The organism is Saccharopolyspora sp. NPDC003752 (assembly GCF_053605825.1).
Window position 1 is genome coordinate 1 of record NZ_JBSGJZ010000033.1, and the last position, 57671, is coordinate 57671.

Here is a 57671-nt window from a genome sequence, read left to right on the forward strand (position 1 = left end):
GTTGGCAGGGTTACCGCTGGGCACGTCAGGATCGGACTTGACGTGCTAACCCCACGGACAAATCCGGGGGTCTGCGCACTACGTCTACCTGATCACGCCGTAGAGGCTGTTGATCCGCTCGTCCTCGGCGTTGGCCAGGTCGTGGCGAGCGAGGATCTCCGCCTTGATCTCGGCGCTCAGCGAGATGAGCCGGGGCAGGTTCGAGGGGGTGACCGGAAGGCCGAGCCGACCTGATTCGACCACTGCGTAGAAGGCGCCGCCGTAGGCGATGTCGACTCGGGCGGTTCCCCGGGACGTGGGCACTTCGACGTCCAGGGAGTAGGCGTAGGAGGCGATGTTGACGAAGCGCACGCACGGGTGGCCGCCCTCGTCTTGGACGTGGCAGGTCACGCGTCCGGAAGGGACGTCGAGGACGATCTTGTTTCCGTCGCGTGGGGTGACGTACCCCGTCGTGTAGGCCCAAGTGGCGGCTGCGATGGAACCGTGGCCGCAGGCGGTGCTGAAGCCTTCGCGGTGGAAGAAGATCAGGCCGAGGTCTGCGCCGTCGTCGTCGGGCTCGGTGACGAAGCAGCCGTACATGTCGGCGTGGCCGCGCGGTTCGAGGGTGAGCATCGCCCGCGTCTCGTCGAGGCGAGCGATCGCGTCGTCCCGCTTGTCGAGGATGGTCGAGCCCCGAGGGGGCTGGACGCCGCCCAGCACGATCCGGAAGGGCTCGCCGGCGGTGTGGTAGTCAACGGTGCTGACCAGCTTCGGCTGTCCTGTCATGGGAATCTCCTTCCGAGGTGGAGCGCGCAACGAGGTACCAGCTGGATCAGGAGGACGCCGCGGACCGCAGCGGGCGCGTCATCTCGTGCAGCCAAGCGGAGACCTCCGGTGCCAGCAGGTTCCGGAGTTCGTTCTCGACCATCTCGTGGTACTCGTCGATCCAGCGGATCTCCTCGTCGGAGAGGGCCTCGAGGTCGATCAGCCGCCGATCGATGGGGGCGAGCGAGATCACTTCGAACCCGCACATCGGGAGCTCGCCTCCCGGCGGTACGACCGGTTCCCCGATGAGGAAGGTGTTCTCCACCCGCACGCCGAACTCGTCGGGGCGGTAGTAGCCGGGTTCGTGCTCGATGATCATCCCGGGCAGCAGCGGAACCTCGTTGCCCCGCTTCCAGTGCATGTACATCGGACCCTCGTGCACCTTCAGGAAGGAGCCGATCAGGTGCGCCGTGCCGGGGCCGTAGTCGAGGCCCGCACGCCAGAAGTGCTGGCGGGCTACGGCGTCGATGTGCATCGCGCCGATTCCGGGCGGGAAGCGCAGCACGGCGTGCGCGATGTGAGCCTTGAGGGCGAGCGTGTGCGCGTGGACGTGCTCCGGGCGAGGCGTGCCGATCGGCACCGTGCGGGTGATGTCGGTTGTTCCGTCGTGGTACTGGGCGCCGCCGTCGATCAGGAACACCTCGCCCGGTTCCAGCGGGACGTTGCTCTCGCTCGTCGGTGCGTAGTGCGGGTACGACGAGTGCGCCCCGACGCAGGCCGCCACCGGAAAGCCCAGTCCCCAGTAGCGTTCGTCGGCCTCGTGCAGTTCGCCGTACCGCCGGGCGACGGCGAGTTCGTCCACGCTCCCGGTCGGGCCGTTGGTGTCGATCCAGTGCAACAGCTGGACCAAGATCGCTCCGTCGCGCCGATGCACGTCGCGCGCCCCAGCGATCTCCTGCTCGTTCTTCACCGCCTTGGCAAGGTGGCACGGATCGCTTCCGTGCACGACCTGCGCGCCGGCCTCGCGCAGCTGGGATTCGATCGCGACCGGGGTGGTCGCGGGGTCCACCAGCACGCGAGATCCCGCCAAGGTCTTGAGGTGATCGGCGAACATCGCCGGTGGGTGGATCCGGATGTCCTCGCCCAGTTGTTCGCGCGCTCGGTCGTCCAGGGATCCCGGTTCCACGAACAGGTCCACACTCGCATCGTCGTGCAGCACGGCCCGGCTGGGCGGGGCCGGGAGGAAGGGCAGCCCACCGCCGCGCATGTTCACCAACCACGCCGTGTTGTCGCAGGTCGCGATCACCGCCGCCGAGCATCCGCCGCTGAGCTCCCCGGCGATCCGGTGGCGCTTCGAGGCGGAGCTCTCGCCTGCCAGGCGAACCGGATGCACGTGGGCCGGCAGCACCTCGACGGCCGGCCGGTCCTGCCAGATCCCGTCGACCAGGTTCTCCGGCACCGCAACGGTTTCGAAGGACGATTCTCGGCTCAACGCGCGAAGCACTTCGAGCGAGGCGATGGAGTGCAAGGCGGGATCGAAGCCGATCGCACCGCCATCGGCATGCCGAGCGACGTAGCCCTGCCACGAGAGGCCGACCAGGTCGTGGACCTCGAAGAGGTCCTCCGCGCACTGCTGCGCGGCTTGCCTGGTGTAGCGGGCATCCGTGAGCAGCGCCGCTCGGTCCAGCAGCACGACCGCGATGCCGGCCGAGCCGCGGAATCCGGTCAGCCACTCCAACCGGCAGTCGGCGGCGGGCGTCCATTCGTTGAGGTAGTGGTCTTCGTGCGGGATCAGGTAGCCCGTCAGATCGCGTCGAGACATCTCCGAACGCAGACGAGCAACGCGGTCGCGGTGGTCGGGTGTGCGCAAAATGATCTCCTCGATGCTGTGCGGTGCAGGTCGGGTCAGCCGGTCGCCTCGCTCGATGTGCTGCGCCCGAGCGCCGACCGCGACGGCGGTTGCTGCGGACTAGCGTCACTGCGACTGGCACGGCACAGGCGCGGGAGCCTGTTCTCGTTGCAAGGGCGGTCATGTGCTGCCGAGCGGTGCACCCCCCTGCACGACCAGTCGTGGCCGTTGCTGGTCCCAAAGCGCGGCGGGGTCGGTGAACGGATCCCCGTCCAACAGCAGGAGGTCGGCCCGGGCGCCGACCGCGATCCGGCCCAGATCGGCGCGCTGGATGAGTGCGGCGTTGACCGAAGTAGCGGACCGGAGGCAGGCGAGCACGCCCGCGACCTCGATCTGCAGGCGCAGGCCCAGCAACTGCTCGTTCTCCAGGTCACCCATCAGGTCGGAACCGAAGCCGACTCGGACACCGGCGGCGAGCGCGCGCTCGATCGCCACTCCGCCTGCGTCGAGCACCTTCCGGTTCTTCTCCGCGGCGACCTCGGCGAGGCCGACCTCCGCACCGCGTCGGGCCATCGCGTCGTAGGCGATCAGCGTGGGCACCAGGAAGGCTTCGTGCTCGGCCATCAGCGATGCGGTCGGTTCGTCGAGCAGGTTGCCGTGCTCGATCGAGCGCACGCCGTTGACCACGGAATGCCGGACGGCCTCGGAGGAGTAGGCGTGCGCCGCGACGTAACTGCCTCGTCGGGCCGCCTCGTCGGCCACTGCCGCGATCTCCTCGGCGGAGTACTGCGCGGGCAGCAGCGGATCGGCGGGGGAGACCACGCCACCAGAGGTCATCATCTTGATGGCGTGCGCGCCGTGCCGGAATCGTTCTCGGACAGCAGCGCGCAGCGGCGTCACACCGTCGACGACCTCGTTCATGTGTCCACCGTGGACGCAGATGTCGAGTTCGGCCGGTCGGCAGTCGCCATGACCGCCGGTCTGGCTCAGCGCAGGCCCGGTGTAGAGGTAGCGCGGTGCGGGGAACAGCCCGGCATCGATCGCCATGGCGAGCCCGATGTCGCCACCGGCGACGTCGCGAACGGTGGTGAATCCGCGCCGCAGCGCGGCCTCCAGCCTGCGCGCTCCGGCCAGCGCGAGGAAGCTCAGCGGCCCGCTTTCGAATTCCAGGTTGTTCAGGGATATCCCGTAGGCGTGGAAGTGCGCGTCGATCAGGCCCGGGATCACGGTCGCGCCCCTGGCGTCGACGACCCTGCCGGCCCGGCTCACCCGCGGTCCGATCTCAGCGATGACACCATCGGCGACCCGCAGCGATCCCTCGGTCGGTTCGGCGGACCAGCCGTCGAAGATGACAGCGTTCTCGAGCGTCAAGTCCCCTGCTGAGCTGGGCATCGAGTCTCTCCCGTTGATCTGCCCCGAAGCCCATGGGCTGCGGATGCGCCGGTGTGGCGAGGCGTTCGTGCGGCGAACAGCTGAGCGATCTTGAACCCGGTTGCCGGGAGCGGGGCACGACTCGCTGATCGGCCGGCACAAGCGGTTGCGACGGGAACCGCATCGAGTGCGCAGGCTCCCCTTCGGTGTCGAACCTCGATCGTTCGGTAAAGTGAACGATCTCACGTTAGGGTACGGGCTCTCGGGTGTCAATCGAGGGGTGGATTGGGCTCGACGAGCCTGCGGATTTTCCTTGCGTGGTTCGAGATTCAACAGATCGCGTGTGTGGTGGCAACGACGCCGCGCGTGCGCGCGTGCTGAGCGTAAAGCGTTCGTTCTACTGACCGATTCTTGAGGCGGGATGCCGGACGGCCCACGCCCGGCACCGGCCCAACGGACGGTCTCCTCCGGTTGTGCATCTGCTCAAGCGGTGTCGACTCGGTTGTGGCGGTTGGACCGTAGCGTGGCCGAGCCCCGCGCAAGCATTCTGTGCCGCACCGAACCGAGCTGATCGGGAGATCGACTGGTGAACGCACAGCAGGACCACCGCGACGCAGACGTCCTCATCGTGGGTGCCGGTGCCTCCGGCGGAGTGGCGGCCCTCGAACTGGCCACGCGCGGGTTCCGCGTGGTCTGCCTCGAGCAGGGCGACTGGGCACTCCCGGACGACTTTCCCGGCGGGAAGCCCCAATGGGAACTGGCCCGCCTGAAGCAGTGGAACCCCAGCCCGAACGCGCGCGGAGCAGCAAGCGACTACCCGATCGACACCGCCGAGAGTCCGATCGAGCCGCTCATGTTCAACGGCGTCGGAGGCAGCACCATCCTGTTCTCCGGTCACTGGGTGCGGGCGTTGCCCTCCGACTTCCGGGTCAGGACCCTCGACGGGGTGGCGGACGACTGGCCGTTCACCTACGAGGATCTGCGCCCGTTCTACGACGAGGTCACCCACCACATCGGTGCGTCCGGGCTCGATGGCGACCCGGCCTACCCGGATGCGCACACGTTTCCGCTGCCGCCGCTGCCGATCGGCAAGTACGGTCTCGCCGCGGCGAAGGGGATGGACAAGCTCGGCTGGCACTGGTGGCCCGCGCCCAACGCCATCGCCTCGCGGAAGTTCAAGAACCGGCCCGCCTGCCTGCGGTACGGCGCGTGCGAGTCCGGGTGCCCGACCGGAGCGAAGGCGAGCACCGACTTCACCCACTGGCGCGAGGCGATCGACGCCGGAGCGGTCCTGGTGACCGGAGCCAGGGTGCGGCAGCTCACGGTCGACAACCGCGGTCTGGTGACCGGCGCCGAGTACGTCGATCGCGACGGCGCCCTGCACCACCAGGCGGCAGGCGTGACCGTGCTCGCCGCCAACGGGATCGGCACCCCGAGACTGCTGCTCAACTCGACGTCCGCGCAGTTCCCCGACGGCCTTGCGAACTCCTCGGGCCTGGTGGGCAAGCGGCTGATGGTGCACCCCTATGCCTCGGTGTACGGAACCTACGAGGAGGAGCTCGAGACCTGGCTGGGTCCTACCGGGCAGGCACTGCAGTCCTTGCAGTTCTACGAGACCGACGCGGACCGGGGCTTCGTCCGAGGGGCGAAGTGGAACCTGATGCCGACCGGCGGCCCGCTCACCCACACGTTGTGGGAGCCCGGCCAGGACTGGCGCGAAGCGTTCGGACCGGCCTTCCACAGCCGGCTGCGGAGCACCTTCGGGCGCTACACCGAGTGGGGCATCACCACCGAAGACCTGCCGGAGGAGCACAACGAGGTCGTCCTCGACTTGGCGACCACCGACTCCGACGGCATCCCGGTGCCGAAGATCCGCTACACCATCGGCGAGAACACCGAGCGCATGCTCAAGTTCCACGTCGACCGGGCCATCGAGGCGCACCTGGCCTCAGGGGCCACCGCGGTCCACCCCATCCCGGTCGTCCGCGACAGCGGCTGGCACCTCCTCGGCACCGCCCGCATGGGCACCGACCCCGCCACCTCCGTCGTGGACGAGTACGGCCGCGCCCATGACGTGCCCAACCTCTTCGTCATCGACGGCAGCGTGTTCGTCACTTCGACGGGCGTCAACCCGACCGCCACCATCATGGCCGTCGCGCTGCGGGCGATGCGCCACCTCGCTGACAACCGGCACGACCAGACCACTGCCTGAGGACCCCGTGATGCTTGATCCCGAACAGCGACGCACTTTCGCCGCACTCGCCGACGTTCTCATCCCGGCGTCCGAGCCGATGCCGTCGGCCACCGCAGCAGGGGTTCCCGAGGCGTTGATCGATCAGGCCCTCGGCTACCGGCCGGACCTGACCGAAGCGTTCGTCGGCGCGGTGGCCTCGTGCGCCGACCAGGAGCCCGAGGCGGCGCTCGACGAGCTCGCCGCGCGCGGTCCCGGCCAATTCCAAGCCCTCACCCTGCTCACCGCCGGCGCCTACTTCCTGAGCCCCCAGGTGAATTCCGCCCTCGCCCACGACCCGCCGCCGCGCGCAGCGAACGACGACACCGACACCTACGTCGACATGTTGGTGGACGTCGTCGAGCGCGGTTTTCCGACCAGTCGAGCCTGACGAGCGAAGGATCCACGATGACCGAGACACGACCGCAGATCGACGCGGCCCCCCTGACCGGCGACGACCCGGCGCCGGTCGGTGCCGAGCCGGAAGCGCTGACGCACTTCGTCGACGGCGCTCGCTGGGCGGGCACCGGGACCGAGACCTGTCCAGTGGTCAACCCCGCGACGGGGCAGCCGATCGCCCGGGCCCTGCGCGGCACGGCGGCCGACGTCGACCAGGCTGTGGCCGCCGCCAGAACGGCGTTCGCCGACTGGCGCCAGAAGACGCCGAAGGACCGTGCCGATGTGCTGCTCGGAGCCGCGGCCGTGGTCGAGGCGAACGCCGAGGAGCTCGCGCGGCTGGAGTCCGCCAACGCGGGCAAGCCGATGCCGCTGGCCCGCGAGGACGTCGCCTTCACGATCGACACCCTGCGGTTCATGGCCGGGGCGGTCCGCGCTCAGCAGAGCTTGAGCGCCGGGGAGTACGTCGCCGGCCGCACCTCGATGATCGTGCGGGAGCCGGTCGGGGTCGTCGCCGCCATCACCCCGTGGAACTACCCGCTGCTCACCGCAGCCTGGAAGATCGGGCCGATCCTGGCGGCCGGCAACACCTGCGTGCTGAAGCCGTCCGAGCAGACCCCGCTGACCGCTCTGCGCCTGGCAGAGCTGCTGGCCGGCGTGCTGCCCGCCGGGGTGCTCAACGTGATCACCGGTGACGGGCCGGTCGTCGGCGAGGCGCTTGCGACCCACCCGGACGTCGCGCTCGTGTCGGTCACCGGCAGTGTCCGCAGCGGCCAGGCGGTGGCCCGCGCGGCCGCCGAGTCGCTCAAGCGCGTGCACCTGGAGCTCGGCGGCAAGGCGCCCGTCCTGGTGTTCGCCGACGCCGACCTGGACGCGGTGGCCGACGGCGTCGCGTTCGCCGGCTTCGGCAACTCCGGACAGGACTGCGGTGCCGCCTGCCGGGTCCTCGTCGAGGAGTCGGTGTACGACGACCTGGTCGCGCGGCTGGTGTCCCGGGCGGAGGCGCTGGCCGTCGGCGACCCGGCGGAGGGGGATCACGTCGAGATGGGCCCGCTGGTCTCGCAGGCGCATCGCGACCGGGTGGTCGGCTTCCTGGACCGGGCCCACGCCGAAGGCGTGCGAGCCGCGACCGGCGGCAAGGCACCGGGCGGTGCCGGTTTCTTCGTCCCCCCGACCGTGCTGGTGGACATCCCCGACGGGGCCGAGTGCACCCGCGAGGAGATCTTCGGCCCGGTCGTGACGGTCGAGACGTTCACCCGCGAAGACGCCGCGGTCGCCGCGGCCAACGGCACGGGGTACGGGTTGTCGGCGTCGGTCTGGACGGAGAACGCGCGGCGGGCCGCCGACCTGCCCGGCCGGCTGGACTTCGGGACGGTCTGGGTCAACGACCATCTCGCGTTCGCCACCGAGATGCCGTGGGGCGGCTTCAAATCCTCCGGCTACGGGCGCGACCTGTCGGCGTACGCGCTCGACGACTACTCGCGCACCAAGCACGTGATGGTCAACCGGTCCCGTTAGCGGAGGAAGGAGCGGAATGAGCGAGCAGCTGACAGGGCGGCAGGAGAGCATCGAGTCGGCCACCATCCAGCCCATCCCGCTGGACCGGCGGCACGGCACGAACCGGGACATGTTCACGATCTGGTTCGGCACCAACATCATGGTCCTGGCCATCGTCACGGGTGCTCTGGCCACCACGCTCTTCGGCCAGCCGGCCTGGTCCGCGGCCCTGGCGATCGTCATCGGCAACCTGTTCGGTGCGGTCTTCATGGCACTGCACTCCGCGCAGGGCCCGCGTCTCGGCGTACCTCAGATGGTGCAGACCAAGGGCCAGTTCGGCTCCTGGGGCTCCGTGCTGATCGTGCTGATCGTGGTGTGCATGTACCTCGGGTTCTTCACCTCGATCCTGGTCTTCGGAGGTGAGTCCCTCGCGTCCGTCATCCCACCTCTGGGGCAGCGCGGCGGCATCATCCTGATCGCGGCCGTCAGCCTCGCGGCCACCATCTGGGGATACAAGCTGATCCACGCCTATGCGCGGATCATGACCTACGTCTCGGGCGCGGTTCTGCTGCTGGCGTTCGTCTGGGCGTTCGTGGTGCACCCGGTCCCAGCCACCTTCTTCCACACCAGCGGTGCCGGCCTGGCCGGGTTCATGAGCATTGTTTCGGCGTCGGCCGTCTGGCAGATCGCCTACGCGCCGTACGTCTCGGACTACTCCCGCTACATGCCGGCGCGGACCGGAGCGAAGCCGGCGTTCTGGATGAGCTACTGGGGCACCAGCCTCGGTTCGATCCTGCCGATGTTCCTCGGCGCAGGCATCGGGTTGCTCCTGCCGGACCTGGACCCCGTCGTCGCGCTGACCAAGGCGACTGCCGGGATCAGCGTGCTGGTCGTCGCTGTGTTCAGCATCGGCGTGGCGGCCACGAACGCGATGAACCTCTACTGCGGCACCCTGTGCACGATCACGATCGCGCAGACGTTCGCGCCGCGCTTCACCGCCGGCAGCCGCGAGCGGGCCTGGATCGCGACCGGGCTCGTCGTGGTCGCGCTCGGGGTGGCGCTCACCGCTGGCGACGACTTCGTGGCGACGTACAACAACTTCCTGACGTTGCTGCTCGGCTCCCTGGTCCCGTGGACGGCGGTCAACCTCGTCGACTTCTACCTGGTCCGGCACGGCGACTACGCGGTCGAGGACTTCTTCCGGCGCGACGGCGGTCGCTACGGGTTGGTGAACTGGCCGGCGGTGATCTGCTACCTGATCGGGGTCGCGGTCCAGCTGCCCTTCATGGTCGTCGGTACGGCGTACACCGGGCCGATCGCCAGGCTTCTCGGCAACACCGACATCTCCTTCATCGCCGGCCTGCTCATCGTGTCGCCGCTGTACTACGTCACCGTCACGGCGCTGGCCCGGCGCACGGCGGGCGCCGGCGAGACCGTCACGAGTGTCGCGGACGCGCAGCCGCAACCCGAGTAGCCGAGCGACCAGATCTACCCCGGAGACGGTTCGTCCGGCGTCCTTCGCCGATCCACCCACCTCCCACTGAACGGAGCCACCCAACGATGAGCGACCACCAGCCGATCGGTGCCCTCGAAGCCACCGCGGTCCCGCGCTTCGCCGGGTTCGGGACCTTCGCGCGGATCCCGGCCATCGACGCCGTGCCCGACTACGACATCGCCGTTCTGGGCGTCCCCTTCGACGGAGGCACGTCCTACCGGCCCGGCGCCCGGTTCGGGCCGATGGGGGTCCGGCAGGCCTCGCGGCACCTGCGGCCGAGGTTCCACGTCGAGCTCGACTCCGCGCCGCTGGAGCAGGTCCAAGTCGTCGACGCCGGCGACGTTCCGTGCACGCCGTACTCCATCGACGAGGCGGTCCACCAGATCGAGGGGTTCGCCCGCGAGGTCGTCGGGAACCGGGATCGGCGCCTGGTGACCATCGGCGGCGACCACACGGTTGCGCTGCCGATGCTGCGCGCGGCGCGGGACAAGCACGGCCCGATCGCGCTCATCCACTTCGACGCGCACCTGGACACCTGGGACACGTACTTCAAGGCCCCGATCACCCATGGGACGGTGTTCCGCCGCGCGTTCGAGGAGGGCCTGCTCGCCGAGGAGAAGTCGATCCACGTCGGCATCCGCGGGCCCATCTACGACCGGCTCGACCTCGTCGACGACGCATCGTTCGGATTCCGGGTCATCCGGGCCGGGGACCTGGACACGCTCGGAATCGACGGAGCCGTCGATGCGGTGCGGCGGCGGGTGGGGGACACCCCGGTCTACCTCTCGATCGACATCGATGTGCTCGACCCGGCGTTCGCGCCGGGCACGGGTACGCCGGAGATGGGCGGCTTTTCCAGCCGTGAACTGCTGCACCTGCTTCGCCGGCTCGACGGTCTCAACCTGGTCGGAGCCGACGTGGTCGAGACGGCTCCGGCGTACGACCACGCCGAGATCACGTGCGTGGCGGCCGCGACGGTGGCCTTCGACCTCATCACGCTCATGAGCAAGACCGAGGCGCGGACGCCCGGCCCGTCGTCCCCAGCTTGACCGGTCCAGGCGCCTGCCGGTTCTCGTTGCGGAGCGTGCAAACGCACAAGAGCTGTCATACGCCTGTGTAGCGTGTGGCCATGGCAATCACGGTGGCGGATCTGCTCGGGCTGCCACACCTGCGGCTGCACCTGCACTCCGGTGCGGGCGGGCTCGGTCGGGAGGTCTCGTGGACGCACACGTCCGACTTGCCCGAGCCGTGGCAGTGGCTGGCCGGTGGTGAGCTCCTGATGACCAACGGCATGTCCTTCCCGGCCGCGGGAGCCCGGCAGCGGGCCCACATCGAGCGCCTGGTGGACGCCGGGGCGAGCGGCCTGGCGATCGGGGAGCGGATGTACTGCCCGCCGCTGACCGATGAGGTCGCGGAGGAGAGCGAGCGGCTGGGGTTCAGCATCTTGACGGTGGACTACCCCATGCCGTTCGTGGCCATCTCGCAGGCCGTTGCCGCCGCGAATCTGCTGGAGCAGTCGGACCGGCTGATCCGGACCGAGCGGATCTACCACGCCATGCAGCGAATGGTGACCCATCGAGGGGAATCATCGGTGCTCTCCCAGGACCTGTCGCAGCAGCTGGGCTGCGAGGTGCGCGTCTGCCACCGGGAGTCGGCCCAGCCGTGGTACCCGCAGGACCCGCGCTTCGACCCGGTGCTCACCGAGGCACTGCGCCAGACGGCATCAGGCGCTTCCGACCTGCGCGCCGGTGCGTTCGCGGTCCCCCTGCGGGACGGGCGCGAGCTGCGACTGGTGGACATCCCGACACAGCCGAACGCGGTGTTGGCCCTGGTGTCGGTCGACCGCAGCGTGCTCGACGCGATCCTCATGCAGCACGCGGTCACGGTGCTCGCCCTGGAGCTCTCGCAGTCGCTGGCCAGGATCGAGCACGACCGCCGACTGGGCGCCGAGCTGTTGGCCCAGCTGATCGAGGGACAGATCGACGCGCACAGCGGTAGCCGCCAGCTGGACGCGCTCGGCTTGGACGTCTCGCAGGCCGAGATCTTCGCGGTCACCTGCGGTGACATCGCCAAGCTTCGAGAGCTGCACGTGGCGCTGTGGCGGAACGGTGTGCGTCAGCTCGTCGTCCATCGGCGGGGCGTGCTGTACGTCCTCTGCGTCGACGGCGACCAGGCCAACTCCGTGATGCGCGCGAACCTCGGCGACGAGGCGCTGGTGGGGATCAGTGGACCGATCGCCACCGTCGAGCGGATCCCCGAGGCGGCGCGAGAGGCGGGTTGGGCGGCCCGCGCTGCGGCCGGCGTCACCCCGCACACCTTCAGGTACGGCGACGCCACGCCGCTGCTGGGTGTCGCAGGGATCGACGACGCGAACGCCCTGGTCTTGCGCGTGCTGGGCCAGCTCATCGACTACGAACGACTGCACCAGTCAGAGCTCTTGCACACGCTCGAAGCGTTTTTCGACAACCAGCGCTCCTGGCGGAAGACGGCGGATGCGTTGCACGTGCACCGGCAGACCGTTCTCTATCGGATCCGCAAGGTCGAGGAGATCACCGGGCACGACGTGAGCGACACGCGTGACATCGCCGAGCTCTGGCTTGCCCTGCAGGCTCGCGCGCTTCTCGGAGATGCCTGACTCGGGTTGCCGATCCATGCCGGTCACGTTGTGAAACTCCCCGACGGCAACACGCGCACGCACGGCCCGCTGTTCCTGTCCGAACGCCGCCCGGTCCCGGCCCGCCGCCCCGCGGCCGCCGACATCTGCCCGCACACCGGTCGCGCCCGCCTGGGCTACACCGCGCCCGCGTCCTGCTGGACAAGTACGCCGGGCTCGACCTGCACCAGCTGCGCCACAGCGCCGCCACCCACCTCGGCGAAGCCGAAGTCCCGCTGTCCCCGATGGGCAGGTGAGTGGCGGCGTCGCAGTCGTAGGAGCCGACCCGGACAATTACGAGAGATCGAAGGGGGCGGGGGAGTGGCCTTCCCAGATCTGTCGGGATGCCTGTTCGGGGTAGGGCCGAGTCTTCGACTCGGTGTCCAGGACGCGGGTGAGGTGCCCGCCGGGCCGGTGGGCGGACCAGCCCGCGTCGCCGGTGGTGACGAAGCGGACCCATGCCTCCTGGAGTTCGCGGGAGAGCGCGACGGCCTCGGGAGTGGGCTCCTCGCCGATGAGCTGGGTGCCGACGGGGCTGTCCAGCGTGCCGAACGCCAGGGGCACGTCGAGGCTGTGGCAGGCGCCCAGGATGCCGCCGAGGGCCGGGGCAACCCAGCACAGTTCGAACAGGTACGAGGTGCCGCCGGCTGCGGCGTTCGCCTCGGCCAGCTTCTGTGACGGCATGCGGAAGAGGGCGTCGGAGTACACCGTCTCCACCAGCTCCTCCGGGCCTGCCTGCGGGAACGCGGCACGGTAGGCCCGCGCGCCGTCCGGCTGCGGGGCGAGCAGTTCCAGGGCTGCGTGGGCGTCCTCCTCGGTGAAGGTGCCGTACCGTCCGCTCACGACGCTGAAGTACCGGAATTCGTCCCGGGCGTGGCCGACGAGCAGTTCGGTCCCGCTCGCGCGCGCGCCGGTCAGCGCGGGCCAGGGCGTTTCCGGGAGGACCTCGCCGTCGACGACGGGGCACAGCGCGGTGCCGGCCTCCGTGAGGCGTCCCCAGCTCTCCCGGTGCGCGTGGAGGCCGGCGTTGAAGGAGGTGAGCTCGGCGGCCAGGTGCCATGGGTCGATGTCGCGCAGGGCCTCGGCGGTGGGGGCCGCCGCGCCGAGCCGGTCCGCGAACGCGGCGGTGACCTGCCGTGCCAGCGCGGGGGTGCTGTGCAGCCCCGGCACCGAGTGGGCGATGGCCCGCCGGAACAGTCCGCGCGCGGACTTCATCGTCAGGAGGGCGGCGACCGAGCCCGCCCCGGCGGACACCCCGGCCACGGTGACCTGGCCGGGGTCGCCTCCGAAGGCGGCGATGTTGCGCTGCACCCACTCCAGCGCCGCGATCTGGTCCAGGAATCCGCGGTTGGGCGGTACGTCGTCGAGGAACGCGAATCCCTCCGCGCCCACGCGGCAGTTGATGGTCACCACGACGACTCCCGCCTCGGCCAGCGCTGCCGGGTCGTACATCGGGTCGCTCGACGCCGCCGAGAGGTAGCCGCCCACGGGGATCCACACCAGCACCGGCAGTCCCGCCGCGCCGGGATCCGGAGTGCCGACGTTGAGCGTCAGCCAGTCGGTGCCCTGCGGGGGCACGTCGATCGGCAGGGACAGCGGCACCACGGGGCCGAACTCGACCGCCTGCCTCGTCCCCTCCCAGCGGTGCGGCGGCGCGGGCGCGGCGAAGCGGAGCGCTCCGACCGGGGGCTGGGCGTAGGGGATGCCGCGGAACACCGCGTGCCTCTGCCGCCGGCGCCCCTGCACCACGCCTTCCGTGGTCCGTACCTTTGGCTGTTCGGGCATGACGATTCCTTCCCTCGAGTGGACCCCAGGGTTATGGGTCAGATGTATTATGTCAACTGTATTGGAACAGTCCCGGGATACGAGGGAGGGGCCGGCGATGCCGAAACAGGTGGATCACCGCGGACGCCGCGAAACGATCGCCCGCGCACTGTGGCGGGTGGTGGAGCAGCGCGGCGTCACACAGCTGACGATGCGCGTGGTGGCGCAGGAGGCGGGCATGTCACTCGGGCAGCTGCAGCACTACTTCGCCTCCCGGACCGCCATGCTCTCCTTCGCCATGGACTTCGCGTCCGAGCAGACCTCGGTGCGCATGCACCAGGGGCTCGAAAAGCTCGGTGACCGTCCGCACCCCCGTGACGTGCTGCGACTGACGCTCGCGGAAATGCTCCCCCTGCATGCCGACGCCCGCGCGACCAGCCGGATGAGCGCCGCCTACGTCCTGGAGGCGCTGCACGACGAGGCCGTGCACGAGCAGGCGCGCCGCGGCCTCGTCCAAGGGCGGGCCCTCGTCGAGCGGCTGGTCCACCAGGCGATCGCCGACGGGCACATCGACTCCGGCCGCGACCCGGCGACCGAGACCAACCTGCTCCTCGCCCTCACCGGCTTCACCCCCCTGATCGAACTCGACGTGATCGAGCCCCAGGACGCGCTCGCCGCGATCGACGTGCATCTGGACCGGCTGTTCAGGAGTACGTGACCTGCCCCCGGACACGACCTGACCCAACTGATGATCTTCGTGCTTTTCGGGCCGGGCATTGACACCTTGCCGCTTCGCGGCGCCTGAGCAGCGGACTCCGGATCGTCCCTTCCGCGAGTGCCGGATCGGCACTATATTCCGAATAACATTCACGTTTCGGGGAGTGATCGAGATGAAGGTCCCGCGCTTGCCCTCCGATTTCGTCTGGGGCGTGTCCACCGCGGCGTTCCAGATCGAAGGCGCCACCGCGGAAGGAGGCCGGGGACGTTCCATCTGGGACACCTTCACCGCCACTCCCGGCAAGATCGCGCGCGGCGAGCACGCCGACGTCAGCACCGACCACTACCACCGCTATCTCGAGGACGTCGCGCTGATGTCCGATCTGGGCGTGGACGCCTACCGGTTCTCGCTGGCCTGGCCCCGCATCCAGCCCGACGGTCGCGGTCCGGCGAACCCCGAGGGAATCGCGTTCTACGACCGCCTGCTCGACTCGCTCTGCGAAGCAGGCATCGACCCGGTCGCCACGGTCTACCACTGGGACACCCCGCAGGCGCTGGAGGACCGGGGCGGGTGGCTCAGCCGCGAGACCGCCGAGCGGTTCGCCGAGTACGCCGCGATCGTCGGCGAGCGCTTCGCGGACAGGGTGAAGATGTGGATCCCGCTCAACGAGCCGATGGTCATGTCGATCTTCGGCTACGGAATCGGCGAGTACGCGCCGGGCAAGGCGCTGCTGCTCGACGCGATTCCGACCGCGCACCACCAGCTCCTGGCGCACGGCTGGGCAGTGTCGGCGTTGCGCGCGGCGGGTGCCCGCGCGGTGGGAACCGCGAACAACCACAGCCCGATCTGGGGTGAAGACCCGGAACCGGTGTCCTTCTTGGACGCGCTGATCAACCGCTTGTTCGCCGATCCGATCCTGCTCGGCAGCTACCCCGAGGTGCTGCATGACCGGCTTCCCGACGGCTTCGCCGACGACCTGCCGGCAATCGCCGCGCCGCTGGACTTCTACGGCGTCAACTACTACGAGCCGATGGCCGTCCGCGCGCCTCGGACCCCCGGCCCGCTACCGTTCGAACTCGTTCCGGTCGAGGGCTATCCGATGACCACCAACGGATCGCCGGTAGTGCCGGACGGACTGCGCGAGCTGCTCGTCCTGCTCCACGAGCGCTACCCGGAGATGCCGCCGGTGCACATCACCGAGAACGGTTGCAGCTTCGACGAAATCCACGACGCCGACCGCATCGACTTCCTCGCCCGTCACCTCACCGCCGTGCGCGAGGCCATGGACGCCGGTGCGGACGTGCGCGGCTACTTCGTCTGGTCGCTCCTGGACAACTTCGAGTGGTCGAAGGGGTACGCGTCGCGGTTCGGCCTGGTGCACGTCGACTACGACACGCTCGTGCGCACCCCGAAGGACTCGTTCGCCTGGTACCGCGACGTGATCAAGCGGTCGAGATGACCGCGCTCGCCGAGCCCCGAACCCCGGTCCGCGCCGGATGGACGACGTTGCTCTTCCTGGCCAATCTCGGACTGTGGCTGGCGTTCTACGCGCCGATCCAGGTACTGCTGCCCCGGCAGGCGGAACTGCTCGCCGGCGTGGACAAGGAGGTCGTCTTCGGCGTGGTCACCGGGGTCGGCGCGGCGGTGTCGGTGGTGGTCAACCCGCTGGCGGGCATGCTCTCCGACCGCACCACCTCGCGGTTCGGCCGCCGGCACCCGTGGACGCTCGGCGGCGCGCTCGTGGGGGCGGCGGGACTGGCGGTCCTCGCCGCGGCGGGCGACGTGGTGACCATGACGATCGGGTGGTGCCTGGTGCAGGCCGGGCTCAACGCGATGCTCGCGAGCCTGGCCTCGGCGCTGCCGGACCGGGTTCCGGTGCCGCAGCGGGCACGGATCGGCGGACTCGTTGGGATCAGCCAGATGCTGGGCACCGTCGCCGGCGCGCTGGTGGTGACGGTGCTGATCACCGGGCTCGCCGGGGGTTACCTGGCGTGCGCGGCACTGGTCGTGCTCGCGGCAGCGGCGTTCGTGCTGCGCACCCCGGACACCACGCTGCCGGCGAAGCCCGCAGGCGGGCTGGTCGCCGCAGCGCGGCGGCTCTGGGTGTCGCCGCGCAGGTACCCCGACTTCGCGTGGGGCTGGGGCTGCCACTTCATGATCAACCTGGGCAACGCCTTCGGCACGCTCTACCTGCTGTTCTTCCTAGGCGACGCCTTGCGCCACCCCGATCCGGAGACGGGTCTGCTGATCCTGATGGGCCTCTACGGTGCCGCGCTCACCGTCGGCGGGATCCTCGCGGGAGCGCTGTCGGACCGCACGGGGCGGCGCAAGCCCTACGTCCTGATCTCGTGCGTGCTGATGGCGCTGGCCGCGCTGCTGCTGGCCGCGTGGCCGACGTGGACCTCGGCACTGTGCGCCGCTCCGCTGCTCGGACTGGGCTTCGGGATCTACTGGGCGGTGGCGCTGGCCCTGCTGACGCAGGTGCTGCCGACCGCCGCCGACCGCGCCAAGGACCTCGGCGTGGTGAACATCGCGAACTCGCTGCCCCAAGTCGTCGCCCCGGCGCTCGCCACGCCGGTCCTGGCCCACCTCGGCGGCTATGCCGGGCTGTTCACCGCATCGGCGGTGGTCACCCTGCTCGCGGGCGTGCTCGTCACCCGCGTGCGCGGAGTCGCCTGACTCGCCCTGATCATCCAGTCGCGTTGGGTGACTCACCGTGCGCTCGAACCGGAATAGCAGGAAGTCTCCCGTTCTCCTAGTTCTGGGACAGCGCCAGCGCCCCGCCGAGACCGATCAACGTGGTGCCGCTGGCGACCTGCTGGCGGCGCCACCAACGCGGATTCCGGGCCATGCGGGCCGACAGCGGACCCGCGAAGGAGACGACGAGCAGGTCGGAAATCAGCACGAACGCCACGAAGATGGCCCCCAACAACAGGAAGACCAGCGTGGTCGAACCCCGCTCCGGGTGCACGAACTGGGGCAGGAAAGCCAGGAAGAACATCGCCGTCTTCGGGTTGAACACCTCGGTGATGAAGCCCTGCAGCACCGCGGACCCGCGCTGCCGCGGCGCTTTCGGCGGCTGCCCGCCGACGCCCGCGCGCAACTCCCACAACGCACGGGCACCCAGGTAGATGAGATAGGCCGCACCGACGAGCTTCACGACGGTGAACGCCACCGCCGAGGCCATCAGGAGCGCCGAAAGCCCGACGGCCGCCGCAAGCGCGTGCACCGAAGCGCCCAGGGTGTTGCCGAAGGCGGAGAACACGCCTTCGCGGGAGCCACCTCGGATGCTGCGGGCCAGCACGTAGAGCATGCCGGGACCGGGCACGAAAGCGATCAGCAGCACAGACCCGAAATAGGCCCACCACTCGGCAAAGTTCGGCACGCATCGAGCCTACTGGCCGGACGTGGGTCGTCCACCGCGGCCGCTACTCGTCGAGAGGATTACCTCCACACGTGATCGACAAGCTCGGCGGCTTCCCGCGCCGCGGCGTTCGGCAGGTACGCGCCTACGAGCTGCGCGGATCGCACCGCCCTGGGCAGGGGCGAATGCCACACCACGTCGATCGGAAGTCCAGCCAGGCGCTGCCCGACCAGTTCGGACTGCCGCTGCCCGACATCGGTCAGTTCGCCGAACGGGTCCGCCGCTCCGTGCCGTACCAAGTACACGTGCCGAGTTGCCACCGCCGATCTCCTTTCTCGTCAATGATCTATCCGGCTTGCCCTGTGTCAGCGGTGGCGCAGTGCGGCATGGGCCGCATCGAGGCGCTCGGATTCATCGCGTTCGGAGTGGTCGCCCGAGATGTCGTCGGCCCATTCGAGCAGTCGGTGGAGGTGATCATCGGCCGCGTTCGCGACGACGCGGGGGCTACCGAGCGCGACCTCACCGCTGGTCCCGTCGATGGTGACGAGGGTGCCGTCCCCGACGGCGCGACCGCCGGCTGTCGCAGAGCCGGTGTCGACGTCGACGGTGAGGTCGGCGACGCCCACGACCGCGGGCTTTCCCATGGCTCGCGCGACGACCGCGGCGTGGCTGGCCGGCCCGCCACGAGCGGTGACGATCCCGGTGGCGGCAGCAAGGCCATGCATGTCGTTCGGGGAGGTCTCCGGGCGGACCAAGATGACCGGGGCGTCCCGGGCCATTCGGACTGCTCCGTCGGCCGTGGTCGCCACTTTGCCGACTGCGACACCAGGACAGGCACCGAGCCCCCGGGCGAAGATGTCGGCCTCCTCGGATGACGCCATGCGTGGCGTGCGGACGTGCCGGAGATGCTGCGTCGAGACCCTGAGCAGCGCTTCGCGACGCCCGATGACCCGCTCGTCGACGAGCTCGGTGGCTACGCGGACCGCAGCACCTCCGACGAACCGACCAGGCCGGACCTGCAAGATCCAGAGCTCGCCGGCCTGGAACGTGAACTCGACGTAGCAGGCGTCGCGGTGGTGTCCTTCGATCCGGCTCAGGGCGTCGAGCAGCTCCGTCCACACCGTCGGTTCCCGTTCGGCGAGTTCGTGCAGAGGCCGGGTCATCGATCTACCGGAGACGACGTCTTCCCCCTGGTGCCCGAACAGGACTTCGCCGAACGGGATGTTTTCACCGGTGTTGGGATTGCGGCTGAACGCGACTCCGGTGCCGCTGTGGTCGTCGCGGTTCCCGAACACCATCGTCTGGACGATCACAGCTGTGCCGAGGTCGTGCGGGATGTCGTTCACCGCGCGATAGGTCCGTGCGCGCGGCGTGTCCCAGGACGAGAACACAGCCTCGACCGCCAACTCCAACTGGCGGGTCGCGTCGTCCGGAATAGGTTGATCGCCTCGCACTCGGACGGAGTTCTCGACTGCCTTGATCGCATCGGTGAGGCGCGCTTCCTCGTCCGCGGTTCCTCGCTCACGAAATCCTCTGTGGACGGTTCTCGTCCCGTCCGCGTTCGCGACCGCGGAGGCGAAGCTCGACAGGAACCGCAGCCGCGAATTCAATGCGAATGGCCGGTCGCCGGTCTCGGCGGCCAGGCCCGCAGTGGCTTCGGTCGTGAGGCCGAGGTTGAGGATCGTGCTCATCATGCCGGGCATCGACACGCCGGCCCCGGAGCGAACAGACACTGCCAGCGGCTTCCGCGGTCCGCCGAAGGCGCGCTCGGTGGCGATTTCGAGGTCGCCAATGGCCGTCGCGAGCTCGTCGTCGAGTCCGTCGGGAAGACGTCCTTCCCGCAAGAAAGCGCGGCATGCCGCTGTGGTGACGACGAATCCGGCCGGCACTCGCAACCCGAGACGGTGGAGGAGGACGAGGCCATGTGCCTTGCTGCCCAGCGTCTCCGCCGGCTCCTCGATCTGGGCGGAGATCGTGCGAATCCATTTCATCGCTGCATCCCGAGCGTGGCGAGCAGGTCTTCGTGCAGCTCTGCCCACACGGTGTGGTAGGACGCGGTGCTGTCGGTCACGTACTCCAGCGCGCCGGAGGCGGCGCGATCGAGGGCTGCGGCGAGGCGGTCGCGGTAGCGACCGAATCGAGGCAGTGCGGCGGACAGTTCGGCGCAGACGGCGGCAGCGCGTTGGTCGAAATCGGCGAATCGGTCGAGAACTCGGGAGTCGTAAGCAGGGTCGCCGTGATCGTTGGCGCGCATGATGCCGTCGATGTCCCGGAGTTGCCATGCCGTGCAGAGGTCGAGCAGCTCCGGGTTGAGAACGAGGAACCGGTCGAACGCCGCCCCCACGGCCCTGCGGGCATTGGCCGACTCGAGCTCATGGGTGATTCGCTCGGCGTCTGCGGCGCGGCCGGCGTCCGTGAGCCACCAGCCGGGCATGTCGCCGGACACGCGCGTGACAAGACCGTCGGCTCCGAGATCGATGAGCTCGGACTCGATATCGGCTTCGTCGAGGCCCGTGACCGAATGGAGGCGGGCGGGGCTGGTGGCGCCGACGCAGCGCAGGGCGTGCAGCACCAACAGGTTGGCGTCCGTCGCGTGAGTTCCGGGCAAGGTCATGTCGTGTCCCCTCGGAGTGCGGTTCGGTTTGCAGGAAGGCTGTCTGCGGCTCGCGGCACGAATCTCTTGTGCGCGGCCTGCTTCGACACGTCCAGGGCTGCCGCGATTGCGCTCCACGGCCTTCCTTCGCGGCGCGCGTTCTCGACGAAGTGCTCGACGAGTTGTCCAGCGGCGCGGTTCAGGGCCGCTGCGAGTGCGGCGTCGACCGCGGTCGTCCGGCCGAATCTCTTGACCAGTCCGTCTATCTCAAATCCCGTGCCACCCACGATCAATCTCCGATGTCCGTGATTTTCAGATGTTCAAAACATCTGGATGTTCGTTGTATCATGGCGCGGCACGGGAGTGGAAGGGGACACGATGGCGAGATTGACCCGCGCGCAGCAGCAGGAACGGACCCGTGCGGCGGTGCTGGTCGCGGCCCGGCAAGAGTTCGCCGAGTACGGCTACGTCGAGGCCAAGATCGACCGGATCGCCGAGCGAGCCGAACTGACCAGGGGCGCGGTCTACTCCAACTTCACCGGCAAGCGTGCGCTCTACCTCGCAGTGCTCGCCGACGCCGCTGAACGGGCTCGAACCTCTGCCGAATCGCCGGTGGAATCGCCCGACTCCGTCGGGAGAGCACTCGGCGCGTTCGCCCGGGTCTGGCTCGAACGACTGCCGCTCGCCGGCGACACGCCGGCGAGCGGGCATCTTCAGCTCCGCTCGGTGTCCGGAGTGCTCGATACCGGGTCGGCCCGGACCGCGCTGGCCGAACTCGTCCGGTTCGAAGCCCTGCTGCTCGCTCTGGCGCTTGAGCCGCGCACCGCGGTGCGCACCCGGACGGTGCGACTGGCCGAACTGGTGCTGACGCTGCTGCACGGCGCGGCCAGTCTCGCGGAGAACGCCCCCGGGGTCGGCGATCCGTTCGAACTGGCCCGAGCCGCCGAGCACTTGGCGAGCATCGCCCCTGCCGACGACGTGGAACCGGCGCACCTGCCCTTCGTCGCTCCGGCGCGGTCGGCGAAAGACCAGTGGGCGGCACCCCGCGGACTGCGCGACGAGATCACCGGCCGCCAGGTCGACCTCGGTGACGATGGTGTGGTCGTCGTGTTGGGTGTGGGACGTCTGTCCGCAGCCGAGGAGGCGGTTCGCTCAGCGCGGCTACGCGACGAGGTGACGTTCGTCGTCGTGACGAGCGATCCCGCCGAGATCGGTCAACTGGCCCGACTTCGGATCGTCGATCTCATCGGCTGCCTGCGGCGGGTGTTCGCGGCTGAGCAGCTACCGCGGCCGCGCATCGTGTTCGATGACGGCGGCACGGTTCCTGCGGCCATCGGCTGGAACTCGATCGACGACCGCACCGAGGTCGCGATCCGGGTGCACGACGGGATGATCGTGGCACGCGCGGACGGACATGGCGCCGGCCACGCGGCGGCCAGCTCTAGTGCCCATGAACGTCGTGGGCAGCGCGACGGTGTGGATCCGGGAAAACCTGCGGGCGAGGCGTGAGAAGGGGGAGAACCCCGAGCCTCTCGACGGGAACCCGGCAACGGGACGTCCGCCGCAGAAATTGAGACGACACTTCGGCAGGTCGGGGCGCGCCGGTTGGAGGGGTGGATGAGGAGCGAATGCGGCGAATGGCTTGGGAATTTCTTGGCGGAAATGGAACTCTCTCGACTGGAGAGAATCTCCGTTCCAGTTGCCCCGGGGCGGGCCCTGGGGCTGGTTGCGCTGCTGGGGAGCTGGCGCAACCATGTTCTCAGGATCGAGGCGGAGCTTGAGCTCCCCGATTCCGGCAGGACGGTATGGGGTGTCTATGACTTGATCGCTGCACTCGCGCTCAGAAGCTTCGTCGCCCGCGGTGTGGAAATCGCCGGACCGAATTCTCTTGAGGGGTTCATCCAGGCGCTCGGCGATGTTGACTCCAGGTTCAGGGGGTTTACCGAGGACGATGAATCTGGAGTCGTTCGTCGCATCGACGCGGGTGAGCGGTCGAGTGGTGAGTGGTGGTGGGATCGAATTCCGCGGATCGGCCCGATCCGCCGAGAGATCGAGCGAATTGAACCACCGTCATGACCTGGGTTGCGACTGGTGAAGTGAAGGGATTTTGGTTGCGTGAGCTGGAGGGGTGGCGGAGTCATCGGTTGGAATCGCGGTGGGCTCAGGGCTTTCAGTTCTGGATCAGGTCTGCGCAGCGTTCGCCGATCATGATCGAGGGGGCGTTGGTGTTGCCGCCGATGATGGACGGCATCACCGAGGCGTCCGCGACTCGGAGGCCGTCGATGCCGAGGACCTTGAGGTCCGGCCCGACCACCGCTCGTTCGTCCGCGCCCATTCGGCAGGTTCCCACCGGGTGGTAGACGCTGTGCACGTAGTCCGGGAGGATCCGGCGCAGTTCCTTCTCGTCCGAGTACTGCTGGCCCGGTCCGATCTCGCCCTGGTTGTCGCCGACGCCGTTCATCACCTCTCGCACCATCTTGATGCCTTCGAGGAGCACGTCGCTGTCCTTGCCGGCCTTCAGGTACGCGGGGTCGATCAGCGGTGCGGCCAGCGGGTCCGCGCTGGACAGGCGAACGGTGCCGCGGCTTTCGGGGTAGATCAACGTCGGGAACACGCTCTGCCCGGGCTTCGTCGAAGGCGGTCGCACCGCCTTGTCGGAGTCCTGGTTCGGAATCGGGTAAACCCAGTACAGGCTCAACAGCTGGAGGTTCGGGGCCGAACCGGCGTGCGACGTGCGCACGAAGCCGGTCGCTTCGAACTGCGAGCCGCCGGCCCAGCCCGAGCCGGGGCGGAACCACTCCCGGGCGAGGCCGCGCGCGAAGTACGACGGGGTCGGCCTGCGCAGGGCCGAGTCCATCCGGAACGACACCGGCACGAAGAGGTGGTCGTGGAGGTTGTCCCCGACCGGCAGGTCTGCCCGCACCTCGATGCTGTGCTCGCGCAGGTGGTCCGCCGGGCCGATGCCGGACAGCATGAGGAGCTGAGGGGAACCGAACGCTCCAGCGGACAGGATGACCTCGCGACCTGCCCTGATGACGCGTCGGCTGCCGTTCTTGCCGATGACCTCCACGCCGGTAGCGCGGGAGCCGTTCAGCACCACCTTGGAAACGGTCGCATTGGTGAGGATGGTGAGATCGTCCACCGAACCGTTGTGGAGGTATCCCTTCGACGAGGAGTACCGCACACCCGGATCGGCGCTGAGCTGGACGGCCGCGATGCCCTCCTGGCCTTCCGCGTTGTAGTCGTCGAGCATCGGCACGTCGAGGCGGCTCGTCGCCGCGTCCATGAAGCCCTGCGCAGCCTCGGTCAGGCCGCCCTGCTTCCGGACGCGGATCGGGCCGCCCGCCCCCCGGAAGTCGTTCGCACCACCCTCCCAGTGCTCCAGGCGCTTGAACGCCGGCAGGACGTCGTCGTACGACCAGCCCTTGCAGCCGTCGTCCGCCCAACCGTCGTAGTTCTCGCGGTTGCCCCGGACGAAGAGCATGCCGTTGACCGAGCTGGACCCGCCCAGCACCTTGCCGCGGGTCTGGGGAATCTTGCGGTTGGCCGCATGTTCCTGGGGGACCGACTTGTAGCCCCAGTCGAAGAACTTCTTCAGCTGCGGCGTGGAGTGCACCACCGCGATGGCGCCCGGGATGCTCAACAGGCTCTTCAACGGCCCTCGGTCGTCCCGGGCCCCGGCTTCGACCAGGATGACGCTGGAGCCCCGCTCGGCGAGTCGTCGCGCCACGGCACATCCGGCGCTGCCCGCGCCCACAACGACGTAATCAGCCTCAGACATCCCGACGCCTTTCACCGCAAGCAGACCTTGTTCGGACGAGTGGCAGTTCAAGTGCCGGTCAGATTAGAACACGTTCTATATGCTTGTCCATACGCACATCGCAGAGACCGCACATGACAGCGCAGGAAACGTGCTGAGTCTGATCGCGTCGATGCACCCCCTGTGGAACAGGTTCTGCACGCTGGATCGTGCGCGGTTCATCAGTCGATTAAGACAATGGTGTCAGTGGTGACTGAAATTGCCCAGTAATCAAGGGCTTTGTGCCAGAGCCACGCTGTCGCTTCCACTGATGGTGGTGGACGCGATGAGGTGGTCGACGACATCGGGGAAGCTGGCGCGGCGTCGGTAGGTGAGGCACTGTCGGTCGGCACCGTTGCCGTCGGCGCGCAGTCGTGACCATCCGGACCGCACCAGCTCCAGGTCGCCGTGGTGCCGCAGCGCAGGCTCGATCCACGTCAGGAGCTGATCGACCCGGGCTGTCACGGGAATCAGGCTGGTGGCGGGCAGGTCGACGCTTTCCCCGGCCAAGCCGTCGCGTGCGGCACGCCAGCAGGCCGCGCGCACGAGCTCCGACCGCGGACGCGGTGCCGGCTCCCCGGCGTCGCTGGCTCTCAGCGCGGTCGCGACCATGGCCCTGACGATTGCGGAGAGCAGGATGGTCTCATCGGCGGTCGCAACGGCATCGGCCACCCGGATCTCCAGGGTCGGCACATGGCTGGAGGGTCTGATGTCCCAGTCAGAAGGCCTGGACGGGCCGATCCACGTCCGGTGGCACCGGTACGTCAAGCACCTGGCCGATTGACACGGCGAGGACGTCCGCCCGCTATACCCCGGTGGGGGCCCGGCCCCTGATCCAGGTGACGCGGGGCGCGGGTGGGCCGCGCCCCGCGTCGGGGCTTCAGCGTTGGAAGAAGCGGCGGTACTGGTCGGCTATCGCATCCGCTCCTGCCGCCGTGTTCAGGAACATCAGCGAGTCCATCCGGCAGCTGCAGGGGTTTCGCTCCGCCGTGTTCTGCGGGAAACTGCCGCCGATCTTGATCCCTCGCGGGTTCGTCCTCGTCGTTCCCGACCCGTCGAGCTGCCACGGATCGCCCGGGACCGCGTAGAAGCCGGGGAGCGGTTCGCCGTTGCGGTAGAGGGCGATTTCGCCCGTCGTGTAGTCGAACGTCGCCGCCAGGTGCACCCATTCTCCAGGCGGGAGCAGCTCTCGCCAGTCCTGCTGGGCGGCGAACGTCTGGGAGCTGCCGCCGTCGATGCGGCGACCCAGCCCCACCAGCCGCAGTTCACCGTCGACCTGGATCAGCTCCAGCAGCGCCCGGACGTCGTGGCCGTCGGAGTTGCCGCTGAGGATCCCGGCGAGACCGACGGCGTTGTACCGGTCGCCCGGGTCCGGTGTGTTCGAGTTGGGGCTGGGGTTCTCGCCGGTCATCTTGAACCAGCCCATCACGGTCGCGCCCTCGGCGCCGTTGAACGCGCTGAGCGACGAGACCCCGTTGCCGTCCCAGACACCGGCTTTCCAGTCGTCGTTGCCGGCCACTTCGGGGCTGACCTGCTGCGTTTGGAGGGCGTTGTTGCTGCCGGGGAACGCGCCGTCGGCCACCCGCATGTCCTCGCCGCCGCCCAGCAGGCTCAGCAGGGTGCGGGACGCGCCGCGGTCGAGCTCGTGGGAATCGTCGGCGGCGAAGGGGCGCTCGAAGTCGTAGTAGGCGGCCAGGTTCCGCTGCACCTGCTCGGTGACCTCCGAGCCGGGGGCCGCGCGGGTTCCGACCACCTTCCAGATCTTGCCGTTGGCCTTGGCGAGCAGGTACAGGTTGCGCCGCGAGTCGGTGCCGAAGCGCAGGTCCACCCGGCCGTCCCCGACGAAGTCCGTCATCCGCATCTGCTTGCCCGCGGTGTCGAACAGCTGCAACTCGTGCAGGGGCGCGCGTTCCGCGCCGCGCTTCATCCGGTTGACGTCGGTGTAGAACACGCGGCCGTCCACCAGGTCGCCGAAGACGTACTTGCCCCGCAGCAGCGGGAATTCCGCTCCCCGGTACACCTGACCGCCGGAGATCGCGTGGCCGCTGTCGGAGTTGCACGGCCAGCCCTGCGGCGGATCGTGGTCGTAGGCCGCGACCGGGTAGACGTAGCCGTACTTCTCGTCGTCCGCCGGCAGCGGGTACAGGTAGCACTGGTTCTCCGGGCGGAAGGTGAAGTCGCCCTCTCGCTCGCTCCACCCGAAGTTGTCCCCGGCGCGGACCTCGTACACCGCCTCGATCGCGTGCTGGCCGATGTGGCCGAGGTACATCGCGTGCTGCCCCTCGGGATCCCAGCTGAACCGGTGCGGGTCGCGCATGCCGACTGCGTAGATCTCGCCCAGCGCGCCGGGTGCGCCGACGAACGGGTTCGACGCCGGAATGCCGTACTGGCCGTTCGGGCCATCGTTGCCCGCCGGGTCGATCCGCAGGATCTTGCCCGCCGGGGTGCTCATGTCCTGCGGCACGCCGGAGTCCAGACCGATGCCGCCGTCACCGACTCCCAGGTACAGCAGGCCGTAGTCGGGGTCGCCCGGCTCGGCGGTGGGGTTGAAGTCGATCTGCTGGATCGCGTGGATCTGGGTGGTGAACCCGAAGCGGAAGATCTCCCGCTGGGAACCCGAGAACACCTCGGCGGCCGGATCGTCGGCGGTCCACTCGGTCACCACGCTCTGCACGGACGCGTTCGGCTGGTTCGGATAGGTCGGCTCCTCGGAGTCGATGGCCGCCTTGTCCTCGCTGTGCACCGTGTAGAACTTGCCGTTGCGCGCGAAGTCGGGGTGGAAGGCGACGAATCCGAAGCCGCTGCCCATCCCGCGCCCGGAGAAGAAGTGCTCGAAGCGCGCCTTGAAGTCCAGGTACACGTGCTGCCGACCGCCGTCCAGCAGGTACAGCGGGCCGTTGAGGTCGGGCACGAACATCCGGCCGGAGCCGTCGGGCACCTCGCCGATGTAGTTGATCCGGTTGTGCCGGATCAGCCGCGGGTCGGTCGCCGGGGGCGTCGCCTCGGACGCGGGCAGCTGCGCGACCTCCTGGAGCACCAGGCCGAGCCGGGACTGCTGCGGCTCTTCGGGGATCGGATCGATGATCGGTTCGTCGGCGGCACCGGCCGTCGGTGGCGCTAACAGGGTCGCTGCGGCCACCACTGCGGTGATCGCGGCGAACCAAGATCTGCGCACGCGCATGGTCGGACTCCATCCCTCGTCGTTGCGGGTTGGTCATGCGTCGCAGGCCGCCGGCGGAAACCGGCGGACTGCGGAGGAAATTCGGGAACCGCTGTCAGGAAGCGGGAGCGCCGATGACCGTGACGTCGCGGACGCGCCCGTAGTTGTCGAACGAGCCGAAACCGACCCGGCCACCGGAGAAGGTGGTGTCGGTCGCGGTCATCAGCGGCTCGTCGGCGCCGTCGACGCGCACAGCGATCTCACCGGTCGCGGCGCGGTAGTCGAGGCGGACGTCGTGCCAGTCGGTGTCGTCCACGGCGGGCGGTGCGCCTGTGGTGCCGTCCCACTGGTCGTCGATGCGGACCCGGTCGGCGTCGTCGACGACGAAGATCCCGTTGTGCGGGTAGATCGTGTTGTCCTGCGACAGGTGTGCGTAGTAGAAGCGGGTGGGGGACTGGTAGTTGAAGATCAGCACGACATCGCGGTCGTTGCGGGTCACCGGTTCGTCGATGCGGACCTCGCCGGTCAGGCTCAGCGAGCCGAACTCCGGTCCTTTTCGGACGATGGCGTACTCGAACGGGCGGCGCGGTCCTTCCGGCGGCACCCCGCGATCGGTCATGACCACCTGACCGGCGGTGAACTCCCACTTCTCCGGTGTCAGCGGGGCCCAATGCCGGTCCGTGGCGGCCGGCCGGACCACCACGAGACCCGGGGCGGCGGACGCGGGCGGGCCGGCCGTTGCGCACAGGCCGACGACCAACCCGGTGAGCAATGTTCTTCGTCTCATGTGGACTTCCTCCCGGCGGCTAGAGGTGCGGCTCCACGAACTCGACGTATCGGCGGGTCGTGGTGGCGACGACGTCGGAGCCGGGGGCGGCCCAGACGTCGGCGTTGAAGATCTCGACCTCGACGTCCCCGCGGTACCCGGCAGCGGAAACCGCGCGCGTGAGCGCTGCGAAGTCGATGTGGCCGTCGCCCACCATCCCGCGGCTGAGCAGCGTGTCCGCGGGTAGCGGGGTGATCCAGTCGCAGATCTGGTAGCTGACGATCCGCTGCCCGGCGCGCGCGATCTGCTCCAGCACGCCCGGCTCCCACCACACGTGGAACGTGTCGACCACGACGCCGACCACGTCCGGCGGGTGCTGCTCGGCGATGTCCAGGGCCTGGGCGAGGGTCGAGATCACCCCGCGGTCGGCGGCGAAGATCGGGTGCATCGGTTCGATGCCGAGTCGCACACCGCGTTCGCGGGCGTGCGGGACCAATGCGGCGACGGCATCGGCCACGCGCTGCCGGGCGCCGGCGAGATCGCGGTCGCCCGAGGGCAGCCCGCCGGGCACGAGCACCAGCGCGTCGCAGCCGAGAGCTGCGGCCTCGTCGAGGGCGGTGATGTTGTCTCCGATCGGATCGCCGGAGGTGAAGAAGCCGCCGCGGCACAGCGAGGAAACCCGCAGCCCGGCATCGCGAACCATCCGCACGGCGACCGCCAGCCCGACCTCCGCAACCGGTTCGCGCCAGACCCCGATGGTGCCGAGCCCGGCAGCCGCGCAGCCCTCCACCGCCTCGCGCAGCGACCAGTTGGCGGTGGTGCGCTGGTTCAGCGAAAGCCGGGCCAGCCGCGGGTCACCGGGCTGCGGGGTCGGCACCCGGGCCGGTGCGTTCGTCGGCACGTCGCGCTCGCTCATGCAGCGGCCCCCGCAGCTTCGAGCCACAACCGCATCCGCTGCGCGGCGAGTTCCGGATCGACCAGCAACTGCGCGTCGTTGGCCAGCGCGAAGATCCGCGCCAGGTGCACGATGCTGCGCGCGGACTGCAACCCGCCGAGCATCGTGAAGCCCGGCTGGTGGCCGTTGAGCCAGCTCAGGAACGCGATCCCGGTCTTGTAGTAGAAGGTCGGTGCGCTGAACACGTGCCGCGACAGCGGGAGCGTCGCATCCATTTCCGCGTCGTAGGTCGCGAGGTCGCCGTCGTCGAGCGCGGCCAGCGCCGCCGATGCGGCCGGGGCGATCGCGGCGAACGCGCCGAGCAGCGCGTCCGAGTGGTGTTGCGAGTCGCCGCGGATCAGCTCCGGGTAGTTGAAGTCGTCACCGGTGTAGAGGCGCACGCCGGCCGGCAGCGCGGCGCGCAGACCACGCTCGTGCTCGGCCGACAGCAGGGACACCTTCACGCCGTCGACCTTCGCCGCGTGGTCGCGGACGAGGCCCAGGAAGGACTCGGTGGCGGTGGGCAGGTCGGCCGAGCCCCAGTAACCGGCCAGGTGCGGGTCGAAGACCTCGCCGAGCCAGTGCAGGATCACCGGCTCGGCGACCTGCCGCAGCACCGCGTCGTACACCCGCCGGTAGTCGTCGGCGGCGCGGGCGATGGCGGCCAGCTGGCGGGAGGCCATCACGATCACCTGCGAACCGGTCGACTCCACGAAGCCGACTTGCTCCTCGTAGGCCGCGACGACCTCGTCGAGGGTGGTGGCCCCGGCCCGGTGGTCGGTGCCCGCCCCGGAGGCGATCCGGGCGCCGGCGGAGCGGGCCTGATCGGCACTGCGGCGGACGAGCTCCTGCACCGCGGGCCAGTCCAGACCCATGTTGCGCTGCGCGGTGTCCATCGCTTCCGCCACCCCGAGCCCGTAGCGGAACAGCTCCCGGCGAAAGGCCAATGTGGACTCCCAGTCCACTGCCGCCGGCGCCGCCGGGGTGTTGTCGCCGAGCGGGTCGGCGACGACGTGCGCGGCGGCGAACGCGACCCGCGAGCCGTACGGCTGCGGATGTTCCTTCCACCGCCTGGGTTCGCGCAGCACGACTCGCGCCCAGGTGCCCTGGCCGGTGGGCAGTTCGATCGCGCTCATGCCGCGCCGCTGGTGGGCAGCTCGATGCGGCGGCCCTCTGCCGACGAGGTGAGACCGGCGGCGGCGAGCCGGAGGCCGCGCACCCCGGCCGCCAGGTCGTAGGGGTGCGGCCTGCCGTGGTGCACGTCCAGCAGGAACCGCTCCCACTGCGCGCGGAAACCGTTGCGGAACTCCGCGTTGTCGGGGATTTCGTCCCACTGGCCGCGGAAGTCCTCGGTGGTGGGCAGGTCCGGGTTCCACGACGGCCGCGGGGTGCGCACCCGCGGCTGGATCCGGCAGCCGAACAGGCCCGCGACCGCCGAGCCGTGCGTTCCGTCGACCTGGAACTCCAGCAGTTCCTTGCGTTCCACCCGCACCACCCACGACGAGTTGATCTGCGCGATGACCCCGCCGTCGAGCTCGAAGATCGCGTAAGCCGCGTCGTCGGCGGTGGCGTCGTAGCGCTGCCCGTCCTCGTCCCAGCGCTGCGGGATGTGCGTGACGGCCTTCGCGGTGACCGCGCGGACCCGGCCGAAGATGTTCTCCAGCACGTAGTTCCAGTGGCAGAACATGTCCAGCACCACGCCGCCGCCGTCCTCGGCCCGGTAGTTCCAGCTCGGCCGCTGCGCGGGCAGCAGGTCGCCCTCGAAGACCCAGTAGCCGAATTCGCCGCGCACCGAGAGGATCCGGCCGAAGAAGCCCGCGTCCACCAGCCGTTTGAGCTTTTGCAAGCCCGGCAGGAAGATCTTGTCGTGCACGACGCCGTTGACGACCCCGGCGTCTTCGACCGCCGTCACCAGTTCCTCGCCCTCGGCCACGGTCTCGGCCACCGGCTTCTCGGCGTAGACGTGCTTACCGGCGGCCACGGCCTTCAGCACGGCCTTGCGGCGCTCGCTGGTGACCTGGGTGTCGAAGTAGATCTCCGCGGCGTCCTCGGCCAGCAGCGCGTCGAGATCGGTGCTCCACTCGGCGATGTCGTGGTCAGCGGCGATGCGGGCCAGCTTCTCGGCGTTGCGGCCGACCAGGACCGGCTCGACCTGGATGCGGCTGCCGTCGGCGAGCGGCACGCCGCCGTCGTCGCGGATCGCCAGCACCGAACGCAGCAGGTGCTGGCGGTAGCCCATCCGGCCGGTGACGCCGTTCATCAGGATGCGGTAGGTGCGGTCGGTCATGATCGAGGGCTGCTTCCTACTTGTCGCTCGTTGTTTGAGCGTCCGGATATTTCGCGCTCCGCCCACGAGGTGAGCTGGAGTCCTGGATCGGCAGTCTGATCCGGTCGGCGATCGGCCCGTTGCTGCACGATGCATTTCACCCGCTGGTACGGGGTGTGCGGGGTGATGTCGGGGTCACCCACTCTGTGCAGGACGTTGATCGCTGCCGCGTGGTCTGCTTGCCACACCACCCCGCACCGTGTGCAGTGAAGCTGGTCCCTGCTGCGGCGCCCGAGGACTCCGCAGCAGGGGGCGACTTGTGAGGTGTAGGCCGCGTTGACCAGCGTGAGCGCAGAACCTCTGCGCTCCGACACACTGGTGAGCGCCTCAGCGGTGAGCCCCTTGGTCCACGCCGCCAAGCGCCGGTTGACGTTCCGGCCACGCCGAGCACGGCCGGTGAAAATCTTGGTGAGGTCCTCCGCCGCGATCAACGCGGCTTTATCGACAACAGCATGCACCGCGCGGAACGTTGTCGTACGCACTGTCTGCTGCCAGCGGGACGAACGCCGGTCCCGCTTAACCGTCCCGAGATTGTTAACGATGATCCGTTCCGCTCTGGCGTGATCGCCCGCATCGCGGGCTTTCTCCGCCACCGAGCGAATTTTCGCCCTACGGGCGTTCTTGACCTTCCGGTAGTTCGACTCGCAGGTCAGCAATACGCCGAGCTCGGTGCCGTGGTGTTCGCCGTCGGAGTCGGTGAGGACTTCGGTGTAACCCTTGTCCACGCCGATCTCACTGTCCCCAGCAGGACGCGCTGAGGACTTCATCGCGGAGGCGTCGATCTGGTAGTGCACCTCAACACGGCCCTTGCGCAGGATCAGACGCAGCGTTCCCGACGGCGCCACCGTCGTGTTCAGCGGGATCCGTACGAGCTGACGAGGCTGCAAGCCCGGTATCGCAAGCCAGACATTGCCGCCCATGGCCAGCGTGAAAGTGCGGTACTTGTCGGAGCGCACCACAATCTGGTTATGGGTTCGGTTGCGGCCGCGCTTGCGGTGTTTGCGCATCTGCCGCGCTAGATAAGGGTCCTCGGTCCAGGTATCGCGCTTGAGCGCGGAGAACATCCGCTTGCGTTCGGCTTCATTCGAGGTGCGGCGGTTTACCGCCTTGCGGACCTTCGCTTTCGCTGCTTCCTGATTGGCAGCGATGTCAGCGACAGCGTCACGCACAGTTTCTTTCCAGGCGTTCGCAAGAACGCCGAACTTCTCCGCGGTTCCGTCTGCCATCCAGGCGTCGCGGATCTGCCGGTCTGTCAGTCTTACGCTGCTGATAGAGCCGTGGCGTTGCCATACCTCGCTGCGGACAAGCCCCAACCGGCGCGCCTGCTCCGCCAGTTGTGCGAACTTACCGACGTTGAGGTTCTGCGAGTACGCGATCCTGGTGACCTTCACCTGGTTACCACGCCCGACGGCTCGCTCTTCAACGCCTTCCCATAGCGGTGCAGTTCGGGCAACCGGCATGAGAGGGTGCACACGATCGTGTTCATGCCGCTGCGGAAGTCGATGATCCACGCACCCCCGGCCGGCCCGCGTGCGGGGCAGAACCGCGCCACCGCCGCGACCCGACAAGCAAGGTCGTTCTCCTGCCCAGGACAGCAGCGCCTGCAGTAGGCGATCTTGTACTTCATCGCCGCGAAGCTCGGTAGCAGGACTTTCCGCTCGCCGGTGTCGGTGAAGCACCGCTGCCCGATGGCACCGCGCGGGACCTGAGTGCCGCTCCCGAGTTCCAACCGGCGCACTGTACTGACTGAGAGGCCGATCTTCTGCGCGAACTCGCCGAGCCGGTACACATTGGACACTGTAGCCAACAGCGGACATCAGTGAACAAGAACCTCGCACTACAGATCGCACCTCCCTGTCTTCAACGTCTTCGACGATGTGGTGCTGGAGCGTCGGTTGCCGAGGTAGAGCTCGCCGAGTTGCGGGTCGGCGAGCAGGTCGGCGGCGGGGCCGGAGATGTGCACCCGGCCGAGGTCGAGGACGCAGCCCAGGTCGGCGACCTCCAACGCGCGGCGGGCGTTCTGCTCCACCAGCAGCACTGCCGTCCCCGCATCGCGCATCCGCGCCACCTGGGCGAACACGGTCTCGGTCGCCTTGGGGTCCAGGCCCATCGACGGCTCGTCGAGCAGCACGACCTTCGGGCTGACCATCAGCGACCGGCCGAACTCGACCTGCTTCTGCTGTCCGCCGGAAAGCGCCCCGGCCAGCGCGTCCCACCGCTCGGCCACGACCGGGAACAGCTCCTTGACGAAGGCCACGCGGTCGGCGATCGCGGACCTGTCCCGCAGCGCGTACGCGCCGAGCAGCACGTTCTCCGCGACCGTCATCTCCTTGAACACGCTGTGCCCCTGGAGCACGTGGGACAGGCCGGCTTCGAGCATCTGCTGCGGGCGGCGGCTCGTGACGTCCTTCCCGCAGACCAGAATCCGGCCGGATCGCGGCGTGAGCATGCCGCTGGCGACCTTGAGCACCGTGGACTTCCCGGCCCCGTTGGGCCCCACGAGGCAGACCACGCTGGCAGGCGGCACCCGCACCGTCAGCCCGCGCAGCACCAGCGCCGCGCGCCCGTACCCGGCCTCGACGTCGACGAGTTCGAGCAGGTGCTCGCCCGAACCCCGCTGCTCAGATCCCAAGGTAGGCCTCCAGGACTCGCGGGTCGTTGCGGACCTCGTCGGGCGTGCCCGCGGCGATCGGCCGCCCGCGGTCGAAGACGACCACGTGGTCGGACAGGCTCATCACCAGGTCCATGTTGTGCTCCACGATCAGGAAGGTCCGGCCCTCGGCGTTGAGCGCGCGCACCAGCTCCCCGATCCGCTCGATCAGCGCCGGGTTCACCCCGCCCGCGGGCTCGTCGAGCAGGACCGTCTCCGGATCGGCCATCAGCACCCCGGCGAGTTCGAGCAGCTTCTGCTGGCCGTAGGACAGGTCGCGGGCTTGCACGTCGGCCAGGTGCTCGATGCCGACACGGGTGAGCAGTTCGCGCGCCCGGTCCAGGTCGGCGCGCTGGCGCGCGGAGACCAGCTGGCCGAGCAGGGTTCGGGAGCGGACCGGGACCAGCAGGTTCTCCAGCGCCGTCATCCGCGGGAAGATCCGGCACAGCTGGAAGCTGCGGCCGATGCCCGCGCGGGCGATCCGGTGCGGCGGACGGCCGGTGATGTCCCGGCCGTGGTAGCTCGCCGTGCCGGAATCGGGCTTGATCATCCCGGTGACGCAGTTGAAGAACGTGGTCTTGCCCGATCCGTTGGGGCCGATCAGCGCGTTGACCTTGCCGTGCTGGAAGGCGACGGTGGCCCCGTCGACGGCGCGCACCCCGCCGAAGGACTTGGTCAGGCCGGTCGTTTCCAATCCCGTGCTCACCGGTGTGCCTCCTCGACGGTCCCGGCCCGGCGCTGCTCGGCGAGCTCGGCCTGGCTGACTTCCCGGATCGACGCCGTCCGCGGGCGGAACCGGTGCAGCAGGTCGCGCAGCGCCGGGATGATCCCGTCCGGCATGAACAGCACGACTGCGGCGAGCAGCACGCCCAGCGCGACGAGGTGCAGCTGGGTGTCGCCGTACTGGGCCTTGAAGTACTCCACGGCGTAGCCGACGATCACCGCGCCGAGCACCGGCCCGAACAGGCTGCGCACGCCGCCGAGCAGGCTCATCAGCACCAGGTAGGAACCGGTCAGCACGGAGAACTGGAAGATCGGGTCCAGGAACCCGAACCACAGCGCGTAGAGCCCGCCGCCCAGCGCGGTGAAGAACGCCGAGACGACGAACGCGACGAGCTTGTAGGTGAAGGTCGGCACCCCGAGCGCTTCGGCCTTGTCCTCGTCTTCCCGGATCGCCTTCAGCCCGGAGCCGAACCGGGAGCGGTCGATCGCCCACCAGCACAGCAGGGCGACGGCCAGCAGTGCGGCGTGCAGGTAGAAGAACCGCTCGTGCTGCTCGGGGCGGAGCACGTCCGGACCGAACGGGCGCGGCACGCGCAAACCGTTCGAGCCGCCGGTGAAGTCTCCCCAGCTCTGGAAGACCAGCAGCGTGATCAGCACCAGTGCGATCGAGACGATGACGAACGACGCGCCGCGCACCCGCAGGCTGGCGATGCCGATCGGCACCGCGAGCACCGCGACGACCACGCCGCCGAGGACGAGCGCGAGCCACGGGTTCAGGTCCGCGCGCACGACCAGCAGCGCGGTGGCGTAGCCGCCGAGCCCGGAGTACGCCGCGTGGCCCAGCGAGATGTAGCCGGTGAATCCACCCACGAAGTTCCACGACGTGGCCAGCACGGCATAGCTCATGATCACCACGCCGACCGACAGGATGAACGGATCCGGTGCCAGCGCGGGGAAAGCGACCACCAGCGCGGCCAGCGCGAGCAGTCCGGCGAGCTTCGCGGCGCGGGCGGGATCAGAAACGCTGCGCAAGGCGGCCTCCGAAGAATCCCTGGGGGTGCAACAGCAAGGTGGCGAACAGCGCGACGTAGAAAACCGTTTGCGCCCAAGTCGTTCCGAGGGGCAGCTGGAGCAGGCTCTGACCGAGCCCCAGCACCATGGCGGCGATCGCCGAGCCCGGGACGCTGCCCAGCCCACCCACCACGATGATCGCCATCAGCGGGCCGATCCAATGCCAGTGCAGCGAGGGATAGATCGTGGAGTCCAGGGCCAGCGCGGTCCCGCCGATCGCCGCGGTGGCCAGGCCCAACCCGAACCCGTAGCCGGCGATCCGGCCGGTGTTGATGCCGACCAGCTGCGCGGCCTCCCGGTGCTGGATCGTGGCGCGCAGCGCCTGGCCGAACCGGGTCTTCTTCAGCAGCAGGTAGAGCCCGGCCAGCGACGCCGCGGCGAGGCCGAACGCGATCAGCTTCACCACCGGGATGCTGGCGCCGAAGAACTGGATGTCCGCGCCGGAGTAGGGCAGCTGGATGCGTCGGTGGGTGCCGCTGAAGACGAGCCCGAGCGCGCCCTCGATCACCAGCGCGACGGCGAACGTCAGCAACACCGACATCATGGTCAGCGTCGCCGGGCGCAGCCGCGAGATCAGCAGCCGCTGCATGAGCACGCCGACCGCGAAGAACAGCGGGACGGTCACCAGCAGCGACAGCAGCGGGTCCAAACCGGTCTGGAGGTTGAAGAACCAGGCCAGGTACGCCGCCAGGATCAGGAAGGCCGAGTGCGCCAGCATCACCACGCGCATCACGCCGAAGTACAGCGTCAGGCCCGCGGCGAGGAGGGCGTAGAGCCCGCCGAGCAGCACGCCGAGCACCAGGCTCTGCAGCAGGAGCGATCCGGTCATTTGGAGCCTCTTTCCGGACTCGTTTTGCGTGGCGGTGCGGGTAGCGGGATCTCAGGGGCCTTCTCGCTGTGGGATCCCCGACCTCGTGAATGCCAATTCACCACGCCGGCTTGGGATGGACCAGGCCGGCTTCCTTGGTCTCGGCGGGCAGCACGATGCGGATCCGGCCGCCGACGTACTGCTGGATCAGGTGCGCGCCGCGCGGTTTTCCGGTGGCGTCCCAGCTGAGCTTGCCGACCACGGTGTCCACCTCGTTCCGGCGCAGCCAGTCGATGAGCCTGCGCTGGCAGTCGGGGTCCGGATCGGCGCAGCCGACGGCCTGCACGGCGGCGGCCACGACCTGCCCGGTGGTCCACGCGTTCGCCTCGTCCTCGTTGGGCTGGGAGTTGAACATCCGGGTGTAGTGCTCGACGAACTCCTCGTTGGACGGGAAGTTCGCTTCCGGCGTGTACCCGGTGGGGGAGAGGATTCCCTCGGTCTGCTCGCCGATGGCCTTGGCGAACTCCGGGTTGGTCGGTGCGGTGGAGAAGGCCGCCATCGAGGGCTGGTAGCCGAGTTGGCGCAGCGCCAGGATGAGGTTGACCGCGTCCTGGTACTGCGTTCCGCCGACGACGAGGTCCGCCCGCGAATCGGCGATCTTGGCCGCGATGGAACCGAAATCCGTGGTGTTGGGCGGGTAGACCTCATCGACCACCGTGCGGATTCCCGCCGCTTCGAGCTTGCCCTTCAAACCGTAGGCGGTGCCCTGCGCGAACGGGTCGTCCATGGCCGCGTATGCGGCGGTTTTCGGGCGTTGATCGGCGGGCATCGCCAGGATCGCCGCGGCCAAGTGGTTGTAGTGGTCCTCGGCGACCGCGGGCGCGGCGTAGAAGAGGTTGTCGAAGCCCTGGTCGAACACTTCCTCGGCGGCGCCGGCCGGTTCGACGAACAGGAATCCGTAGTCCTTGGCGACCTGCGCGGCCGGGATCACCAGACGGGTGGAGAACGGTCCGAAGACCAGGTCGGCGCCGTCCTGGTTGATCAGCTTCTCGTAGTCGGCCGCGACGCGGTCGGCGTTGGACTGGTCGTCGAGGATGGTCAGCTCGACCTTGCGGCCGAGCAACCCGCCGCGGGCGTTGACGTAGTCGGCCCACGCTTCGTAACCGCGGCGGACGCCCTTGCCGGGCTCGGAGAAGTCGCCGGTGAGGGGCAGGGAGATGCCGATCTGGATGCTGTCGTCGTTGCCTCCGGCGCCCGAGGCGAGGCAGCCGGTCAGCGCGAGGCTCGCGCTGGTCACGAGTACACCTAGTCGAAGACGTTGTGAAATTTTCATGGTCCACCCGTCGTTGGGGGCATCCGCAAGCGCTTTCGTAAGCGCTTACGGCAGAATAGGAACCATCGGACGAAGTGGCAAGGTCACGGATCATGATGGTGGGCTCGGACCGCGGGGCGGACCGGAGCGGAAGGGGTCACGGATGCCACAGCAACGCGCGAGGCTCAGGCTCATCGACGTCGCCGAGCGGGCCGGGGTGTCGATCGCTGCGGCGTCGCGGGCGCTGTCCGGGTCCGCGGGCGTCAGCGACGCCATCGCCGAGCGGGTGCGCGAAGTCGCCGCGCAGATGGGCTACGTCGCCAACGTGCACGCCCGCACGCTGGCCGGCGGCGCGAGCACGAGTGTCGGACTGCTCGTGCACGAGATCGGCGACCCCTACTTCACCGAGATCGCCAGCGGGGTGCTGCGCGTCGGCGCGCAGCAGGGCCTGACCGTGCAGATCTGCCACACGGGGCGCGACCCGGAGAGCGAGCTCGTCCAGGTCCGCACGCTGATCGCCAACCGGGTCCGGGCGATCATCATCGCCGGCTCGGGTTTCGTGGATGCGCGGAAGCAGGCGTCGGTGAAGCAGGACCTCCAGGCGTTCCGGGAAGCAGGGGGCCGCGTCGCGGTGATCGGACGCCACCACCTCGGCACCGACGCGGTGCTGCCGGACAACACCGCGGGTGGCCGGTCGATCACCGAACACGTGCTTTCCCTGGGGCACCGGCGGATCGCCTTCGTCGCCGGCCCCCGGACCCTGACCACGGTGGCCGATCGCCTCGCGGGCGCCGAGCAGGCACTGGAAGCGGCCGGACTGTCGATTGAGGACATTCCTGTCATCGAGGAAGCGTTCACGCGCGACGGCGGCACGCTGGCCATGCGGCGCGTCCTCGGCGAGCACCCCGATGTGACCGCGGTGATCGCGCTCAACGATGACATGGCGATCGGCGTCCTCGCGGCCCTGCGAGCGCGCGGAATGACTGTGCCGAAGGACATTTCGGTGGCGGGCTTCGATGACGTGGCCGTCGCGGAGCACCTGTCGCCGGCGCTGACGACGGTCCGGTTGCCGATGGCGGAAATGGGGGAGCAGGCGTTGCTCCTCGCTTTGAAGGAACCGTCGGCCCGCCCCCGCCGCCGCACCACGGCGCACTCCCTGGTGGTGCGGGAGTCCACCGCCCCACCCCCGCGCCGCAAGCGGTGACTCCTCGCCACCGCTCGGGCTGCGCAGACCGGGCGACGTCACCAGCGCACGGACACCGCGGCGATTTCGCGCGAAATCGCCCAGGGCTCGATGGCCCCGATCAGCGTCGGACCGGTTTGCCCGGCAGGGCGTCGGTGCACAGCTCGCCGTCGCGCACGACGAATGTTCCCGAGACCAGCACGTGACGGAATCCGGTGGACGGCCGCGCGGTGTCGGCGTAGGTCGACTCGTCGGTCACCGCTTCCGGGTCGAAGACGACGATGTCGGCGTCGCTGCCCGGTCGGATCCGGCCCTTGCGCCGCATCGCGGGCACCGCGGAGCCGAGCACGTCGGCCGGCACCAGGCTGCAGCGGCGCACCGCCTCCGGCAGGCTCAACTCGCCGGAGTCGCGGACCAGGAGTCGCAAGCTGCGGGCGAAAGTGCCCGCTGTGCGGGGATGGGTGACCACGTCGGGTGCCAGCGGCCACTGCAGCGGATCGCGGGGCGAGGACCGCCAGAGCAGCGGCGCCGCGTCGCTGGCGACCGCCGCGTCGGTGAAGGTGAGCGCCCGCTTCAGGTAGGCGAGGTCCGCCGGATCGTTCTCGTCGAAGAAGTGCACGAACGCCGCGCCGCCCGGGTCCTGCTCGCGCACCTTCCGCAGCGTCGCCTCGTCCGGCATTCGCTCGCCGGTGGCCAGATAGCCGATGGAGTGGGGCGTCAAACCCCGTCGGTGCAGCAGTTCTGGCGCGAGGAACGCGGCGCCGATGCCGGTCATGCCCGCGCCGTACGGATAGGCCTCGGTCGTGACCCGGGAACCTTCCGAGCGCACCTTCTCCACCAGCCCCAGCACGCGATCCACCTGCCGCAGCGAGGTGCTGTTGACGTGGCAGTAGTGCATGTGCGCGCCGGTTTCCGCCGCGGCCCGCACGATCTCCTCCGCGCCGTCGATCGGGGTCTGCGGGTCCATCTCGACCAACTCGCGCGCGTGCGTGTACGTCGGGAGCCCGGCTCTGGCGGCGAGTCCGGCGACGGCGAGGTATTCGGACGGGTCGATCCAGGGTGCGTAGCCGACGAGGATGCCGATTCCCAGCGCGCCGTCGGCCAGATCGGCCTCCAGCACGCCGAGCACCCGCTGCACATCGGCTGGTGGTGCGGGCCGTTGCCAGGGTTCTCGCCCGATGTTGGCGAAGAAGTCGTCGAGCGTGCCGGTGGGTTTGATGCCGAGCACGACGTGCATCCGCGCCACCGCCCACGACGTGGAGAAGCCGTAGTTGATCGGGCGCCCCTCAAGTGCTGCTTGGCGGTAGGCCGGTGCCACCGGGTACACCCCGGCTTCCAGTTCGAGCGCGGTTGTCACACCGTCCATGGCCTGCAGGCGCTGCGTGGCGATGTCCGGGCTGTGGCTGTGCAGGTCGATGAACCCGGGACTGACGACGTACCCTGCTACGTCCACCACGGACTTCCCTGCCAACGGGTCGGAGCTGATCTCCCGGACCGCGCCGCCGGAGATCCCGACGTCGCGGACCGCGTCCAGCCCGGTTTCGGGGTCGATGACCCGCCCGCCGCGAAGCACCAGGTCGTACTCGGTCATGCCTTGCTCCTTCCAGCGCGGATGTGAAAATCGGCCGGGCGCTTCGGCACGATCAGGGCGAGCAGGGCGCCGAGCACCGTGCTGCCGATCAGGAAACCGAACGCCGCGGTGTAGGAGAAGTGGTCCACCAGCCAACCCATCGCCACCGGTGCGATCACCCCGGCGAGTTGACCGCCGGCGTTGACCACACCCATGCCGGACCCGACCACGGCCGGCGGCAGCGCTCGCACCGGCATGCCGAGGATGCTCATGTAGGCGAGTCCGGCGATGCCCATTGCGATGGTTTGGTAGAGCGTAAACTCGCCTGCGGTGTCGGCGTTGAGCATCAGGGCGAGCATTGCGGCGGCGGCCAGCAGCACCGGGATGACGAGCCACCGGGCTCGCTCGGTGAAGAACCGGTCGAACAGCCAACCGCCGAGGAACGTGCACGCGCACATCACCAGCAGCGGGATCGCGGCGAGCACGCCGGTGTCCAGCAGCGAAATGCCGCGTTCCTCCAGCAGGTAGCTCGGAACCCAGGTGATCATCCCGTAGCCGAGCATGTTCGTCGCGCAGAACAAGGCGGCGAACTTCCACACCGCCGCGGACCGCAGGACGTGGCGCATCGACACGGTCGTCCGGTTCGGGAGCGGAACCTCGGTCAGCCGGGTGGGCAGCGGCTTCGGCAGCATCGCCCACAGCAGGATGCCGATCACCACGCCCACCAGCGCGGTGACCCAGAACGTGTGCCGCCAGCCGAGCGCGAACACCACCGGCGCGGCGATCAGCGGGGCCAGCCCGGCGCCCAGGTTGTTGGAGGCCAACATGGCGCCGGCCGCGGTGGCCCGGTGGCTCGGGGGCGTGCGCTCGGCGATCGCCTTGAACGACGCGCCGGGGAACAGCCCTTGGCCCACCCCGAAGAGGGCACGGACCACCAGCAGGGAGGCGAAGCCCCACATGGCTCCGGTGAGAGCGGTGAAAACCGACCACAGCAGCAGCGAGATGACCAGCAGCCGTCGCGCCCCGAACCGGTCGGCGAGGACGCCGCCGGGGATCTGGCAGACCAGGTACACCAACGAGAAGGCGGTGATCAGCCAGCCTTGCGAGGTCTTGCTGAGGTCGAACTCCGCCCCGATGAACGGCAGCGCGACCGCCATCATGACCCGGTCGACGTAGTCGATGACCCAAACGCCCATGAGCAGCGCGATGGTGACGGTGGCGGTGCGGCGGATGCGGGACGGGGTCACGGCCGGTTGCTCGGTCGTGTTGGTCGCGGTGGAATCCATCTTTCCTCCACGGCAGTTCGGCGTTCGCTGATTGTTGTGCCGAGCCGGCCGGGTCGGCTTCGTCGGGTCGCACGAAACTGGCCGCCCCCCGCTCTGGCGATCGCACGAAGCGCCCGGGCAGCGGATCGGTGAGGCTGTGGTCATGTGCCCAGCCGCGGAACCGCTCGTCGACGAGGTCGAGGTGGGCTCGCTGCTGAGGCAGTATCGGCGGATGAACGCTCGGCCGAGGGCCAGCTTGGCCCGCATTCTGGAAGATCTCGGCAGCACCGTGCTCGACGTCGCGGTGTGCCCGGATCCGCCGCCGTCGGAGGTCACCACCGTCGCCGTGCACGATCCCGAAGAGCACCTGGAACCACCAGCTGGTGCCCTGGTGCTCGGCGTCGGGGTGGCAGATCCGGGGGATCTGCTGCTGCAACTGGGGCGACATGCCGCGTCGGCCCTGGTGGTCCGCGGACCGCTGGTCGTCGACGAGTCGCTGCGCGAAGCCGTCCGGTCCTCCGGAGTGGCGCTGCTGAGCGCGAGCAACGCTGCGTCCTGGACCCAGATCTTGTTGCTGGTGCGCACCGTTCTGCTGGACGGTGAGCTCGACGAGCGGCAGGCGGAGCTGACCGGCAACCACATCGGCGAACTGTTCGCCCTGGCCAACGCGGTCGGAGCGGCGCTCGACACGCCGGTGACGATCGAGGACCGCTCGGCGCGGGTGGTGGCCTTCTCAGCGGATCAGGCCGCCGCCGACGCGCCGAGGGCGGCGACCGTGCTCGCCAGGCAGGTGCCGCAGGAATGGCAGCGACGACTCGCCGACAACGGGGTTTTCGAGCGGCTCTACCGCACCAGCGACCCGGTTTGGGTCGACTTGGGCGATGCGGATGTGCTTCCCCGCATGGCGGTGGCGGTACGCGCCGGCGAGGAAGTCCTGGGCGCGATGTGGGCGGCGGTGCGCCGGCCGTTCACCGCGGACGAGGAACGCGCCTTCGTCGCTGCCGCGAAGACGGCGGCATTGCACTTGCTGCAACAACGCGCGGCCGAGAACGCGGGAAAGTGGCGTCGATCGGAGCTGGTCCGACGCGTGCTGACCGGCGGCAGCGGCGCGGAGCTGGCGGCACGGCGGCTGGAGCTGGCGGAGGTCCCGCTGTGCGTCGTGGCCGCCGAGCCGTCCGACCGGCACGAGGACGGCGCCGAGCGCGAGCTGGCGGCAGAGCGCTTGTGCGAGCTGCTGGGCCTGCACCTCGCGGTGCGGCAATCCAAGGTCGCGACGGCGTCGGCGCTGGGCACCGCCTACGCGATCTTGCCGCTGACAACGGCGGATCCGGATGCCGAGTCCAGGAACGCATTGGGCTCGTTGCGAGGTTTCGCGACTCGCCGCGACGCTGGAGCGGTCGTCGGGATGGGGCGCGTCGCGTGGTCGCCGGGGGAGACGCCGCGTTCTCGCGCGGACGCGGATGCGGTGCTGGACGTGCTGCGCAGCGGTGACCGGCGGACTGCGCGGGTGGACGAGGTGTGGGAGCGGCTGTTCCTGGCGCGGCTGCGGGATCTGGTGGTCGACGACGAGGAACTGCGCGATGGGCCGGTCCAGGCCCTGACCGCCTACGACGCCGACCACCACGGCCAGCTCGTCGCGACCCTCTCCGCTTACCTCGACGCGTTCGGTGATGTGGCGAGGACCGCGCAGGTGATGCACGTGCACCCCAACACCCTGCGCTACCGGCTGCGACGGATCACCGAGGTCAGCGGCCTGGACCTGAGCAATCCGGATGCCCGTCTCGCGGTGGGCTTGCAACTGCGCGTTCAAGGAGGGTGACAGGTGTTCTCGCATGTACCCGCGCCTCGCCGGGTCGTGGTGGTCGGTGCCGGCGTGGTGGGCCTTTCCACCGCCTGGTTCCTGCAGGAACGCGGCGTGGAGGTCGTGGTGCTGGACCGCAGCGGCGTCGCCGCGGGCGCCTCGTGGGGCAATGCGGGCTGGCTGACCCCGAGCCTCGCCACCCCGCTGGGCGAGCCCAGCGTGCTGGTGTCGGCGCTGCGGTCGCTGGGGGATCCGAACGCCGCGTTACACATTCCGCTGCGTCCGGACCCGGCGGTGCTGGCGTTCCTCGCTCGTTTCGCCGCCCGCTGCACGCCCCGGGCTTGGCAACGGTCGATGGCGGCATTGGTGCCGGTGAACCGACTGGCGTTGCAGACCTTCGACGAGCTGACCACCGGTGGTGTGCGGGCCGGCACCCACAGCGGCCCCATCCTGGTCGGGTTCGCCGATCCGGCCCACAGCGCCGCGCTGCGCCACGAGCTCGAACAGGTCCGCCGCGCCGGCTTGGACGTCCGCTGGCAGCCGGCGAACCCGACGATTCCCCAGCTGTCCGAACAGATCGTCGAGGTCCTGGAACTCCAGGGGCAGCGCTACCTGGAGCCCGGCCCCTTCGTGCATGCCCTCGCCGAATCGGTCCGCGACCGCGGCGGACGCATCGTCGCAGGCGCACGAGTACGGGCGATGCGGCACGGCCCGGGCGGTATCGCGGTGGAAACGTTCGCCGGCGCCCCGGAAGTCGGCGACGCGGTGGTCGTCGCGACCGGCTCGTGGCTCCCGGAACTGGCCAGGAAGCTCGGTGTGCGCACCCAGGTGCAGGCTGGTCGCGGCTACTCGTTCAGCGTCCCGACGGACGAACCGGCCGAGACGCCGGTCTACTTCCCGGCCGCGAAGGTGGCGTGCACGCCGTACCGAGGCCGGCTGCGCATCGCGGGCACGATGGAGTTCCGCGGCCCGGACGATCCGCTGCAGCCCGGCCGCGTCGATGCGATCGTCCGCTCGGTGAAGCCACTGCTGTCCGGTGTGGACTGGTCGGATGCGCAGGACGTGTGGATGGGTCCACGGCCGATGACCCCGAACGGGCTTCCGCTGCTCGGAGCGACCAGTGCGCCTGGCATCTTCGTCGCAGGAGGCCACGGGATGTGGGGAGTGACGTTGGGGCCGATCAGCGGCAAGCTGCTCGCCGAACGCATCGTGACCGGCAAGACCCCTCCAGAACTCCGGCCGTTCGACCCGCTGCGCTGATAGGCCGCAGTGGACGATCGTCGCGTGCGATCCGGCACGCCCGAGCGGCCGTTGCGGACGAGGGTTTCGGGGCCGATGCTTCTTGGCTGCGAGCCACATGCCTGTGATGAGGACGGCTGCGAACAGTGCGCGGAGGACGACAACGCGACGTCATCGTCTCCCGTGACGGGTCCAGTTGACCTGCTGTGAAGAGCCGCTCCGGTCGACTTCGATCGCGGACTGCAAGAATGAACCCTCGAAGTACGCATCGTCGTCATCTTCGTTCCATTCAGGTTCCGGGGCCTGCATTGCGGTCTCGGTCCGCGCTGGCGCTTCACTGCCGAGCTCTCGTGCAAGAAGGCCGTCGAGGGTGTTCTCCTCCGCGGCCTTGCGGAGGTCATCCGTGCTCAATCCGCGTATCGCATGGAGAAAACGGTCGGCGGATTCGGCGAACGCTTCACCGTAAGCAGAGCTGCATGCTGCGTCGCGGAGGGACATGCGACCCGCCTGCACCTCGCGGGCCAGTTCGGCGAAGATCGGATTCTTCCCGCTCGCCGCTTTTTGGAGCGCGGTCTCATGGATGCGGCGAATTTCCTCCATGTCCACACTTGTTCGCGGGACACGGTCAAGTAGTTCCTCGTTCACGGTCGGCCTCCATGTTCAAGATGCTCACACAGACGAATCGGGATGCTCGTACGAGTGGCTGCTCGGGCTATCGCCCGGCAGTTTTTCCAGTTCGCAGCGTGGGCAACCTGGTAGATCAGATGCCGCGAAGATCGTCTCGAAGTACCTGCACGCGTCAAATGCGGCCGTAACGGCGGTCATCGTATTTCCGACGATATCGAAAATTTTCTGCAACGTCAGACCGTACTCCCCTCCGGTGACCACATCCACCACCAGCGACGGCACGAGCAGAAGAGCGTCCAGGGCGAGGTCTATGATGGTGTTGATGGCGTCGTTGCAGGTCATTTGGACTTCATAGACCATCTCCATGTAGAGCTTGTACCGTTCCCCCAATGCGTGGAATGCTTCGGATTCCGTCAATATCGCCTGCTGCAGCCGGGAGAAGTAGTCCGCGGCGGTCTCCGCCGCGTTTCCTTCCCATATCTCCGGAAGCTTGACGAGGGCGGGGGTAAAATTTTCCGCGATCCCTTTCGTGGCGACACTGCAGGCCTCCCAGGCGAGGGCGCATTTCGCCCACGCCTTCCACTCGCCGATGAAGCACTCGAGAACCCAGTCGATGGGATCGACCTCAAACAATTCTTTGAAAAGCGCGCGGACGGCAGCCATGGCGCTATAGTTGTCGAAGGTCTTTCGGCACCACTGCTCTACTTCACTGGCCTTCGGTTCCAGCTCCGCGGGGTCCTTCTTTGTCTTCAGCTCGTCCAGGACGCTTTGGTAAGCGAAGCCTCCTGCTATGGTAGGCCCCACGGGTGGCTGACTTCCTTGGGTTTTCGCTTCCGGGTAGGAGGCGTCCAGCTCCGCCGTCTCGGATTCGTCGGTTTCATCGTAGAAATATGCGGCATTGCCTATCTCGCCCCCTGAAAGATTCAGAACTTCCTGCAGGAGTGCCGTCCGCTCGCTCATCGCGTGGAGCACGTCGGAGTGGCCGCTCATGAGGATGTTGATGAATCCTTCCTTGTGTACACCCAAGTCGGCTTCGTCATAGCAGAACAGAAACATCTCGTGCACGTCGCGACTGCAGTCATGAAGGAAGTCGCTGAATTCCTTCAGTGCCTCTGTGTCGACCTCGAACGACATGAGTCCCCCTTTGCTCGCGTTGTCTCTATGGCAACGATGATCAACGTCGCCAGGTAGCGAACCTGTTCGCGGCCTAGGGCGGAACCGGAATCCAGAACGTGCTCCCTTCGGCGGCTCACCCCTCATCCACCGCCACGAAGCAGAGCTCACCGGCCCGCTTGCCTTCCCGCCATAATCACGAACACTCGGAGCGACGGCCACCCCTTTGCGCACACGCGCAAAGGGCCACCACCTGGGGCGCGAGCAGACCCACTACCTTCCTCGTTGCTCGCTTCGGGTGATCGTTGGCGGCGGTCGGCGGGGAAGAGCGACGTAAGCGTGGCGCAAGTGCCCTACCGGATCATCGTTGCCACCGGGACAACAAGAGCACGGGGACTCATGTCGTTCGAGGTCGATACCGCCCTGCATTCGGTGTCTCGGATGTGACCGTGGAGGCCGGGGGAGAGACATGACGCTGCGGATGGTGTTCGAGCGCGAGGATCTGCAACGAGTGCGGGTAGCCGCTGCGCCGGATCCGATGTGGGAGCTCGTGCTGAGCCTGCACCAGGTGCGGGAACGGCGGCTCACGGCCCGGTACGTGCACTGGCGGCAGCAGGCAGGGGACCGGATCCGCCGCAGTGACCAGGCGCGGCGGTGGTTGTCCACTTTGTTCACGCTGGTGCCGCCGGAAGGAGATTTCCCCGACTTCCTCACTCCCGCGAAGCTGGTCACCGAGCTCGGCGCCGGCTGCGAGGCCGTGGCGTGCACTCCGCGGGGGCTCTTGCAGGCGGACTTGCGTGCGGTTTTCGCCGGTCGCACCGCCCCGGGTTGGGTGCGGGCGCTGGCCACCGCGGATCGCGGCCGGCTCCAGGATGTCGTGGGCGCGGTCCGCCAGGCCTACGACGTTCTGGTGGCGCCGCACTGGACGCAAGTGCGCGACGGTGTGGCGACCGACAGGGCCGCGCGGGTGCAGGCGCTCACCGAGGGCGGGGTGGGCAAGCTGCTGGCCGGGATCCCCAGCGTCCAGGGATGGGACGGTGAAGCGCTGTACCTCCAGTACCCAGTACAGCGCGCCGTGCACCTCGCCGGGCGCGGGCTGACCCTGGTGCCCAGTTACTTCTGTTCGAGCAACCCGATCACGTTGATCGACCCCGAGCTGTCTCCGGTTCTGGTCTACCCCGCCGAGACCGGCGAAGGTATGCGGCCGGCGGCGGTCGAACCGTCGGCGAGGCTGGTCGCGCTCCTCGGTGGCACGCGCGCCGAATGCCTGGCGATCCTGGCCACGCCCCACACCACCAGCGAGCTCGCCGACGACGTCGGTACCTCCGTCGCGACCGCCAGCCGGCAGGCCGCTGTGCTCCGCGACGCGGGGCTGATCACCAGCGAGCGGCGCGGCGGCGCGGTGCTCCACCACGTCACGCACCTCGGCTCGAGGCTGCTCGTGGGTGGCGTGGGCGAACTCTGAGTCCCTGTTGCCCGGCGGGTTTTCACTCCGGTGCAAAGGTGTGGCATCGCCCCGGCCGCTTCTGGGAGATTCCGCCCGTTGTGATCGTCACGATTTGGGGGATGTGGCATGCGTGTTCTTGTTGCGCTGCTCGGCATGGTCCTCGCATCGGCGCTGCTCACCGGCAGCGCGTGGTCGGAGCGGGATGGCCAGCTGGAACCGGCAGCGGGTTCGGTGGGGCAGCCGGCCGTTCGAGCTACCGGGTCGACGCTCAAGGTGCTCCAGTGGAACATCGATGGGGAAAAGGACAACAACGGCAGCGATCAGCCGATCGACCGGCTCGTCGAGAAGATCGAAGAGTTCGATCCGGACATCGTGACTGCCAACGAAGTGTGCAAGATCCAGTATGAGCACCTGCTCGAGAAGCTGAACGCGCGCGGTATCGAAATGCATGGCAACTTCGGACAGGCGTCGAGTCCTCTGCTGTTTTCCTGCGGCGATTGGGATACCGACTACGTGGCCGGCAACGTGGTCCTCACCAAGGCGCCGATCCGGGATGCGACCAACTACTGGTTCGAGGGCACGGAACTCGCGGACGGTAAGACCAACCGCGGCTTCTCCTGCGTGACAGCCGAGTTCGCCACCGTCATGCGGGCCTGCTCAGTGCACCTCGCGCCGCAGGACAGCGAAGGCAATGTCGATGAAGCGGTGGGGCAGGCGGCCACGATCGCCGATCTGGTGGGACAGTTTACCGACGAATACCCATACGTTATCGGCGGCGACTTCAACGCCGTACCGGACAAGCATCTCGACAGCATGTACGCGCCGGATGCCGGTGGTAACGGTGAGTTCTACGAGGCCGCGTGGCAGCAGGATGGGCACGGATTCCAGACCCACCCCCAAGGCAAGCTGGACTACATCTTCGCTGACAGCAAGAACTTCCTTCCGGACATGACAGCGAGATCCCTCTACGGTGAAAAATGCGAGGGCAGCGCCATCCGGCACTGCTCGGATCATCGGCTGCTCTATGGAGAAGTGACCCTGCGTGCTCAGGATGTTCCCAACCCGAACGTCCCGCCGGTCGATGATGCACCACCAGTTGTGGACGCGGGCCAGTCCGCCAGTGGTGACGAGGGCGCACCGGTGAAGCTGAACGGTTCAGCGACCGACGATCGCGGTACTCCGGCCGTGCACTGGAGTTACCAGCCCGCCGAAGGCGTCGACGCCGGGACCGAATGCGAATTCGGATCCCCCGACAAGACGTCGACGTCGTTCTCGTGCAACGACGACGGCCGTTTCACAGTGACGTTGACCGCCGATGACGGCCGCAATCCGCCGGTGTCGGACAGCACGGTGGTGGACCTCCGCAACGTCGCGCCGAAGCTGACGTCACAGGACCCCGAGCCGTGGTCGGTGTTCCGGGTGGGCACGGATGTCCCGTTCGGGGCATCGTTCACCGACCCGGGGGAGAACGACACGCACACCTGCTCCTACGAATGGGACGACCCCGATGCCCCGGAGGCCTCGGGCACCTCGGACAGTTGCGAGCAGGGTCATGCTTTCAGCCACGCTGGGATGTACACGGTCCGGGCAACGGTGACCGACGACGACGGCGGAAGCGACACCACGTCGATGCTAGTGGTCGTGTACGACCCCACGGCCGGGCTGCTCGCCAGCGCGGGAACGACTGGTGATGAGACGTTCGTGGCGTCGGCGAAGTACCCAGCGGAAGACTCGGCGAAGCCGCTGGGCACGTACGTGCTGCGCGCGGGCTCCACGCAGCTGGTCACGACTTCCTTCGACTGGCTGGTGATCACGCCGGACGGGAAGGCGGCGCTGCGTGGCACGGGCACGGTCGACGGCACGGAGCACGGTTTCCTCGTCTACGTCACGGCGGGCCATTTCCGGACGGTGACCTGGCCGTTGTCGGAGAGCGAGAACCCACCGGCCGACCCGGAGCACGACTCGAACCCCGGCGCGAGCTACGACGTGGACGAGGCGGACCCGATCCCAGTGCCCACCGGTGTCACGGTGATCGACACCGGCTGGCTGCCCGGACTGCCCGCGCCGGCGGGAGAACTGCTGGAGCAACTCCCGGGCGCAGCTGAGGAACTGGAGGATCTGCTTCCCCCGCTTGGCCGCTGACGACCACGGGAGCGGAGCACGAGGGTGATCTTGAGCCGACGGCCGCCGGCTGGCTGGTAGTTCGGGTGTGCGAGCACGAAGATCCCGAAGACGCAGCCGACCGCGCGGCCGCACGCATCGGTGAGTCAAGGCTCAGTCGGCTGACGTCGTCCCGCAATCGCCCTCGTCCTCGGCCGCGTAGTCGTCCTCGTCCTCGAACCTCTCGTTGATCTCCTCGATCGCGTGCCGTGCCGCCATTGCCAGGTGGCGGGGGCACAGCCAGGCGTCAGGTGCACTGACGTCGGCGGGCTCCGCGAACTCTGCCGGCGCGTAGAGGTGGTTGAGGTGATGCTGCAGGTCCCGGCTCTCCATGGGGTGCGCATCGCCGTGGGCGCACTGACCTTCCGTCGAGTCAGCGGCTACTGTGGACAAGATTTCCCGGATGTCCTTCGCCACGCCGTAGGGCATTTCCACGATCTCGACGCACCACGTGGCGATCAGCAGTGGAACGGTCCGCTCAACCGGATCGGCGTCCGCCGCCAGCGCTGCGTACCGGCGGGCTGCCCACAGCCCTGCCTCCTGCACGTCGCGATGCTCGTCGAACTGGTTGTCCTCGATCAACGCGGTCAACGAGCCGATGTCGATTCTTCCATCGGGGCGCAGGAATTGCGCGTCGAGGCGCGCGGTGTCCCGGCTGCCGAACAGCCTCTCCCGCCCCTGCCGCAACTCGCCCAACGCCGTCTCGGCGAGGCCGCGGAGGAAGGCGGGGCACAGCCAGTTCCGCACCGGGAGCCGGTCCTCGTCGTGCCATGCCGCGAGGCACGCCCTGCCGCCCGGACTGCGCAGCCGGATACCGTCCGCGGCTGTGCTTGCAGCGTCGAAGCCCGTTTCGGGGTGCTCGTCCGGCGCGTGGGCGCAGGTGCCGTCCCCGAGTTGGGGCAGCACTCCCTCCAAGCCCTCGATCATCTCGTCGAGCACGGACGAGGTCCGGATCCGGCCGGAGACCGCGTACCAGCAGCTGGCGTACATCGTCACGACGTAACCGGCCCGCACAGCGCGAGTCGGGTGGCTGGGCAACGAGCCGGCCAGGTATTCCAAGGTCCAGCGCGGGTCGGCGTACGGGTAGTCGTTGAGGATGCCGTCCAGGTCCTTGATGTCCGACTCGTGGTCGCGGGGCAGGTCCTCGGGCAGCTCGTCCGCGGAGAACGGGGCGATCACGTCCGCGGTGATCCGGGCGAAACCGGCGACGTTGGCCGGGCACCACCACTCCTCGTCGGCCGGCAGCCGCTCCAGATCGCCGAGATCGGGGCCGTGGCGCCAGATGTCGTCATCATCCAGTTCGGCCACCACCTTCTCGTACGGGTGCCCGCGATGACCGCACGGCCGGTCCCGCAATGCCCGATCGGCGGCCAGCAGTGCGTCCACCACGACGTCCGCGACACCGTCGCCGGGCCGCCAGGCGACGTAGCCCGACATCGCCGCCAACCCGAAGGTCCACAGTGGTGCTTGTTCGCCACCGGGATCACCGGTCAGCAGGCGGGCGCACTCCAGCACGAGCGAGTCCGCCTCGGCGCCATCGGAGTTCGCGTGGACGGAGCGCCAGGAGCCGATGCGTTCGGCCAGCTTGTTGATCACGCCAGGTGCGACGCCGGGCGAGGCGGGGAGGTTCCCTCCCGACGCCAGGCAGCTCCAGCTCGGCGGAGCGGCGCAGGTCTGAGTGCCGTTGCAGTACTGGGGCTGGGGGCGAGTGGGGGTTGGGGGTCAGCGAGCGGGCCAGGGGTGGGCGTCCCGCAGCAGTCCGAGCATCCCGGAGACGAGCCGCATCTGCTCGACCGTCCGGATGTCCGCCTCCAGCAGCCGCGGGCTGCACACCAGCACCGCCACCGACTGCGCTCGCGACAGTGCCACGTTCAGCCGGTTGCGGGACAACAGGAAATCCAGTCCGCGGGGCAGGTCGATCGCTGACGAGGACGTCATCGTCGTCACCACCACCGGGGCTTCCTGGCCTTGGAACCGGTCCACCGTGCCGACGCGCACGTCGCCGAAACCGGCGTCGGCCAGCGCGTGCGTGACCGTCCGCGCCTGCAGGTTGTACGGCGCCACCACGAGGAAATCCGCGTCCGTCAGCGGACGGCCCTGCCACGTGCGCCCGTGCAAGTCCGCGATCACCGACACGACCTGCGCCGCCTCCTCGATCGACCGCGTGGTGTTCCCGCGGTGTTCCACCGACGCGAGGTACAGCCCGGAGGCGAAGCCGTCGACCGAACGGTCCGCGGACGGGTGCGAGTGCAGCAAACCCGCGTACGACAACCGGGAAACCGGCGCGCACACGGCCGGATGCATGCGCCGTGTCTGGTCCAGGAAGTAGCCCAGCTCGGGCGGCATGATGTCCGCGTCGCCGATCAGGTGCCCCAACGCCGATGCCTCCGCGCCCGCCGGGTGCGTGCCCTGCACGACCTGCGGCAGCTGCTGCGGATCGCCCAGCAGCACCACGTTCTTCGCGCACATCGACACGGCCAGCGCGTCCGCGAGCGCGAATTGCCCGGCCTCGTCGATCACCAGTACGTCGAACGGCTCCTCGCGCACGGCGGCGTTCGCGAATGTCCACGCGGTGCCGCCGACGAGGTGCCCGTCGTTGTGCTCCTCGCGCCATTTCGCCAACGCGTTGTTCGTCTTCGGCTGTTCCCACGGCAGCGCGGGATCCGGCGTCCGGCGCGGCCGTTTCGCGCACGCCATCGACGGCGCGTTGCCGAGCGCGGCGGACAGCACGTTCTCCACGGCCTTGTGGCTGTTGGACGTCACACCGACCGTCCGGCCGGACCGCACGAGATGCGCGATCAGCTTGCCCGCCAAGTACGTCTTCCCAGCCCCGGGCGGGCCCTGCACCGCCAGCACCGACCCGTCGAGCGCGTCGACCGCCTCGATCACGGTGGCCACCGAGTCCTCGCCGGGCGCGGGCAGCGCACCGCCGCGCAACCGCGGGATCCGGCGCAGCAGGTCCACGCCCGGATGCGCGGGCAGCTCCGGGAGCGTTTCCCCGACCAGCCGCGCCAGGTCGGCCACGGCCTCGTCCTTCGGCGCGGGCCGCACCGGGCCTCCCGGCAGGACCGCGACCGGTCGTTCGTCCGACGTGCTCTCCGGTGCGCTGCTCTCCTCCAGCGTCAGCTCGACCGCCGACGCCGCCACGACCTTCGCGTCCCGCGCATCGGCGCTGTACCGCAGCCGCACGCCGTCCCCGACCGCGAACGGATGCGGCCGGTCCGGGTCGCACGCCACCACGAGCGTGCGCTTGGCCGTGCGCAGCCGTCCCGACGGCGGCACCCACTCGCCTGCGGACACCGACACCGGCACAGCACAGGTCGTGTCCACCTCGAGGTCGCCGACCGGTGCGGCGAGCTGCCGGAAGAACTCCCACCATGCCGGGTTCGTCTCGCGACGGTGATAACCGACGGAGGCGGCGAGCAGCGCGCGAGCGTGGTCGTCCGGGGTGAAGTCGGCGGGGTCGTCGGGCAGGCCGTCGAGCAGCGGGTCGACCAGCGCCGCCAGCGCGGCCGCGCGTTCGGCCCGGCGCAGCGCGGCCTCTTCCTCCTCCGTCTGCCGCAGCAGGGCGTCCACTTCGGACTCCGGCGCCGGGGTTGCGAGCTCGATGCCCGCTTCCTCGCGGACGCGGTGCAGGAATTCCAGCAGCCGCAACGTGGAGACGCAGTCGTACTCGTTGTAGTCGGCGATGCCGCGCAGCACCTCGTCGGCCTCTTCGACGTCGCCGGCCTTGGCGAGCGTCAGGTAGTCCTCGTACGCCTCGATGCTCGACGCGGCCGTCTTCACGTCGCCGTCGCGGGCTTCCGGCATGTACAACGGTTCGAGGTACTTGATCGAGTACGACCGCTGGCCGACGCGCAAGGCCTTGCGCACCACGGCATACAGGTCGACCATCCGGCCGCTGCGCAGCAGTTCGTCCACGGCTTCCTCGCGCGTTCCGTGCACTGCGGCGAGCCGCTTGACGGCCGTGACCTCGTACGGCGCGTAGTGGAAGATGTGCGCGTCCGGATCGTCGGTCAGCCTGGCGGTGGCGAAGTCGACGAACTCCTCGAAGGCACGCTTCTCCTGCCGACGCGTATGCGCCCAGAACGGTGTGAAGCGCGCGTCGGGCGTGACGGCGCCGAACAGGTACTCCAGCCCGGCGCCGGCGAGGGCGTACGGGTCGCCTTCCATGTCGAAGAAGATGTCGCCCGGGCTCGGTGGCGGCAGCTCGGCCAGCGCCGACGGGTCGATGACCTCGTACGCCAATTCTCCGGTTTCGTCCTGCCGCACCTGGATCGCGGCCTGCGCGCGCAAGGTCGCGAAGGTACCCGCCGACATGTCACGCGGCCGGTCCGACGGCTCGGCGGTGGCGAGCGCGTCGATCGTGCCGAGGCCGGCCGTCACGAGCTTGCGCCGCTGTTCGCCACGCATGCCCGCGACCAGCGACAGGTCCCGGTCCTTCTCGCGCGCGGACGAGCAGTGGTCGGCGAAGCCGCAGCCGGTGCAGGCGGGGCGTTCGTCGGCCCACATGCGTTCCGGCAGCCGTGGCGGCCGCGTGACGAGCCGGTCACGGAGGCGATCGAGCAGCGGGAGGAAATCGTCGACGCGCAGGCTGCGCGTGGTGCCGTCACCGAGCAGCAGGTGCATCTCCGGCCCGGCCGGCCAACCAGCGCGGCGCAACGCGTCGGCGTACGCGGTGAGCTGCACGACCGCGGATGGCTTCGCGTGCCGCGCGAGCTTCGTGTCGTAGACCTCGTAGCGGCCTTGGTCGTCGCGGAGCAGGAAGTCGGCGCGGCCGGAGAATTCGCCGTCGTGGAAGACGGCCTGGTAGATCACCGGCGCGCCTGCCCGCAGCGCTTCCCCGGTGGCCTTCGCGGCGGCGACCTGGTCGGGCTCGTCGATTTCGACCACGGTCTTGCGCTCGCCACGCAGCCGTTCGAGCGTGGCTGCCTCGTGCGCATGGCCGTGCTTGACGGCCAGCCGGTCGGGCCCGGAGCCCGGGCGCGGCGCGCCGGGCAGTCCCGCCGCCAACGCTTGCTTGAGGATGCTGCGGTGTTCGCATTCGAGCAGGTCGGCGAGGTCGGACGGGGTATGCATCGCCTGGCAGTCTGACATGCGCGCCCGTCCGGCTCGGCACCATGGGTGCCAACACGCCGTGGCAGTAAATCCCGGTCGTGCGGGCGGTGATGACCTCGACGGCCGCCGGGTTCGACTGCTGCACGACTTGAACTCCCGCAGCAGGTGTCGGAGGCCGCCGCCCGTTCCGCGAGGCCGGTGTGCTGCCGCTGGCGGCGTTTCCCCTGACCTTTACGAGTGTGACTATGTGCGTTAGAACATAGCTGGTGAATATTCGGCGGAGGTCCGGTCACTTGGGAGGAGCCGAACTGTCATGAGTGATCTCCAATCGCCTTCGCGCTGCTGCATGTCCTCGAATGGCGGTGCCGGTATCCACCGCGGAGATCCCGCGCCATCGAGATCAGGACGGGATGGTGCTGCTGCCCGGTGGCGAGTTCCTCATGGGGACCGAGGGCGGTCCGGACAGTTCCAGTGGGCGCGGGCTTTCGCTGCGTTGCGTCCGCGTGACGGGTCTTGACATCGTCCGGCTTCGGGGATGAATATCGGGACATAGGTTCTTGGGAACGTAGGTGATCCGATGCAGCTCGGCTACGTGATCCTCGGAATGCTGGCCTTGCGCCCTGTCTCCGGCTACGACCTGCGCCGGTGGATGGAGGGCCCGGGCCGGTACATCGGCTACGGCGTGCAGCTGCCGCAGATCTATCGCCGGCTCGGGAAGCTGGTGGAGCGCGGCTGGGTCGGCTTCGAAGTCGACCCGCGCGAGGGGCGCCCCGACGCGAAGGTCTACCGGCTGACCGAAGAGGGGCGTGCGGCGCTGCTGGAGTGGGCCCGGTCCCCCTACGAGCCCTCGCCGCGCCCCAAGGACCCCGAATTCACTCTCCGCTTCGTCTTCGCCGGACAGCTCGGCCCCGACATCGCGCTCGACTTGGTGACCACGGAGCTGGAGTACCGGCTCAAGCATGACGTGAACCCGCCCGCCCTACCGTCCGTCGCCGCGTACGAACCGCAGATCCCCGAATTGGACGCCGACTGGGCACGCGAGGTCCACACCCTGGCTCACGAACACGGATACGCCTTCTCCGCCTCGTACATCGCCTGGCTCCAGGTGACGAAGGCCCGCCTTGAAGCCGAACTCGGCCGCTGATTCCGCCGCCCTGAGCGGCTGATCCACATCCAATCCGCCCCTCGGGCTCCCGCCCGCGGTATCGCCATGTCCGCAGCCGCCGGGTGAGCCCGCACGGGCGTGTACCCGGACACACCCCGCACCGAGCCTTGGAGTTTCCCGCATGCGCATCATCTACATCGACGTGGACACCCTCCGCGCTGATCACACCACCCCGTACGGCTACCACCGACCGACCACGCCCAACCTGCAGAAGCTGGCGGACAAGTCCGTCACCTTCGACCGCTACTACTGCTCCGACTCGCCCTGCCTGCCCTCCCGCACGGCCCTGACCAGCGGCCAGTTCGGCATCACCAACGGCGTCGTCGGGCACTTCGGACCGGCCGCCCAGTTCCGGCTCGATGCCGGCCACGGGCCCGAACCCGACCGCCCGCTGCTCGGCCAGCGGCTCGGATGGGGCGGCTACTACACGGCTGCGATCTCTGTGTTCGCCGAGCGCCACCGCGCCTACTTCTTCCACGGCAACTTCCGCGAGTCGATCCGCGCCACCGACCGCTTCGGTGACGAGGAGGCACCAGACGTCAACCGGGCGGCAATCGAATGGCTGCGTCGCCACGCCGACGAGGACGACTGGTATCTCCACTTGACCTACTGGGAACCGCACACCAACTACACCCAGCCCGCCGAGTGGACCGACCAGATGGCCGCTTCCGGCCCGGTGCAGGCCTGGCCCGACGAAGAGACGATCGCCGCGCACGCCGAGATCTACGGCCCGCGCAGCGCCCTCGACCTGCACTACTCCCTAATCGGGTCGGGCAAGTCCCCGGTTCCCCACAACATGCCTGATGCGATCCGGTCCCGC

Annotated in this window: 47 protein-coding genes (1 of these 47 running past the window's edge); 18 read left to right on the forward strand and 29 right to left on the reverse strand. The window is 69.0% G+C overall.

The annotated features are described in order from the left end of the window. Positions 1-84 precede the first annotated feature (84 nt). The 3 genes from ACWEV3_RS32240 to ACWEV3_RS32250 form a co-directional block, all read right to left on the reverse strand. Positions 85-765 (reverse strand): proline racemase family protein, encoded by a 681-nt coding sequence (locus tag ACWEV3_RS32240; RefSeq protein ID WP_452617494.1) that lies wholly within the window; start codon positions 763-765, stop codon positions 85-87. Between the two features lie 46 nt (positions 766-811). Continuing rightward, entirely contained in the window at positions 812-2614 is a 1803-nt protein-coding gene (locus tag ACWEV3_RS32245; protein WP_452617495.1) for a M24 family metallopeptidase, read from the reverse strand. Positions 2615-2773: 159 nt separating this feature from the next. Continuing rightward, positions 2774-3964 carry an amidohydrolase family protein gene (locus ACWEV3_RS32250; RefSeq protein ID WP_452617496.1) on the reverse strand — a complete coding sequence of 397 codons (1191 nt, stop codon included), beginning with the start codon at positions 3962-3964 and terminating at the stop codon, positions 2774-2776. 586 nt (positions 3965-4550) lie between these two features. Here ACWEV3_RS32250 and ACWEV3_RS32255 point away from each other — a divergent pair. The 6 genes from ACWEV3_RS32255 to ACWEV3_RS32280 all read left to right on the forward strand — a co-directional run bounded on the left by ACWEV3_RS32255 (position 4551) and on the right by ACWEV3_RS32280 (position 12217). Beyond that, entirely contained in the window at positions 4551-6176 is a 1626-nt protein-coding gene (locus ACWEV3_RS32255) for a GMC family oxidoreductase (protein WP_452617497.1), read from the forward strand. A 10-nt stretch (positions 6177-6186) separates the two neighbouring features. After that, complete coding sequence (locus ACWEV3_RS32260) at positions 6187-6585, forward strand: gluconate 2-dehydrogenase subunit 3 family protein (RefSeq protein ID WP_452617498.1); 399 nt, start codon at positions 6187-6189, stop codon at positions 6583-6585. A 17-nt stretch (positions 6586-6602) separates the two neighbouring features. Continuing rightward, positions 6603-8108: an aminobutyraldehyde dehydrogenase gene (locus tag ACWEV3_RS32265; protein WP_452617499.1), complete on the forward strand. Its 1506-nt coding sequence runs from the start codon at positions 6603-6605 to the stop codon at positions 8106-8108. Positions 8109-8124: 16 nt separating this feature from the next. After that, positions 8125-9561 carry a purine-cytosine permease family protein gene (locus ACWEV3_RS32270; RefSeq protein ID WP_452617500.1) on the forward strand — a complete coding sequence of 479 codons (1437 nt, stop codon included), beginning with the start codon at positions 8125-8127 and terminating at the stop codon, positions 9559-9561. 86 nt (positions 9562-9647) lie between these two features. Then, the gene (speB, locus tag ACWEV3_RS32275) at positions 9648-10631 is read left to right on the forward strand and encodes an agmatinase (RefSeq protein ID WP_452617501.1); all 984 of its coding nucleotides are present in this window, start codon (positions 9648-9650) and stop codon (positions 10629-10631) included. Positions 10632-10711: 80 nt separating this feature from the next. After that, on the forward strand, positions 10712-12217 hold the full coding sequence (locus ACWEV3_RS32280) for a PucR family transcriptional regulator (protein ID WP_452617502.1): 1506 nt from the start codon (positions 10712-10714) through the stop codon (positions 12215-12217). Between the two features lie 312 nt (positions 12218-12529). On the opposite strand, the gene ACWEV3_RS32285 is transcribed toward ACWEV3_RS32280, so the two are convergent. Further along, positions 12530-14020: a carboxylesterase/lipase family protein gene (locus tag ACWEV3_RS32285; RefSeq protein ID WP_452617503.1), complete on the reverse strand. Its 1491-nt coding sequence runs from the start codon at positions 14018-14020 to the stop codon at positions 12530-12532. Positions 14021-14117: 97 nt separating this feature from the next. Here ACWEV3_RS32285 and ACWEV3_RS32290 point away from each other — a divergent pair, with 97 nt between their 5' ends. The 3 genes from ACWEV3_RS32290 to ACWEV3_RS32300 all read left to right on the forward strand — a co-directional run bounded on the left by ACWEV3_RS32290 (position 14118) and on the right by ACWEV3_RS32300 (position 17396). Next, entirely contained in the window at positions 14118-14717 is a 600-nt protein-coding gene (locus tag ACWEV3_RS32290) for a TetR/AcrR family transcriptional regulator (protein WP_452617504.1), read from the forward strand. Between the two features lie 172 nt (positions 14718-14889). Beyond that, positions 14890-16176 carry a GH1 family beta-glucosidase gene (locus tag ACWEV3_RS32295; protein ID WP_452617505.1) on the forward strand — a complete coding sequence of 429 codons (1287 nt, stop codon included), beginning with the start codon at positions 14890-14892 and terminating at the stop codon, positions 16174-16176. Beyond that, entirely contained in the window at positions 16173-17396 is a 1224-nt protein-coding gene (locus ACWEV3_RS32300; RefSeq protein WP_452617506.1) for an MFS transporter, read from the forward strand. Before ACWEV3_RS32295 ends, ACWEV3_RS32300 begins: the two co-directional genes overlap by 4 nt. Before the next feature lie 76 nt (positions 17397-17472). On the opposite strand, the gene ACWEV3_RS32305 is transcribed toward ACWEV3_RS32300, so the two are convergent. Genes ACWEV3_RS32305 through ACWEV3_RS32325 form a run of 5 tightly spaced genes read right to left on the reverse strand, consistent with a single transcriptional unit; the run spans position 17473 to position 20961 of the window. Continuing rightward, positions 17473-18102, reverse strand: a complete 630-nt coding sequence (locus tag ACWEV3_RS32305; RefSeq protein ID WP_452617507.1) for a LysE family translocator — start codon at positions 18100-18102, stop codon at positions 17473-17475. A 59-nt stretch (positions 18103-18161) separates the two neighbouring features. Further along, positions 18162-18401 carry a histidine phosphatase family protein gene (locus ACWEV3_RS32310; RefSeq protein WP_452617508.1) on the reverse strand — a complete coding sequence of 80 codons (240 nt, stop codon included), beginning with the start codon at positions 18399-18401 and terminating at the stop codon, positions 18162-18164. 45 nt (positions 18402-18446) lie between these two features. Then, the gene (locus ACWEV3_RS32315) at positions 18447-20072 is read right to left on the reverse strand and encodes a pyruvate, phosphate dikinase (protein ID WP_452617509.1); all 1626 of its coding nucleotides are present in this window, start codon (positions 20070-20072) and stop codon (positions 18447-18449) included. Further along, the gene (locus ACWEV3_RS32320; RefSeq protein ID WP_452617510.1) at positions 20069-20695 is read right to left on the reverse strand and encodes a transcriptional regulator; all 627 of its coding nucleotides are present in this window, start codon (positions 20693-20695) and stop codon (positions 20069-20071) included. Before ACWEV3_RS32320 ends, ACWEV3_RS32315 begins: the two co-directional genes overlap by 4 nt. Next, positions 20692-20961: a hypothetical protein gene (locus tag ACWEV3_RS32325; protein WP_452617511.1), complete on the reverse strand. Its 270-nt coding sequence runs from the start codon at positions 20959-20961 to the stop codon at positions 20692-20694. Before ACWEV3_RS32325 ends, ACWEV3_RS32320 begins: the two co-directional genes overlap by 4 nt. Before the next feature lie 91 nt (positions 20962-21052). Here ACWEV3_RS32325 and ACWEV3_RS32330 point away from each other — a divergent pair, with 91 nt between their 5' ends. Together ACWEV3_RS32330 and ACWEV3_RS32335 are read left to right on the forward strand one after the other, a co-directional pair. Next, a complete protein-coding gene (locus ACWEV3_RS32330) occupies positions 21053-22183 on the forward strand; it encodes a TetR family transcriptional regulator (RefSeq protein WP_452617512.1) in 1131 nt (376 codons plus the stop codon). Positions 22184-22291: 108 nt separating this feature from the next. Next, positions 22292-22750, forward strand: coding sequence for a hypothetical protein (locus ACWEV3_RS32335; RefSeq protein WP_452617513.1), 459 nt, complete (start codon positions 22292-22294; stop codon positions 22748-22750). Between the two features lie 94 nt (positions 22751-22844). On the opposite strand, the gene ACWEV3_RS32340 is transcribed toward ACWEV3_RS32335, so the two are convergent. The 14 genes from ACWEV3_RS32340 to ACWEV3_RS32405 form a co-directional block, all read right to left on the reverse strand. After that, positions 22845-24455: a GMC family oxidoreductase gene (locus ACWEV3_RS32340; protein WP_452617514.1), complete on the reverse strand. Its 1611-nt coding sequence runs from the start codon at positions 24453-24455 to the stop codon at positions 22845-22847. A 249-nt stretch (positions 24456-24704) separates the two neighbouring features. Continuing rightward, a complete protein-coding gene (locus tag ACWEV3_RS32345; protein ID WP_452617515.1) occupies positions 24705-25166 on the reverse strand; it encodes a carboxylate-amine ligase in 462 nt (153 codons plus the stop codon). Positions 25167-25353: 187 nt separating this feature from the next. Then, on the reverse strand, positions 25354-27654 hold the full coding sequence (locus ACWEV3_RS32350) for a PQQ-dependent sugar dehydrogenase (protein ID WP_452617516.1): 2301 nt from the start codon (positions 27652-27654) through the stop codon (positions 25354-25356). Between the two features lie 94 nt (positions 27655-27748). After that, entirely contained in the window at positions 27749-28420 is a 672-nt protein-coding gene (locus tag ACWEV3_RS32355; protein WP_452617517.1) for a hypothetical protein, read from the reverse strand. 19 nt (positions 28421-28439) lie between these two features. Continuing rightward, on the reverse strand, positions 28440-29315 hold the full coding sequence (locus tag ACWEV3_RS32360) for a sugar phosphate isomerase/epimerase family protein (protein WP_452617518.1): 876 nt from the start codon (positions 29313-29315) through the stop codon (positions 28440-28442). Next, on the reverse strand, positions 29312-30469 hold the full coding sequence (locus ACWEV3_RS32365; protein ID WP_452617519.1) for a dihydrodipicolinate synthase family protein: 1158 nt from the start codon (positions 30467-30469) through the stop codon (positions 29312-29314). Before ACWEV3_RS32365 ends, ACWEV3_RS32360 begins: the two co-directional genes overlap by 4 nt. Beyond that, entirely contained in the window at positions 30466-31620 is a 1155-nt protein-coding gene (locus tag ACWEV3_RS32370) for a Gfo/Idh/MocA family protein (RefSeq protein WP_452617520.1), read from the reverse strand. The genes ACWEV3_RS32365 and ACWEV3_RS32370 overlap by 4 nt, the downstream gene beginning before the upstream one ends. After that, complete coding sequence (locus ACWEV3_RS32375) at positions 31617-33050, reverse strand: zinc ribbon domain-containing protein (RefSeq protein ID WP_452617521.1); 1434 nt, start codon at positions 33048-33050, stop codon at positions 31617-31619. Before ACWEV3_RS32375 ends, ACWEV3_RS32370 begins: the two co-directional genes overlap by 4 nt. Continuing rightward, positions 33047-33457 carry a hypothetical protein gene (locus tag ACWEV3_RS32380; protein WP_452617522.1) on the reverse strand — a complete coding sequence of 137 codons (411 nt, stop codon included), beginning with the start codon at positions 33455-33457 and terminating at the stop codon, positions 33047-33049. Before ACWEV3_RS32380 ends, ACWEV3_RS32375 begins: the two co-directional genes overlap by 4 nt. A gap of 39 nt (positions 33458-33496) precedes the next feature. Further along, positions 33497-34291 carry an ABC transporter ATP-binding protein gene (locus ACWEV3_RS32385; protein WP_452617523.1) on the reverse strand — a complete coding sequence of 265 codons (795 nt, stop codon included), beginning with the start codon at positions 34289-34291 and terminating at the stop codon, positions 33497-33499. Beyond that, on the reverse strand, positions 34281-35015 hold the full coding sequence (locus ACWEV3_RS32390) for an ABC transporter ATP-binding protein (protein ID WP_452617524.1): 735 nt from the start codon (positions 35013-35015) through the stop codon (positions 34281-34283). Before ACWEV3_RS32390 ends, ACWEV3_RS32385 begins: the two co-directional genes overlap by 11 nt. Beyond that, the gene (locus ACWEV3_RS32395) at positions 35012-36064 is read right to left on the reverse strand and encodes a branched-chain amino acid ABC transporter permease (protein WP_452617525.1); all 1053 of its coding nucleotides are present in this window, start codon (positions 36062-36064) and stop codon (positions 35012-35014) included. Before ACWEV3_RS32395 ends, ACWEV3_RS32390 begins: the two co-directional genes overlap by 4 nt. Further along, positions 36048-36932: a branched-chain amino acid ABC transporter permease gene (locus ACWEV3_RS32400; RefSeq protein WP_452617526.1), complete on the reverse strand. Its 885-nt coding sequence runs from the start codon at positions 36930-36932 to the stop codon at positions 36048-36050. The genes ACWEV3_RS32395 and ACWEV3_RS32400 overlap by 17 nt, the downstream gene beginning before the upstream one ends. A 97-nt stretch (positions 36933-37029) precedes the next feature. Beyond that, positions 37030-38208 carry an amino acid ABC transporter substrate-binding protein gene (locus ACWEV3_RS32405; protein ID WP_452617527.1) on the reverse strand — a complete coding sequence of 393 codons (1179 nt, stop codon included), beginning with the start codon at positions 38206-38208 and terminating at the stop codon, positions 37030-37032. Positions 38209-38386: 178 nt separating this feature from the next. Between ACWEV3_RS32405 and ACWEV3_RS32410 the strand changes: the two genes are divergently transcribed. After that, positions 38387-39427 (forward strand): LacI family DNA-binding transcriptional regulator, encoded by a 1041-nt coding sequence (locus ACWEV3_RS32410; RefSeq protein ID WP_452617528.1) that lies wholly within the window; start codon positions 38387-38389, stop codon positions 39425-39427. A gap of 100 nt (positions 39428-39527) precedes the next feature. Here ACWEV3_RS32410 and ACWEV3_RS32415 read toward each other — a convergent pair whose 3' ends face one another. Together ACWEV3_RS32415 and ACWEV3_RS32420 are read right to left on the reverse strand one after the other, a co-directional pair. After that, positions 39528-40997, reverse strand: coding sequence for an amidohydrolase family protein (locus ACWEV3_RS32415; RefSeq protein WP_452617529.1), 1470 nt, complete (start codon positions 40995-40997; stop codon positions 39528-39530). Continuing rightward, positions 40994-42262, reverse strand: coding sequence for an MFS transporter (locus ACWEV3_RS32420; RefSeq protein WP_452617530.1), 1269 nt, complete (start codon positions 42260-42262; stop codon positions 40994-40996). The genes ACWEV3_RS32415 and ACWEV3_RS32420 overlap by 4 nt, the downstream gene beginning before the upstream one ends. 211 nt (positions 42263-42473) lie before the next feature. Between ACWEV3_RS32420 and ACWEV3_RS32425 the strand changes: the two genes are divergently transcribed. Together ACWEV3_RS32425 and ACWEV3_RS32430 are read left to right on the forward strand one after the other, a co-directional pair. Further along, on the forward strand, positions 42474-44060 hold the full coding sequence (locus ACWEV3_RS32425; RefSeq protein WP_452617531.1) for a PucR family transcriptional regulator: 1587 nt from the start codon (positions 42474-42476) through the stop codon (positions 44058-44060). Between the two features lie 3 nt (positions 44061-44063). Then, positions 44064-45302 carry an NAD(P)/FAD-dependent oxidoreductase gene (locus ACWEV3_RS32430; protein ID WP_452617532.1) on the forward strand — a complete coding sequence of 413 codons (1239 nt, stop codon included), beginning with the start codon at positions 44064-44066 and terminating at the stop codon, positions 45300-45302. 150 nt (positions 45303-45452) lie between these two features. On the opposite strand, the gene ACWEV3_RS32435 is transcribed toward ACWEV3_RS32430, so the two are convergent. Then, positions 45453-45926, reverse strand: coding sequence for a hypothetical protein (locus ACWEV3_RS32435; RefSeq protein WP_452617533.1), 474 nt, complete (start codon positions 45924-45926; stop codon positions 45453-45455). Positions 45927-45950: 24 nt separating this feature from the next. After that, entirely contained in the window at positions 45951-47042 is a 1092-nt protein-coding gene (locus ACWEV3_RS32440; RefSeq protein WP_452617534.1) for a hypothetical protein, read from the reverse strand. 448 nt (positions 47043-47490) lie between these two features. Here ACWEV3_RS32440 and ACWEV3_RS32445 point away from each other — a divergent pair, with 448 nt between their 5' ends. Beyond that, on the forward strand, positions 47491-48486 hold the full coding sequence (locus tag ACWEV3_RS32445) for an ArsR/SmtB family transcription factor (protein ID WP_452617535.1): 996 nt from the start codon (positions 47491-47493) through the stop codon (positions 48484-48486). 108 nt (positions 48487-48594) lie between these two features. Then, a complete protein-coding gene (locus ACWEV3_RS32450) occupies positions 48595-50610 on the forward strand; it encodes an endonuclease/exonuclease/phosphatase family protein (protein ID WP_452617536.1) in 2016 nt (671 codons plus the stop codon). A gap of 132 nt (positions 50611-50742) precedes the next feature. On the opposite strand, the gene ACWEV3_RS32455 is transcribed toward ACWEV3_RS32450, so the two are convergent. Both ACWEV3_RS32455 and ACWEV3_RS32460 read right to left on the reverse strand, forming a co-directional pair. Next, a complete protein-coding gene (locus ACWEV3_RS32455; protein WP_452617537.1) occupies positions 50743-52224 on the reverse strand; it encodes a hypothetical protein in 1482 nt (493 codons plus the stop codon). Between the two features lie 126 nt (positions 52225-52350). After that, positions 52351-55707 (reverse strand): TM0106 family RecB-like putative nuclease, encoded by a 3357-nt coding sequence (locus ACWEV3_RS32460; RefSeq protein WP_452617538.1) that lies wholly within the window; start codon positions 55705-55707, stop codon positions 52351-52353. Between the two features lie 556 nt (positions 55708-56263). Between ACWEV3_RS32460 and ACWEV3_RS32465 the strand changes: the two genes are divergently transcribed. Together ACWEV3_RS32465 and ACWEV3_RS32470 are read left to right on the forward strand one after the other, a co-directional pair. Continuing rightward, positions 56264-56830, forward strand: a complete 567-nt coding sequence (locus tag ACWEV3_RS32465) for a PadR family transcriptional regulator (RefSeq protein ID WP_452617539.1) — start codon at positions 56264-56266, stop codon at positions 56828-56830. Positions 56831-56972: 142 nt separating this feature from the next. Continuing rightward, a protein-coding gene (locus ACWEV3_RS32470) for a sulfatase family protein (RefSeq protein WP_452617540.1) crosses the window boundary here: on the forward strand, positions 56973-57671 show its 5' end (the start). The gene runs 951 nt beyond the window's last position; the window shows 699 of its 1650 coding nt (coding positions 1-699); its start codon is at positions 56973-56975; the stop codon falls past the right edge of the window.

Excerpts from the sequence above, each read along its gene's own strand:
- ACWEV3_RS32240 (WP_452617494.1), bottom strand. The coding sequence starts at position 765 with ATGACAGGACAGCCGAAGCTGGTCAGCACCGTTGACTACCACACCGCC.
- ACWEV3_RS32260 (WP_452617498.1), top strand. The coding sequence starts at position 6,187 with ATGCTTGATCCCGAACAGCGACGCACTTTCGCCGCACTCGCCGACGTT.
- ACWEV3_RS32265 (WP_452617499.1), top strand. The coding sequence starts at position 6,603 with ATGACCGAGACACGACCGCAGATCGACGCGGCCCCCCTGACCGGCGAC.
- ACWEV3_RS32270 (WP_452617500.1), top strand. The coding sequence starts at position 8,125 with ATGAGCGAGCAGCTGACAGGGCGGCAGGAGAGCATCGAGTCGGCCACC.
- speB (WP_452617501.1), top strand. The coding sequence starts at position 9,648 with ATGAGCGACCACCAGCCGATCGGTGCCCTCGAAGCCACCGCGGTCCCG.
- ACWEV3_RS32280 (WP_452617502.1), top strand. The coding sequence starts at position 10,712 with ATGGCAATCACGGTGGCGGATCTGCTCGGGCTGCCACACCTGCGGCTG.
- ACWEV3_RS32285 (WP_452617503.1), bottom strand. The coding sequence starts at position 14,020 with ATGCCCGAACAGCCAAAGGTACGGACCACGGAAGGCGTGGTGCAGGGG.
- ACWEV3_RS32290 (WP_452617504.1), top strand. The coding sequence starts at position 14,118 with ATGCCGAAACAGGTGGATCACCGCGGACGCCGCGAAACGATCGCCCGC.
- ACWEV3_RS32295 (WP_452617505.1), top strand. The coding sequence starts at position 14,890 with ATGAAGGTCCCGCGCTTGCCCTCCGATTTCGTCTGGGGCGTGTCCACC.
- ACWEV3_RS32300 (WP_452617506.1), top strand. The coding sequence starts at position 16,173 with ATGACCGCGCTCGCCGAGCCCCGAACCCCGGTCCGCGCCGGATGGACG.
- ACWEV3_RS32315 (WP_452617509.1), bottom strand. The coding sequence starts at position 20,072 with ATGAAATGGATTCGCACGATCTCCGCCCAGATCGAGGAGCCGGCGGAG.
- ACWEV3_RS32320 (WP_452617510.1), bottom strand. The coding sequence starts at position 20,695 with ATGACCTTGCCCGGAACTCACGCGACGGACGCCAACCTGTTGGTGCTG.
- ACWEV3_RS32330 (WP_452617512.1), top strand. The coding sequence starts at position 21,053 with ATGGCGAGATTGACCCGCGCGCAGCAGCAGGAACGGACCCGTGCGGCG.
- ACWEV3_RS32335 (WP_452617513.1), top strand. The coding sequence starts at position 22,292 with ATGAGGAGCGAATGCGGCGAATGGCTTGGGAATTTCTTGGCGGAAATG.
- ACWEV3_RS32340 (WP_452617514.1), bottom strand. The coding sequence starts at position 24,455 with ATGTCTGAGGCTGATTACGTCGTTGTGGGCGCGGGCAGCGCCGGATGT.
- ACWEV3_RS32350 (WP_452617516.1), bottom strand. The coding sequence starts at position 27,654 with ATGCGCGTGCGCAGATCTTGGTTCGCCGCGATCACCGCAGTGGTGGCC.
- ACWEV3_RS32355 (WP_452617517.1), bottom strand. The coding sequence starts at position 28,420 with ATGAGACGAAGAACATTGCTCACCGGGTTGGTCGTCGGCCTGTGCGCA.
- ACWEV3_RS32360 (WP_452617518.1), bottom strand. The coding sequence starts at position 29,315 with ATGAGCGAGCGCGACGTGCCGACGAACGCACCGGCCCGGGTGCCGACC.
- ACWEV3_RS32365 (WP_452617519.1), bottom strand. The coding sequence starts at position 30,469 with ATGAGCGCGATCGAACTGCCCACCGGCCAGGGCACCTGGGCGCGAGTC.
- ACWEV3_RS32370 (WP_452617520.1), bottom strand. The coding sequence starts at position 31,620 with ATGACCGACCGCACCTACCGCATCCTGATGAACGGCGTCACCGGCCGG.
- ACWEV3_RS32400 (WP_452617526.1), bottom strand. The coding sequence starts at position 36,932 with ATGACCGGATCGCTCCTGCTGCAGAGCCTGGTGCTCGGCGTGCTGCTC.
- ACWEV3_RS32410 (WP_452617528.1), top strand. The coding sequence starts at position 38,387 with ATGCCACAGCAACGCGCGAGGCTCAGGCTCATCGACGTCGCCGAGCGG.
- ACWEV3_RS32415 (WP_452617529.1), bottom strand. The coding sequence starts at position 40,997 with ATGACCGAGTACGACCTGGTGCTTCGCGGCGGGCGGGTCATCGACCCC.
- ACWEV3_RS32420 (WP_452617530.1), bottom strand. The coding sequence starts at position 42,262 with ATGGATTCCACCGCGACCAACACGACCGAGCAACCGGCCGTGACCCCG.
- ACWEV3_RS32425 (WP_452617531.1), top strand. The coding sequence starts at position 42,474 with ATGAACGCTCGGCCGAGGGCCAGCTTGGCCCGCATTCTGGAAGATCTC.
- ACWEV3_RS32440 (WP_452617534.1), bottom strand. The coding sequence starts at position 47,042 with ATGTCGTTCGAGGTCGACACAGAGGCACTGAAGGAATTCAGCGACTTC.
- ACWEV3_RS32445 (WP_452617535.1), top strand. The coding sequence starts at position 47,491 with ATGACGCTGCGGATGGTGTTCGAGCGCGAGGATCTGCAACGAGTGCGG.
- ACWEV3_RS32450 (WP_452617536.1), top strand. The coding sequence starts at position 48,595 with ATGCGTGTTCTTGTTGCGCTGCTCGGCATGGTCCTCGCATCGGCGCTG.
- ACWEV3_RS32460 (WP_452617538.1), bottom strand. The coding sequence starts at position 55,707 with ATGCATACCCCGTCCGACCTCGCCGACCTGCTCGAATGCGAACACCGC.
- ACWEV3_RS32465 (WP_452617539.1), top strand. The coding sequence starts at position 56,264 with ATGCAGCTCGGCTACGTGATCCTCGGAATGCTGGCCTTGCGCCCTGTC.